The following is a 57,671-nucleotide window of genomic DNA, read 5'->3' on the forward strand; positions in this document are numbered from 1 at the left end:
TTTGCAAACTAATATCTTCCCTTAAAATTTTGAGGGCATGGTACCTAGCCGTTTTTAGAATATCATTGTCCTTGATTATATCTGCTATTTTAAGATTAAGAACACCACTTTGCTGGGTACCCATCAAATCCCCCGGACCACGTAGCTTTAAATCCACTTCGGCAATTTGAAACCCGTCATTGGTGCCTACCATAGTTTCCAATCGGGTTTTTGAATCTGATGACAACTTGTGTCCCGTCATTAGAATACAAAAACTTTGATCGGCCCCGCGACCAACCCTGCCCCGTAGTTGGTGCAGTTGGGACAGTCCAAAGCGCTCCGCACTTTCAATGATCATTACCGAGGCGTTGGGAACATTTACACCCACCTCGATTACTGTTGTAGCAACCATAATCTGTGTTTCCCCCTTAACAAATCGCTCCATTTCATAATCTTTGTCCGCTGGTTTCATTTTGCCATGTACAATGGAAATCTGATAATCGGGCATAGGAAAATCCCGGGCTATGCTCTCGTATCCATCCATAAGGTCCTTATAGTCCAAAGCCTCGGATTCCTGGATCAAGGGATAGACCACATATACTTGTCGGCCCTTTTTAATTTCGTCCCTTATAAATTGAAATACTTTTAGACGGTTGGAATCGTACCTATGGACTGTTTTAATAGGTTTTCTTCCCGGGGGGAGTTCATCTATCGTTGAAATATCCAAATCGCCATATAAACTCATTGCCAAGGTCCTGGGAATAGGGGTAGCGGTCATAACCAAGATATGGGGTGGAATATCATTCTTGTGCCATAGTTTGGCTCGCTGTGCCACACCAAATCTATGCTGTTCATCCACAATAGCAAGCCCCAGGTTATTATAGGCAACCTTATCTTCCAAAAGGGCATGGGTACCAATAAGAATATGGAGCTCCCCATTTTCCAATTGTTCATGAATTAGCTTACGGGCAGATTTTTTGACCGATCCCGTAAGTAGTGCTGTATTGACGCCAATATTCCCAAGAAGGTCTTTTATGCCCATAAAATGCTGGTTTGCCAGAATTTCCGTAGGGGCCATTAAGCAGGCCTGGAAACCGTTGTCTATGGCGAGTAGCATGGTCATTAAGGCTACTATGGTTTTGCCCGACCCTACATCTCCCTGTAGTAATCTGTTCATTTGTGCATTACTCCCCAAATCGGCCCTGATCTCTTTGATTACCCTTTTCTGGGCATTGGTCAGTTCAAACGGCAAGTACTGTTCATAAAAAGTTTTGAAAAGTGTTCCAACCTTGTCAAAATTATATCCTTTTATTTTCTGTTTATGCATTAAGTTCTTGGAAATTAGCTGCAATTGGATATAAAATAATTCCTCAAATTTTAGCCGAAATTGGGCCTTGGCCAGTAATTCTTGATTCTTTGGAAAGTGGATATTAAAAAGTGCCTCCGCTTTAGAAATTAGGCTTAATTCACTTATGAGGCTAGGGGATAGGGTTTCCTTAAACCGGCCTTTGGTCTCCAAAAACAACTGTTGTATAAGTTTATTGGTCACCCTGTTGGTAATACCTTTATTGGCCAATTTTTCCGTGGAAGGATAAACGGGTTGCATATATATTTTCAGGCCTTTTTCATGGTCTTCCCACAGTTCCATTTCTGGGTGTGGCATGGAGAAGGTGCCATTAAACCAATTAACCTTTCCGAAAATAACATATGGAATATTTAGCTTGAGATTTTCCCTGATCCATTTTTGGCCACGAAACCAAACCAGTTCCATTTCTCCCGTATCATCTATAAATTTGGCTACCAAACGTTTTCCTTTTTTTTGTTCAACCGTTTTAATGTTGACAATCTTCCCAACAATTTGGACATCCGAACTGGTTCGCTGTAACTGGCCAATTTTATAATATTGGGTTTTATCAATATAGCGATTGGGAAAAAGATTTATTAAATCCTGATAGGTATGTATTCCAAGCTCCGATTGTAAGGTCTCAGCACGGTTGGGACCAACGCCTTTAAGGTAGACAATAGGCGTTTGTAGTACATTGGAATTCATTGGGATAAACTTGATTATAAAAAGTCCTATTAATTATTGTTGCAAAGCAATCAAGACGACTGGATTTTATGTTGCTATATTTGATCAGACTAAAATAGGGGTTCCTTAATACAACTGCAATAATCTAAAATGCTAAATTTGAAAAAGATTATCCAAGGCTTCAAAAAATGGACAAAGTAATTAATTTAGTTATTTCCGTAATTTTCCGTTGAATGATTTACAAAACAAATGGCATTTTGCATTTGAATATTGCCAATTTTAATAGGATGAAATTTGTCATTTTATTTCTAGCATTGCACTCTTGTTTGGTGGTCCACTCCCAACACCAGGACAAGGTAGATTTTATTCAAGGAAAAGTAGATATAAAAATCGATCCCATGACCGAAACCATTGCGGGATCTGTAACCTACAAATTGGAGGTCTTACAAAAAGTGGATAGCGTTTTTCTTGATGCCCAAAATCTAAATGTAATGGGGGTCAAGCTCAACAATAAAAAAGTAAAGGCTACCAACAACAGCAAAAGAATAGTGGTTCATAAACGCTTTAAGGCCAATAAGACCTATACTTTGGACATCACCTACGCTGCCAATCCCAAACAGACCGTATATTTTTTAGGTTGGAAGGACGACTTACTTGGCAACGAGCAGGTATGGACCCAAGGTCAAGGAAAATATACAAGTCACTGGCTTCCCAGTTTTGATGATATGGCAGAAAAGCTAGAGTACGATCTGGATATCAGCTTTGATAAGACCTACGAAGTAATAGCCAATGGCGCCTTGGTGGCGACCAAAGAACTGGACGGACTTAAAAAATGGAGTTTTGATATGGACAGTTCAATGAGCAGCTATTTATTGGCTTTTGCCATTGGGGATTACCGTAAGAATGAAGTTGTATCCAGTACCGGAGTACCCATTAGCCTTTATTTCTACCCCAGTGATAGTGCTATGGTGGAACCTACCTATAGATATACTACGGCGATATTTGATTTTTTGGAAAAGGAAATAGGGGTGCCTTATCCCTGGCAGAATTATAAGGAGGTACCAGTTAGGGACTTTTTATATGCGGGTATGGAAAATACGGGAACCACTATCTTTTCAGATTCGTATGTAATGGATTCCATCGCCTTTGTTGACAGGAACTTTGTGAATGTAAATGCCCATGAGATGGCGCATCAGTGGTTTGGCAATTTGGTTACCGAAGTGGATGGCAGTAGTCACTGGCTTCATGAAGGTTTTGCTACCTATTATGCCCTGTTGGCCGAGAAAGAACTTTTCGGTAAAGAATATTACTATTGGAAGTTGTACGAAACCGCGAACCAATTGAAGGAACTATCCAATAAGAACATGGGGGAGGCCCTCATTGATCCAAAAGCGGGCAGCCTTACATTTTATGAAAAAGGTGCATGGGCCTTACACGTTTTAAGGCACGAAATAGGGGAGAATGATTTTAGGCAAGGGATTCAACGGTATTTAAAAAAGTACGGGTTTAAAAATGTAACCATTGATAACTTCCTTAAGGAAATGGAGATGGGCACCCACAGTGATTTGTCCGCTTTTCGAAATAGATGGTTGGTTGATAAAAATTTTCCTTTTGATGAGGCAAAAACGATCCTTGTGCGGGAATCGGAGGATTTAAAAACCTTTTTTGAACTTCAAAAAGACATGATGACCAGTAGCAAGGACAACGAATCCATCATTAAAAAATATTGGAAAAGCACAAATTCCGATCAGTTGAAGGCCAAAATAACCAGAACATATTACAAATCCCTATCCCAAGATTTTATTAGGGAATTGTTAGGGAATGAAAGTATGCTGGTTAGGCAAGCATTGGCCACTTCCATAGTGCAGTTGCCACTGGATCTAAAATCTGAATATGAATCACTGCTAAATGATGAGAGTTATGTTACCAAAGAAGAAATGCTGTACAAACTTTGGATAAATTACCCAAATGACAGGGAAAAGTACTTGAATTGGACCAAAGGCATCATAGGCTTTTCAAATAAGAACATTCGTATATTATGGCTCACCTTGGCCTTGCTCACTAAGGATTATGAACCCAATAATACCAACGAGTATTACTTGGAACTGAGTAGATATACTTCCCCAGTGTATACCAACGAAGTACGGCAAGGGGCATTTCAATTCTTGGAACAATTAATAGGATTTTCAGACAACAATTTGTTGGATCTTGTTGATGCAACCCAGCATCATTCTTGGCAGTTTAGAAAATATGCCCGTTCATTGTTGGACCAACTTTTGGAAAAAAAGGAATATAAGGATAGAATAGATAGATTGAGCGTGAAATTTAATAAGGAGGAATTGCGTTATATTAGCAACAAACTGATTTCGGAATGAGAGCAATGGTAATTTCTGGTGGTGGTAGTAAAGGAGCATTTGCCGGTGGTGTAGCCCAATACCTGATGCAAGAACTAAACCACAGTTACGATTTGTTTTTAGGTACTTCTACAGGGAGTCTCCTGATTTCCCATCTCGCCCTACAAAAAATTGAAAAAATTAGGCAGGTGTATACTTCGGTGAATCAGCATAATATATTCAGCAATTGCCCCTTTGTGATAAAAAAGAAATATGGCATTGAGACTATTGGCATCCATCATGTAAACGTGATGAAAAATTTTTTCAAGGGCAGCAAGACTTTTGGAGAAAGTCATAATTTACTTCAATTGATCAAAAACACCCTTTCCATTGAGGAATTTAAGCATTTAAAAAATGGCCCCTTGGATATAGTGGTAACCGTTTCCAATTTGTCGTTAAATCAGGTAGAATATAAATCCATCAATGATTGTACCTATGAGGAATTTTGCGAATGGATATGGGTTTCCTGCAATTACACCCCATTTATGACCTTGGTAAAGAAAAATGGATGTGAATATGCAGATGGCGGCCTGGGCAGTATGGTCCCTATAGAAGAGGCTATTAGAAGAGGGGCAAAGGTAGTGGATGCCATAATTTTGCAAACGGAGGTTACCCAATTGAACAGAATGCCCTCCAAGAATGTATTTTCACTGCTTACAAGTATGTTTGCCTTTATGCTGGACAGGATAGAACAACAAAATATTAGGATCGGTAAGTTTGTGGCCAACCATAATGATGCAATCATTAACTTCTACTATACGCCAACCGTACTCACTACCAACTCCCTCATATTTGAGAAGGAAAAAATGACGGTATGGTGGGAAAGTGGATTTAATTTTGCCAAACATAAAAACTCTGAAACCAACCCAATAGAGACTGGAATTTTATGAAAGCATTAGTAATTAGTGGGGGAGGGAGCAAAGGGGCCTTTGCAGGTGGTGTGGCCCAATATCTGATGGAAGTTGAAAAAAGGGAATATGATATTTTGGTGGGCACCTCTACCGGTAGTCTTTTAATCCCTCAGTTGGCCTTAAACCAAATTAGCAAACTACATAGTATTTATACCAATGTTAACCAACGTTCCATTTTTAGCCTTAATCCATTTGTAGTACGAAAAAAGGGAGACAGGGAATATGTCTCCATAAATTTTCTAAACACCTTTCTTCAATTTATAAAGAGCAAGCGTACTTTTGGGGAAAGCAAGGCTTTGAGAAGAACCATTAAAAAGAATTTTAGTGAAGGGGAATTCCAGAGGTTGAAAAAAGGTCATAAAGATGTGGTAGTGACGGTTTCCAATCTTTCCAAAAACAGAATCGAGTATAAATCCATTAAGGATTTCTCCTATGATGATTTCTGTGATTGGATATGGATTTCGTGCAACTACATTCCTTTTATGTCCCTGGTAAAAAGAGACGGATTTGAATACGGTGACGGTGGCCTAGGATGTGTTGTTCCCATAAGGGAAGCCATAAGACGTGGAGCTACCGAGATAGATGCCATTATCCTGGAGTCCGAAAATATGGAACACAACAAGGTTTTGGGGAGAAATCCTTTCTCACTTATGTTGAGTATTTACGGCTTTGTTTTGGACCAAATAGAGTATCACGATATTTCCGAAGGGGTATTGGCGGCAAAACATAACGGGGTGCAATTAAATTTATATTACACCCCCACTAAATTGACCGAAAACTCTTTGGTTTTCAACAAGAAACTTATGCGACTGTGGTGGCAACAAGGGTATAAGTACGCAGAAGAAAAATTTTCTAGCATTAGTTAAGGCACGTTTTACTTACCATAATTCCCCTATTTCCTTTTTAACGTAGGCCAAAGCAGTTGCGGAAGGTGAACTTTTTTCCATAGTCTCATTTAGAATGTCCTCACGGAGTTTATCTGCCGAATCCGATTCGCTCATACCTGCTTTTCTGATCATTTGTATGGTGGCACTTTTTGCTGCCTTAATTATATTCCAACATTCATCTGTCATATAGATTTGTTGGGATAGGTTATGCTCAAATTCATTTTCTATACTTTTGATGAGCAAATTTTCATAGTCGTTTTTATTGCTGTTTTTTGGACCTACCCTTACCACCAAACTAGGAATTGCAATTCGCTCCAGAAATAACGCCATTCTTTCGTAAGCTTGTAATCTAATGGGCAGGGTATTTTTTTGACTGTCTTTGTGCAATAGGTAGCGTCTTCTTCCTTCCTCGTTTCTTGTGTGCAATCTAAAAAAGTAAAAGGCAACCACTCCGGTTACAACAGCGGGCAGCAAATAGGCAAATAGTTGAAAAATTTCCTCTCCAGTCATTTTATATTGGTGTATTTTGGTTTGTTGATTATTTAACGGCTTATTCCCTTAAAAATTATGGGGGGTTTCAAATTTTTAACCGTGATAAGTATATTTGGGTTAATTGGAACCCAGTCATAAAAAAAAGCGCTATTTAGCGCTTTTAATATTTTGGGGAATATTTCCTATAATTTGCTACGATGACCATTAAATTGCCCTTCCCGGAGGAAGTTAAAATAAATCACTGTAGTAATTCCCAGATGGTTTTAAGAACTACGATGACTTATTTCATGCTCTCCTTGACCAATTTAAAGAATTCGTAAAATCTTGGTTGTACAATGATTTCGGTAGCAGTTTCTATACTGTACAGTCCTAACTCCGATTTCCCGGTGGCGATGATGCGTTTGGGCTCTATTTCATATTTACTTTCAAGAATACGGGCTATGGCAGCAGCTTGTTGGGTTCCAATCTCCCAGTTATTCAATTTATTATCCTTGGATTCCACCAAGTTGCTATTACTTACAATTTGAATATCCATTGTTGGATTGGCCTTTAAAACACTTCCAATCTTGGCAATAATGGACTCTGCCTTGTCCTGTACTTTGAAATTCTTGGAGTTCTCCCCAAATATATAACTGTTGTCCATTACCACCGCTACAGCTCCATTGCTAACGGTAATCTTGGGATCACTGCCCAAAGTCTGCTTAAATTGGGTAAAAACAGCAAGGGTTATAGAGTCATGGCTGCTAAGCGCATCATTGATAACTCTTAATTGCGCTTCCTTTTGAACAAGACTTTCCAAGGTGCTATTTATGTGATCGGATCTCTTATTGGAGGCTTCCGTAAAACTGTTCAAGTTTTTCAATAGGTTGCCATTGGTTTCCTTAAGTTCATTTACTTGTGCTTCATAAGACTCTACTTTGGCGGATGCAATTCTTTCTTCACGTTTGGATTCAGACAGGGCAGTTTCGGTCTCCCTTAACTTAGATCTTAGATCATCTACTTCCAAGATAAGATCTTTTTTGCTCTGTGCCTGTGCAATGGATATATACATTAATAAAACTAGAATGGTAAAAATTCTTTTCATCTGTTAATATTTATTTGTTTTTAATGGTCAGATGCAATGCCTTATTAATCATTTACCTCCCCATAATTATTGGGAGGTACGCAATTTGTTAATGGGCATTTCATAGATAAAATTTGTTTATTTATATGTTTGGGTAATTCTAATTGGTTGCATTACTGCAAGGATATACATTTTATTTTTCATGCAAAATTAAGATTATATTTAAATTAGGGCCAATCTTATTTTTCCATATACTCCTTTCCTCCCAAATAAGAGCAATTATATAGCTCCTCTATTCCAGAAAAGGGCACCACAGCTTTATTATACCCATAAGTTGAGGATAACGACCTGTTCAAGTCATTGTCATCCACATTTACCTGGATATCGTCCATGGTAAACTGACAGGGATGTTCATAGCCAGCGGCATGTGTTATTTCCAAGAATTCCTTTCTAAACGTTTTGAAATATTGGGACAATCTATCAGATTTTAGTGGGACATTTATTCCTCCCTGCAACCATTTACTTTGTGTAGCTATTCCTGTTGGACATCGGTTGGTATGGCATACTTGCGCTTGGATACAACCAATGCTCATCATAGCTTCCCTAGCTACATTTATACAATCTACACCCATGGCAAATGCCATAGCTGCTTTTGCAGGGAAACCCAATTTTCCACTTCCAATAAACACTATTCTTTCTGTTAGATCGTACTTTTTAAATAGCTTATAAAGACTGGAAAAACCGTATACCCAAGGTAGGGAAACATGGTCGGCAAAACTTGGAGGGGCAGCTCCCGTTCCTCCCTCTCCACCATCAACAGTAATAAAATCGGGTCCTTTTCCTGTTTCTATCATCAATTTTGCCAATTCTTCCCATTGATCCAATTTACCAATAGCTCCCTTTATGCCAACGGGAAGACCTGTCTGTTCTGCTATATCTTCTATTAACTGCAATAGTTCGGGTACGGAATTAAAAGCAGAATGGGTTGCGGGAGACAATACGTCCTTGCCCATTACAACACCTCGGATTTCGCTGATTTCATGGGTTATTTTTGCGGCTGGCAAAACACCTCCCTTGCCCGGTTTAGCTCCCTGGGAGATTTTAATTTCAATAGCTTTGATACAGGGATTATCCGAAACCAATTGTTTCATTTTATCCATGGAAAAATTTCCATCTTCACTGCGAACCCCAAAATAACCTGTTCCAAAGTGGAATATAACATCTCCACCTTGTTTATGATATGGGGCAAGTCCGCCTTCCCCGGTATTCTGATAAGCTCCCGATTTCCGCACTCCATTGTTCATGGCATTTACCGCAGCAGCCGATAGTGACCCAAAACTCATGGCAGAAACGTTGATTACGGAGGCAGGCCTATAGGGCTTTTTGCGTTTATTGTAAGATCCAATGATCTTGGCACAGGGCAAAAAGCAGGGATCGGTAATATTGGGGTGGTTCCCAGGGAGCTTATAGGCCATCATTTGATTCTTGACAAAAATATGTTGATGGGCATATATGTCCCTGTCAGTTCCAAAGCCTTCATAATTATTCTCCTTTTTCGCCGAGGCATAGATCCATCCCCTTTCTATGCGGTTGAATGGTAGTTCTTCCCTATTGTTGGCAACAAAATATTGCCTCATTTCTGGGCCAATGCTCTCCAACCAATACCTTAAATGTCCTACTACAGGGAAGTTATGCGAAATGGTGTGCCCTTTCTGCAGAAAGATATCCCTGATAGCCACCAAAACTAAAAACACTATTAGCCATGCCCACCAAGGTAGACTAGCTAGGGTGTTTAACATTGAATCCATATTCTTAATTTAAGTTTTTAAAGATGACTTGAATGATTTTAGGAAATAGATCTTTTTTACAAACTACAGCTGTAACTATTATAAATTGTGCATCCTCAATTGTTTAACAAAATTTTTAGTTGTTAAGGAAGTCCAAACTCATTTCTGTGAGTGCCTTTACCCCAAGGATCATTCCGTTTTCGTCTATACTGAAATCGGGCGTATGATGTGGAAAGGATGCGGTATTTCCAGGAGTCATACCTCCCAGAAAGAAGAAGAACCCGGGAACCTCATTTTGAAAGTAGGAGAAATCTTCACCCCCAGTAACGGCTTTTTGTATTTGCACATTCTCTTTGCCCGCCACCCTGTTAAGGGTAGGTAACATTTGGGTTACGAGCTCGGGATTGTTAAAGGTTATGTCCGTATTGCTTTTTATCTCAATGGTGGCCGTACCGCCATATGTCTTGGCGATGTCCGGTACCATTTCTTTCATTCTCTCGGTAATCTGTTTTTGCATATCATAGTCCAAGGTCCTTATGGTTCCGATCATTTCCGCACTTTCTGGGATAATATTAAATCTGACACCACTTGTAATCTTGCCCACACTTATCACCGCTGCTTCATTGGTAAGGTCTACTTCCCTACTAATAATGGTCTGTAGCCCATCTATGATCTTGGCACTGATAAGAATGGGGTCTATACCCTTCCATGGTTGTGAGCCATGGGTTTGTTTTCCCTCAACCTTTATAACGAATCGTTGCACTGCCGCCATTAGTCCTTCGGATTTATACCTAATTACACCAACTGGGGTAGAGGAGTTAATATGAAGCCCAAAAATAGCATCCACATCCGGATTTTTAAGAACACCTTCCTTCACCATTAATAGTGCTCCACCTTCTTCCCCTGGAGGAGGACCTTCTTCTGCAGGTTGAAAAATAAATTTAACGGTTCCCCTAATCTTGTCCCTATTTTTGGACAGAATTTCTGCAACTCCCATAAGGATAGAGGTATGGGTATCATGGCCACAGGCGTGCATAACACCGACCTCTTGTCCTAGAAATTCGGATGTCACAGTAGATTTAAAAGGAAGATCGTTTCTTTCGGTAACCGGTAAGGCATCAATATCGGCCCTTAAAGCGATTACCTTTCCATTTTTATTGCCTTTTAGAATCCCTACAACCCCAGTTTTGGCGACTCCTGTTTGAACCTCTATCCCCAAGGATTTCAAATGGGAGGCTATTTTTTCTGCAGTATTGAACTCCCTATTGGATAATTCTGGATTTTGGTGAAAATCCCTCCTCCAGTCTATTACCTTTGGTTCAATACCTTTATATTCCTTTTCAAAATTATATTTCTGGGCCGAGGAATTTAAACACCATAAAAGCATTGGGAGAATTAAATATAACTTCATACAACTAAATGGGATTTAAAATTATAGATGTCTAAGATTACATTATCTTAATCATTAAACTTGGTTTTTAATAATTTTACAGATGGCAACATCCATAAAAGTGTTGCTTTTCGTAAAATTGGATTTAAAGGATAAATATATTCAAATTAGAACTATTAACTCGGTTGGATTATCACAAATATTAAAGTTGATTTTTTGATAAGGCTATTTATGGTTAAATTCACCGATCGTAACGAGCTTAATATCTACATACGTTTTGGAGAATTATATTAACGAATTAAATGAAGCCCAAAAGGCTCCCGTATTGCATAAGGACGGGCCTTTGATGGTGATTGCAGGGGCCGGTTCCGGTAAGACAAGGGTATTGACCTACCGCATTGCTTATTTGATGAGCCAAGGAGTGGATTCCTTTAACATTTTGGCTTTGACCTTTACCAACAAGGCTGCCAGGGAAATGAAGAAACGTATTGCCGATATTGTGGGTACCTCCGAAGCCAAGAACCTATGGATGGGTACTTTTCATTCCGTTTTCGCCAAACTTTTGCGGTTCGACGGAGACAAATTGGGCTATCCTTCCAATTTCACCATATACGATACACAGGATTCCCAGCGTCTTCTATCCGCTATCATTAAGGAAATGGGGCTGGACAAGGATATTTATAAATATAAGCAGGTACAAAATAGAATATCTTCCTATAAGAACAGCCTTATTACCGTAAAGGCGTATTACAATAATCCGGATTTGGTAGAGGCGGATGCCATGGCCAAGCGCCCTAGGATGGGAGAAATTTATCAGAACTATGTGGATCGCTGCTTTAAGGCCGGTGCAATGGATTTTGATGATCTTCTGTTGCGGACGAACGAGCTGCTTACCAGATTCCCCGAAGTTCTGGCCAAGTATCAGGACAGGTTTAGGTATATTCTAGTAGATGAGTACCAGGATACCAACCATTCCCAGTATTTGATCGTTAAGGCGCTATCGGACAGGTTCCAGAATATTTGCGTGGTAGGGGATGATGCACAGAGTATATATTCCTTTAGGGGGGCAAACATTAGCAATATTCTAAATTTTCAAAAAGATTATGACAATGTGGGGATGTACCGATTGGAACAGAACTATAGGTCCACTAAAAATATCGTGAATGCCGCCAATTCCATAATTTCCAAAAATACCAATCAATTGGAAAAAGTGGTTTGGACCTCCAATGACGAAGGTCCATTAATTAAGGTTCACCGCAGCCCTACGGATGCGGAGGAAGGAAGGTTTGTGGCCGGATCTATCTTTGAAAATAAAATGCAAAGTCAGTTGCCCAATGGTAATTTCGCTGTTCTGTACAGGACCAACTCACAATCACGGGCCATCGAAGACGCTCTAAGAAAAAGGGATATCCCCTATAGGATTTATGGCGGACTCTCCTTTTATCAGCGGAAAGAAATTAAGGATGTGCTGTCCTATTTAAGATTGGTTATCAATCCAAAAGATGAGGAGGCGCTTAAACGTATTATCAATTTCCCTGCACGTGGTATTGGACAGAGCACTTTGGACAAGCTTACCGTGGCCGCTAATCACTATAATCGCTCAATTTTTGAGGTTATTGATAACTTGGAAAGGATTGATTTAAAGATCAATTCCGGTACCAAAAGAAAATTGGGCGACTTTGTGGCCATGATCAAAAGCTTTCAGATCATGAACGAAAGTGCAGATGCCTTTACCTTGGCAGAACATGTTGCCAAAAAATCCGGAGTTCTGCTGGAATTCAAAAAAGACGGTACTCCAGAGGGAATTGGCAAGATGGAGAATATTGAAGAATTATTGAACGGTATCAAGGATTTTGTTGAAGGGCAAAAGGAATTGGCAGATGCCAAAGGGGATATAGGGGAGTTTTTGGAGGATGTAGCACTGGCAACCGATCTGGACAAGGATACAGGAGATGATGACCGAGTGGCCCTAATGACCATTCACTTGGCAAAGGGACTGGAATTTCCGCATGTTTATATTGTAGGGATGGAAGAAGACCTATTCCCCTCTGCCATGAGCATGAATACCAGGAGTGAATTGGAAGAGGAAAGGCGTTTGTTTTATGTGGCCCTTACCAGGGCAGAAAAGCAGGCATATTTAACCTACACGCAGAATAGATACCGTTGGGGTAAATTGGTAGATGCCGAACCTAGTAGATTTATTGAGGAAATTGATGAAAAATATATTGAAAACCTCACACCTGTCCAGAGATCTGGATACACCCCCTTAATAGATGTTGATATTTTTGGTGATGTTGATAAAAGCAGATTAAGACAGAACAAACCCCTACAGGGAACACCTCCCAGTGGTGTTAGGCCCAATGAAAATCAGTTGCGAAAACTTCGTAAACTAAAACCGGAATTAGGTACTCCCGTTGGAAATACCAATTCGGTAGATCCCAATTTATCAGAAGGTTCCTTAGTAAACCATACTAGATTTGGTAGGGGACAAGTGCTGAAAATTGAAGGGGTAGGAAACGACAGGAAAGCTGAAATTAAATTTGATAAGGGAGACATAAAAAAACTTTTATTAAGGTTCGCAAAGTTGGAGGTACTCTAACTCCATAGGGACCAGTGATTTTAATATGTGGACATAGATTATAAATGCTCTTGGACAAAGGCCTTCAGTTTAATGGAAGTATCCCAAAGATCCAATCCTACCCAGCCGTGACCTCCGTTAGGGTAGAAGGTAAATTGGTGTTCTACGTTTAATTCCATTAATCTATCCCTTAGGCTTATTCCCTGGGAATTTGGAATTAAGGGATCCTGTGCTCCATAAAACAATAAGGTTGCAGGAGAAGTGGTTTTTACTTGGTACAACGGACTCACCTCTTCCAAAACCTCTGGATCATTACCAAATTGATCTAAAAGGGTCCTTAACACGGGATTTGGTGTATTTATATATGCCTCGTCCAAAAGGTTGGTAGGCCCTACAATGCTACAGACCATTTTCACCTGTTCTTTGGTATCGTGTGCATAGCTCCACAATAGGGAAAGATGGGCACCTGCACTAGAACCAATAAATCCGATATCCTTTAAAATTTGAAATTCATGCGCCCTATTGGACAATTCCTGAACTAATTGGTCTATGTCATGGATTTGCATTGGATAAGGAGGATTGTTCAGATCGGCCAATCTATAATTCATGTTAACTACTGCTATCTCCGATAATTGTTCCCTTATAAAGTCTTTAAAGGGATTCATTTCCGATTTTTCACCAGCATTCCATCCTCCTCCATGTACCAGAATGAGAACTTTAGTTTCAGTGGTCCTGTTTTTTGGAAGATAAATGTCATATTTTTGATGTGTATTGGAACCATATTCCAAGTCGATAATGTTCTTGGCCTCCAATGCGCCAGTGTCGGTTGCAATAGGATCTTCCGAACAAGAGTGGAGTATTACAAAGAAGAATCCAAGAAGTACGATAAACTGGAACTTATACATAAAACATTATTTCTTAAATTGTTAACGTTTATTTTGAACCAATAATATGTCTGAATTTATTAAAATATATCCTGAAAATCCTAATCCTAAGGAAATTAAGAGAGTGGTGGATGTTTTGCGTAAAGGGGGCCTGATTATTTATCCAACAGATACCGTGTATGGCCTTGGGTGTGATATAACAAACACCAAAGCCTTGGAAAAAATAGCACGCATCAAAGGAGTAAAATTGGCAAAGGCCAATTGGTCCTTTATATGTGCCGATCTCAGTAACCTTTCGGACTACGTAAGGCAAATAGATACCTCTACCTTTAAAATTCTAAAGCGGGCCTTACCAGGACCTTATACTTTTATACTTCCAGGGAACAATAACCTTCCCAAAGAATTTAAAAAGAAAAAAACAGTAGGTATTCGTATTCCTGATAATTCTATTGCCAGGACCTTGGTTGAAGCACTGGGAAACCCTATCGTATCAACCTCTATTCGTGATGAGGATGAACTTTTGGAATATACCACCGATCCAGAATTGATCTATGAAAAATGGAAAAATCTGGTAGATATAGTTATTGATGGCGGTTATGGGGACAACATGGCGTCCACAGTAATAGATCTATCCGAAGATGAACCTATAGTGGTTAGGGAAGGAAAGGGAAGTTTGGATATATTCTAGGTACAAAGAAAGTTTTCCAATTAATTAATGAACAAAAAAAAAGCGACCCTATAGGTCGCTTTTTAATTTGAATAAGTTATTCTTAGTTGATCTTAGGATCTTTCATTCCTTCTTCGATCATACTGTAGAATTGATCAATTTTTGGAAGTACAACAATACGTGTTCTTCTATTCTTAGCCTTGTCTGTTGGGGAAACAGGAATGTACTCTCCTCTTCCTGCAGCAGTCATACGCTTAGGATCAACACCGTAATCTTTTTGTAAGATACGTACAACTGAAGTAGCACGTTTAACACTTAAATCCCAGTTGTCATATAAAACACCACTGTTGTATGGATCAGTATCGGTATGACCTTCAACCATAAATTCGAAATCTGGTTTGTTGTTAACCACTTGGGCAACTTTGCCTAAGATTTCCTTTGCTCTTTGGGTTACATTAAAGCTTCCGCTTCTAAACAAAAGTTTGTCAGAAATAGAAACAAAAACAACTCCTTTTTCTACACTAATTTCGATATCCTCATCATCCAAGTTTCCAAGAACACCTTTTAAACTTTGAACCAAAGCCAAGTTTACAGAATCCCTTCTAGTAATGGCATCGTTAAGCTTTCTTATAGTTAAGTCCTTTTCTTTTAAACTTTCCAAGGATTTCTCCAAGTTATCGGCACCTTTACTTGTAAGAGTGGTAAGGTTGCCCATATTGTTTATCAAGTCTTGGTTATTGGCTTTAAGGAAGGCGTTCTGATCTTCCAAAGTCTGCATTTTTGAAGTTGCAGCAGCCTTATCTTCTAAACAGGTGTTTAATTTAACAGTCGCGGAATTTAATAAATCTTGTGCTTCTTTCGCTTTAGCTTCCATATCCGCATATTTCTTCTGCGATACACATGAAGACAATAAAAGGGTAATACCTAAACAGCCTAAAATGATTTTTCTCATAGTTATGATAATAGAATTAATAATTTATAATTTAAATAGGTTCGTTTTAATGATGGCAAAATTATATAAAACGCAATATATTGCGAGACCAATTTAGTTAATCTTTTACTAAATTGTTAAAAATTTTTACATGATTTATATAATAAGCCCAAACAATGGATTTTATAAGGTAGTAATCACCTGTAATATAGGCCTTTTCGCGCTTGTTGTAAATGGTCAAGAAATTCCTGTAAAAACTAAAATGAGCCTGCAATATGGCCAAGAAATGCTTAAATCTGCCTTGAAAAAGAAAATTCAGCCCGGCCAGACCATCCAAAATAAGTCTAAAAAGCACTAATGGGAATACTTTTCCTGCTGGAAGGTTTTTAACTAGCGAATAAAGGGAATTTCTAAAGTTAAGGAAAGTCTTCTTAGGATTCATACTATTTAAGGTAGAACCACCTAGATGATATACCTCGGAGGCTCCAACATAATACACTTTGTGGCCCTTGTTCCTTGCCCTCCAGCACAAGTCGATTTCTTCCTGATGGGCAAAATAATCCTCGTCAAATCCGTTTAGTTCCTGGAATACCTCTTTCTTAATAAACAAACACGCTCCGGTTGCCCAAAATATTTCTTTTACATCATTGTATTGACCGTTATCCGTTTCCAATTCATTAAAAATACGTCCCCGGCAAAAAGGATATCCGAATTTATCAATAAACCCGCCTGCGGCACCCGCGTATTCAAAATGGGTCTTATTTTTATAATCCAATATTTTGGGTTGAACAATGGATGCTAAAGGCCTGTCCTCAAATTCCTTTATAATTGGGATAAGCCAATCCTTGGTTACTTCCACATCGGAGTTTAAAAGGCAATATATATCCGCATCTATATGGGGTAGGGCATCATTATATCCCTTGGCGTAACCCCCATTGCTCGAGTTTTGGACGATACCTATCTCTGGATACTTCTTTTTAAGAAAGGCGATAGAATCATCTGTAGAGGCATTGTCGGCGACATATACATCAGCCTCCTTGGAGAATTCCGTTACGGACGGCAGAAATTTTTCCAAAAGCGATTTTCCGTTCCAATTAAGTATAACTACTGCTATTTTCAACATTTTATATAATGCCCAAAATAACAGGCATGCATTAAAATTAAGAGGTTCTGATTAAGTCGGCAATGTAAAGAAATAATTTATAAATGACGATGTATATTTTGATAACCACTATCCAAAATGCCTCGTCCATAATAGATAATTGGATGTTCCGGCTGTCCCTTATCCCGGACTATATGCCGGAATATCCGTTAGAAAACTATATCGTTCCCTCTCGAAATCCATACTGCAAAAAAAATGATCCAAGCCGTTGGTGACCATTAAATATTTGGCTTTTAGCAAAAGGTTATAACGGGCAATTTGATCAAAAACCACTTGGTCAATTTTAATATCAGGCGATTTGCATTCTACAAGAATTTGAATACTCCCGTTGGGATTGAAGACCACCACATCATATCTTTTTTTAAGATTATTAATAAGCAATTGCTTTTCAACATTGATATGCGCCTTAGGATAATTCTTGTCCGAAATTAGATTATGCACTACGTGCTGTCTTACCCATTCTTCAGGTTGTAGAACCACAAATTTTTTGCGTATGACATCAAAAATATAGATTTTATTTTCCCTATTTTTGAATCGAAAGGGATAGGACGGATAGTTTAATGGTTGCATTGTGCAAAGTTGATGATTTTTTTTAGATGGATGAGGTAAAACAAATTGTAAGCAATATAAAAAACGGAAATATAGCACCAATCTATTTTCTGACTGGCGAAGAGCCATACTATATTGATAAGATAGCGGAGTATATTGAAAAAAATGCCCTAACGGAAGAAGAACGCGGATTTAATCAGGTTATACTTTACGGTAAGGAAATCACGATTGAGGACATCGTTAGCAATGCCAAGAGATACCCTATGATGGCAGAACGCCAAGTGGTTATCGTAAAGGAGGCACAACATTTATCCCGCACCATAGAAAACCTGGTTTCCTATGCCGATCAACCCCAACCTTCCACCATCCTTGTATTGTGCTATAAATACAATAAACTGGATAAACGTAAGAAGTTATATAAATCCATTAAAAAATCGGGGGTAATCTTTGAAGGCAAAAAACTTTACGAAAATCAAGTAGGGGAATGGATTAAGAAATCCTTGCATTCTAGGGGTTATGGAATTACTTTCAAGGCGGCCAATCTTTTGGTAGAGTTCCTTGGGACCGATTTGGGCAAGATAGATAAGGAACTTGAGAAATTGTGTTTGGTTGTCCCAAAAGGTGTTGAAATTAATCCGGAAGCCATTGAATCCAATATTGGAATTAGTAAGGATTATAACAATTTTGAACTTAAAAAAGCAATAGGGGAGAGAGACGTTGAAAAAGCAACAAGAATTGTCAATTATTTTGCGCAGAATCCAAAGGACAATCCGTTTGTACTTACGATAACCCTTTTGTACTCCTTTTTTATACAGTTGCTTTCTTATCACGGTTTAAAGGATCACTCGCCAAAGAGTGTTTCCTCCGCCTTGGGTATAAGGCCATTTTTTGTTTCTGAAATTCAGACGGCGGCAAGAAATTATCCCATGAGGCGCGTTAGTGAAATTATTTCCAGTTTAAGGGAATTGGATGTTAAGGGCAAAGGTGTTGGCTCCAATATTTCGCAGGCGGACTTGCTAAAGGAACTATTGATCAAAATATTCTAAACTCATAATGGGTTGAATGGCCCCTTTACAGGAAAAACCTATATACTATCAACCCAGGGAACTGATAGGCCATGGCAGTAAAAGACTTAATACAGTCAGATTTACTTCTTATCCAAACTATATTTTCCTGGACCCAACATAAGTATCGATATAAAGGCAACTAAAAATAAAACGGCCTTTTCTTTTACATTGAAGGGATCTGCAGCATGTACGATAAATGTAGCAACAAACATGGTTATAATTGTAGGAACTGTGGCCCAACGCGTTTTAAAACCAATAATAATCAGAATTGGACAAATAAATTCCCCTATAACCGCAAGGAATAGGGAAGGGGCAGCACCAATACCAATGGGGTCACCAAATTCAAAATTACCACTAATTAACTTTTGAAATTTAGGTAGTCCGTGGGTTATCATTAAAATAGCCGAAGAAATGCGTAGAAATAGTAGGCCTAGGTCTTTCATTTGGGAGGGAGTAGGTTTTATTAAGAATTAATAGATTTAAAGCGTATAAAAGTAACTATTAGTTTCTGAATAACAAAAGGAATTATGATAGTCCATATTTAGAAACTTCAAAATAACGCTAGGGTTATCTCAATTTAGGAAAATCCGTAGGATTGGACTCGTGCATTATGCCATAAACCTTTTCAAAAATATCCTCGGCGTTAGGCTTGGAAAAATAATCCCCATCTGTGGCATAAGCCGGTCTATGTGCCTTTGCGGTAAGGGTCTGGGGAGCACTGTCCAAATATTTATACGCACCTTGTTTCTCAATAATTTCATGTGTCAGATAGGCGGAGCAGCCTCCAGGTACATCTTCATCTATAACCAACAACCTACTTGTTTTTTTAATGCTCTTAAGTACGTCATGACGTAAATCGAAAGGCAATAGACTCTGGGCATCCACAACTTCAGCATCGATACCCACTTCCCTAAGTTCTTCAGCGGCTTGCATCACTATTCTAAGGGTAGAACCATAGGACAATAAAGTAATGTCCGTTCCAGCTCTAACTACTTCAACTATTCCAATCGGGGTGCATATATCCCCAAGGTTATTGGGTTTGGGCTCTTTTAAGCGGTACCCATTTAAACTCTCGATCAACAAGGCCGGCTCGTTTCCCTTCATAAGGGTGTTGTAAAAACCAGCTGCCTTGGTCATATTCCTTGGTACTAGAATATACATGCCGCGCAACAAGTGGATCAATCCACCCATTTGCGAACCCGAATGCCAAATTCCTTCCAGTCGGTGCCCACGCGTCCGCACGATCAATGGTGCCCTTTGTTTCCCAACGGTCCTATAAAGTAGTGTTGCCAAATCATCGGTCAATGTAAAAAGCGCATAAAATATATAATCCAAATATTGAATTTCCGCAATGGGGCGCAAACCTCTCAGCGCCATTCCTATTCCTTGCCCAATTATACTGGCCTCCCTAATCCCAACATCGGCAACCCGGAGTTCCCCATATTTCTTTTGCAATCCTTCCAATCCCTGATTAACATCACCTATGGCTCCGCTGTCTTCCCCAAAAATCAATGCTTGGGAATACCTTTCAAAAAGAGCATCAAAATTGTCCCTAAGGATAATTCTTCCATCCACTTGCTCGGGATCCTCATCAAAAGTAGGCCTCACCTCAGGAACACTCAACGCATTGTTGCTTTGTTCGTTATATAAATGGGAACTAAACTTGGTTTGGGATTCCTCTAAAAAATTCTTGGTCCAAGCAGCCAAAAGATCTTTTTCCTTGCTGCTTTCTCCCAGCAAATATCGCATCGCCTTTCTGGCCTTGGAAGCCATATCCTTTTTTATAGGTTCTTCTATAGCTATTAAATCGTTTTTTAATTTGGTGATAAAAATTTTGTTCATACTGGAATTGGCAGCATTTTCCAATAAGTTCACCAATACTTTTTTCTGTTCCTTATGGGGTGTCAAAAATTCTTCCCAAGCCTCTTTACGAGCGCTTCGAACCTGTCTCTTAATATTCTTTTCAAGCGATTTTAACTCCTCTTCTGTTGAAATTTTATTTTCCAATATCCATTCCCTGTAGCGCTTATTGCAATCATTGTCCTTTTCCCATTGCAAACGCTCCTCACTCTTATAGCGCTCATGGGAACCCGAAGTAGAATGTCCTTGCGGTTGCGTTAGTTCGGTAATATGGATTATTACCGGCACATGTTCGTCCCTAGCAATATCGGAGGCATTTTCATAAGCGTGGATCAAGGCCGTATAATCCCAACCCTTCACTTTTAATATCTCATAGCCCTCATGGTTCTTGTCCCTTTGAAAACCAATTAATATTTTTGATATATCCTCCTTGGTGGTCTGGTGTTTTGCGTGAACGGAAATGCCGTAGTTGTCATCCCAAATACTAATTACCATTGGCACTTGTAATACCCCTGCCGCATTTATGGTTTCAAAAAAAACACCTTCACTGGTACTGGCATTACCAATGGTCCCCCAGGCTACTTCATTGCCATTATCCGAAAATTTGGCACTGGATTTAACCTTTACGTTCCTGTATATTTTTGATGCCTGGGCCAAACCTAACAATCTAGGCATTTGTCCGGCAGTACAAGAAATATCTGCACTACTATTTTTTTGTTTGGTGAGGTCTCTCCAACTGCCGTCTTCGTTTAGACTAAAGGTGGTAAAGTGACCACCCATTTGCCTTCCGGCACTCATGGTTTCTTTAGTTATATCGGTCGTTGCATATAGACCATGGAAAAATTCCTTTGGGGAAAGCAGTCCCAAAGCCATCATAAAAGTTTGATCCCTGTAATAGCCACTCCTAAAATCCCCATCCCTAAAAGATCTGGCCATGGCCAATTGCGGAAGCTCCTTACCATCTCCAAAAATTCCAAATTTAGCTTTTCCGGTCAGAACTTCCCTTCTGCCCAATAGGCTACATTCCCTGCTAGTAACTGCAATTTCATAGTCTTTCAATATTTGTAATTGAAAATCGTCAAATGAAATATCGTTGCTTGACTTGGAATCTATATTCATTACGCTATTGATGGTTTATCGCAAAAATATCAAATCAATATGGTTTTTGCAACCTATACAAGAGGATAATAATTAATAATTCCTTAAAGAAAATTGAAGTGTATTTTTAAATATTGAGAATATCGTAAAAATAGATTCGATATTTGAGAATGCATCAATAATTTAGAACCATTTCCTAGTAAATAACCCGGTTAAAGTCCTTGGGCTAAAGGTTATAACAAATCTGATTTTTTGATCGTACTGTGGTTGTGAAATCTCCCAACCGTTGTTCGAGTATAATGGAAAATAAAGTTCAAAATAATCTGTCAACAAATTTAAGCGAATACCGGAGTCATAAACAAAACGCTCTTTTAACCCTTTATTCTTTATAAAACCCATATCGCCGTAAAGTTCTATCCATCGCCAAATATTTACACTGGTATTAATGGTTGCCATCCAATCATTGGCAAAGGGGTTTTCCAATTTGGATTTAAAACCGCCTTCGGCAACTATAATTTGTTGGCTATAGATCCCCGAACCTTCCGATCTTCCCAAATATTCATAATCGAACAGATAGTCTGTGGGCCTATCAAGGGCAAAACTAAAAAATTCTGTACTGCCGGCCGTTTCATTTCTAAGGAACTTACCAGCGAAAAAACGTAAATTAAACTGCCTATTGTTCTCAAACAGTTTTCGATATTCCAATTCATACGCAAGCTTGGTAAATTTATTGGAATACTGTGCATCTACGGACCAAGATAGATAATTGATTATGTTATTGGTTGTATTATAATATTTTGCATTGAACACATTATAATCCGGATCTGTTTCCAATCCCAGACTCTGTAGATTTGGATCTATGTCCCTAAATACACTTATAGACCTAAAAATCAGGGCCTCCCTTTTATTAAGTAAAAGATTACTGGGCCTCCAGCCAAAACCTATAGAAGGACTCACCGTACTGTAGCGGGAATTTTCCTGGAAATGTGAGGTAGACCCCCTTAGGGAATAGTTGGTAACATATAGACCGCTTTTACCGTGGTATTTACGAAAATTAAATTTACCATAACCTACAAAAGTCTTTTCATTAGGGGCATAGGAAGGGGCCAGATCAAAAACGAACGGCCTTTCCAATAAGGTCTTGTTGTGTAATCTCATGCCCGGAGAAAGTCCGTCATACTTATTGAATCCCAAGACCGGAACATAAAACACCTGATTGTAATAGGGGTCTTCGGCATCCTTAAAAAATTGAAATTTCAGTTTTTTGTTACTTGAAAAGAAGCCGTTCAAGGATTTCCAATTATCCCGTTGATTAAATTCCGGGATGGTTTGATCATAATTTAAAACCAAACGATCTTCGCCGTTCTTTGGAATTCTAAAGGCCTGTTGATCGGTAATATCCGTAAACCAGTAATTTGAAACTACGGTATCATTTTTTATCCCAAAAAGTGAAATAGGTACATTGGTGCCTTCTTTATTTTTTAAAATGACCACCAACGAATCCTCCATTTTTCGCACCTTCTTTATTTTGAAGTCGATTTTTTGGGTTGTGGACACATATTCATCAAAAAACCAATTGATATCCTTATCCGAGTTTTCCACAACTATAAATTTAAAATCTGCCGCTGTGGATGGTTTTAATCTATAGTTTATGTAGAATTCTTTCACACTGCGGTCTACGTGTTCTTTGCCGGTATAATCGGCCAAATATGCCAATCCCAATCCAGCCTTGTACCTGTTGGCTATTTTTTGATTGAATTTTACAAGAGAATCGTTGGGAGTAGTGAGGGACTGATCAATATTTCTTCTGGCCGACAGCATATGGAGCAGAGGATATTGTTCGTTAAAATTCATTTTGGCCAAATGAAAATTCCGTACACCCCAAATACTGGATAATTTGCCCAACAGTTTTTGATCTGGATAGTATTCCTCCACAAAACCGATCATAAGATAATTCAAAATTGCATCGGTAACCCATTTTTCGTTTCTTGGATCCAGGAACATTGTTTCCTTTATAAAACTATTGAGAGCTGTTTTTAGAAACTTCATTTCAAATTGAAACTGTTCCTCATAGGGTCTAATAAAGCTGGGGAGTTGGTTAATTCCATACAAGGGATCCTTATCATAATCCAGTTGCGAGACCAATAATTGTTTATGTGGAAAATCGCCCAAATTTTCATAGATATACTTAGATACCTTGTTTATAGATATTCCGGAAGATATTTCATCGTACTTCGGTGACTGCAAGTCGGTCAAAATAGTTATTTCCGGCGTTACATGCTTTACGAATTGATTGTACGGCCTTATTATTATCTCCCCACTTTTTTGATTAATCCCCTGTAGATAAATATGCTGAATATTTCCTACTTGGTTTTTTCCCAATTCATGAAAATTGGAGACAGCAAATAAATTTTCAGGTATAATGAGTTCTATGGACGTATTGGCCATATCCGTATAAAGGTCTTCCAAGTTTTTGTTTGAATATAAGTGCCATTCCCCATCATAAACGGCAGGGGTAAGGTACCAGTCCTTTAGATAATAGCCGCCCCTGTTATCATATCCGTAGGTAGTGAATTTATCCGAAGGTAATTTTACCTTATAGGTAATAAATATTTTAGTGGATTCCTTTGGGGGTAGTGGATGGTTCAGATTAATTTTAATAATGTCCTTTCCAGGGGCGTATTCCCAATCCAGACCTTGGTAATTATCATCAACGGTACTTGTAATTTTGGTATTTCCCCTTTCTACATCCTTGGCCAAATGCAGCCCTTTCTTAAATTCTTCAGAAAACCTTTTGGCCAAAGCAGTATTCTTATTGGCATAGGCATTGGCCCAATCATTTAAGTAAATTAACTCCAAGGTATCCTTGGAATTATTTTCATAAATAATTTCCTGTTGTATATTGAACGTTTTACTTTCGGCATCCAAGGTGGCCTTAAGTTTATTGGAATGCTGGGCCATGGAAAGACCGTTGACACATAAAATTATCAACAATAAAATAGGTTTCCGTATGTATACCAACTTTTTCAAAAATCCTGTGTTTAGAAATTAGGGCTCAATATATTTCCTTTGTAAAAGGAATCTATTATGTCCACCACTTCATTTTCCGTGTCAACTATTTGTATCAGATCCAAATCATTGGGACTAATGTTCCCCATTTTCAGCATGGCATCCTTTATCCAATCCAACAATCCTTTCCAAAATTCTGAGCCCACCAAAATAATGGGAAATTTTTCTATTTTGTTGGTCTGTATAAGTGTAATTGCTTCGAAAAGTTCATCCAACGTACCAAAACCTCCTGGCAAGACCACAAAGCCTTGGGAATATTTTACGAACATAACCTTACGGACAAAGAAATAATCGAAATCCAAACTTTTATCCCCGTCTATATAAGGATTGTCATGTTGCTCAAAAGGCAAATCAATATTTAAACCAACAGAGGTGCCACCTGCCAAATGTGCGCCCCTATTCCCTGCCTCCATTATTCCTGGACCACCGCCAGTGATAATTCCATAACCGGCTTCGGCAATACTCTTGGCCACACTTACTGCCAATTCATAGTATTTGTCCCCTGGCTTTGTACGTGCGGACCCAAAGATGGAAACGCATGGTCCGATGGAACTCATTTTTTCAAATCCGTTCACAAACTCGCCCATAATCTTGAATAGGGCCCAGGAATCGTTTGTTTTTATCTCATTCCATCCTTTGTGATGCTGTTCTTTTCTCATGTTAGAATATTATCTATAATCAATTAAGGCTTTCTTTGTCATAACGCTATAAAGTTGTTTTGAAGAAAAAAGTATCTTTAATTGACGGTTAATTTCACAAACCTAATTCTTTTCTTAAAAATTTTGAGGTGTAACTCTTTTTATCGAGGGCTACTTCCTCGGGAGTTCCTTCCGCAACTACCATACCACCATTGCGACCGCCTTCGTAACCTATATCGATAATATGGTCTACCATTTTTATAACATCCATATTATGTTCAATTACCAGAACGGTATTTCCCTTGTTCACAAGCTTATTAAGTACGTGCATCAAAACCCTGATATCTTCAAAGTGCAGGCCTGTTGTAGGTTCGTCCAATATATAAAAGGTATTACCGGTATCCCTTTTGGATAGTTCCGTAGCCAACTTTATACGTTGCGCTTCTCCACCGGATAGGGTGGTAGATTGCTGGCCCAAGGAAATATATCCCAACCCAACATCCTGTATAGTTTTCAATTTGCGATAGATCTTGGGAATATTCTCAAAAAATTCCACAGACTCGTTAATAGTCATTTCAAGTACATCGGCAATAGATTTGCCCTTATACCTTATTTCCAAGGTTTCCCTGTTAAAGCGTTTCCCATTACAGGTCTCACATTCAACATAAACATCTGGAAGGAAATTCATTTCTATTACCCTTAGTCCTCCGCCTTGACAAGTTTCACAACGCCCTCCGGTAACATTAAAACTAAAACGACCTGGCTTGTAACCCCTAATAGAGGCTTCCTGTGTTTTGGCAAAAAGGGACCTGATTTCACTAAAGACGCCGGTATAGGTAGCGGGATTGGACCTTGGTGTTCTTCCTATAGGAGACTGGTTAATATCTATGACCTTATCTATATGTTCCAAGCCCTTAATTTTCTTGTAGGGCATAGGAACTTTAACTCCATTAAAATAATAGGCATTTAAAATGGGGTATAGGGTTTCGTTGATCAAGGTAGATTTTCCGCTGCCCGAAACTCCCGTTACCCCGATCATTTTTCCCAAAGGAAAACTTACCGAAACATTTTTAAGATTATTTCCGGAACAGCCAGATATTTCCAGACTGTTTCCATTTCCTTCACGCCGCTTTTTTGGAACTTCTATTTTTAATTTACCTGAAATATAATCTGCCGTTAAAGTATGATGGTTTTTTAGGGCATCGGGTTTCCCTTCCGAAATTATTTCCCCTCCATGCTTTCCTGCCTTTGGCCCAATATCTATAACGTGGTCTGCACGTTCTATCATATCGCGGTCATGCTCTACCACAATTACAGAATTACCAAGGTCCCTAAGCGATTCCAGGGACTTTATCAACCGTTCATTGTCCCTTTGGTGCAAACCAATACTGGGCTCATCCAGAATATAAAGAACGCCTACCAATTGCGACCCAATTTGGGTTGCCAATCTAATACGCTGCGCTTCCCCCCCAGAAAGGGATTTGCTACTTCTATTTAGGGAGAGGTAGTCCAAGCCTACATCCAATAGAAATTGAACCCTTGTTTTTATTTCCTTTATAATTTCCTCGGCAATTTTTAATTGGTTGCCCTCCAATTTTTTTTCCAGACCGTTAAAGAAATCCGCCAATTCCGCAATATCCAAATTGGATAGGTCGGCAATATTGTTGTTGTCTATTTTAAAATTTAGGGATTCTTGTTTTAGCCTAGTGCCTCCACAAGTTGGACATTTAATTTTGTCCATATATTCCTTGGCCCAACGTTTGATAGAGGTGGAGTTGGCCTCATTAAATTGACTTTTGATAAAATTGGATATGCCTTCATAATCTATTTTGTAAAGGCGCTTTACTCCCAAAGTTTTTGAATCTACCTCAAAACTTTCCTTACCACCATAGAGCAACACTCCAATGGCTTCCTCAGGGATTTTGGCAATTGTGGTGGTAAGTTCAAAATTATATCGCTGCGCAATAGTTTCTATCTGTTTAAAGGCCCAAGAATTTTTATATTCGCCCAAAGGTGCAATGCCACCCCCTTTGATGCTAAGGTTTTTGTTTGGGAAAATTTTATTTTCATTTACCTCATAAATATGTCCAAGCCCATTACAATCGGGACACATGCCCTTTGGGGAATTAAAAGAAAAGGTATTGGGTTCGGGAGAAGGGTATGAAATTCCAGTAGTGGGGCACATTAAATCCCTACTAAAATAACGGGGTTCGACCTTCCCTTCTTCCAAAATCATGAGTACATTTTCTCCACTGTACATGGCCGTATTAATTGTTTCCGAAATACGTTTGTCCAATTCGGTACTCTCCTCAATTTTGAGTCGGTCAATAACTATCTCAATATCATGGGTCTTATAACGGTCCACTTTCATGCCCTTTACAATATCCTTTATTTCCCCATCTACCCTTACCTTAACAAAGCCTTGCTTGGCAATCTGCTCAAAAAGCTCCCTATAGTGACCTTTTCTGGACTTGATGATAGGAGCTAGAACGTTTATCTTTTTACCGTTGTAAGAGGATATGATCAATTCCTTTATCTGTGCATCATCATAACTGACCATCTTCTCCCCAGTATTGTAACTGTAGGCATCACCGGCCCTGGCAAATAAAAGTCTGAGGAAATCGTAGATTTCGGTAATGGTACCCACTGTTGACCTAGGAGATTTTGAAGTGGTCTTCTGCTCAATGGCAATTACTGGTGACAGACCATCGATCTTGTCCACATCAGGCCGCTCCAAGCCACCCAGAAACTGTCGGGCATAGGCAGAAAAAGTCTCAATATACCGTCTTTGACCTTCGGCATAAATGGTATCAAAGGCCAAGGATGATTTGCCGCTTCCGGACAGTCCGGTAATAACGACCAGCTTTTCACGGGGAATGGTGACATCTATATTTTTAAGGTTGTGCACACGAGCGCCTTTGACCTCAATATTCTCTTCGTAATTAATCATTTTCATTAGCAATGTGCGAAGTTACGACTTTGACTCCTAAAAAGGAAGTAGGTGCTATTTAGTTTTTTGTAGATTAAAAGCTTAGCTATAAATTAGCGTTCTTAACTTTAAAATATTTTTAAATGCAGCTTTTAGGAATAGGTTCCAGGATTAATCACAGCGAATACGGAAAAGGGGTAGTAACCAATGTTACGTCCAAACATTATTGGGTTACCTTCATGGACAATGGTTTGGAAACCATAGATTTGGATTCTGATTTTGAAGTGATAGAGGCAGTGGAGGACGAAGTGGATACCATTAGTTTTTCCGAAGTGGAACAGTCATTGATTTCTATATTAAAGCGCTGGAGCGATGCAAGTTCCATCACTCCAATTGCCGACAAATGGAAAGGCGGAAACCTGGTTTTAAAACCTGGCGATGCCAACTTATCCGAAAAAGAAATTCCAATAGATACCTTTTTTCACAAAATAGTAATGGTCAGGGACAGAATTCGGGTAATGGAACAGAAAATAAACAGTAGTAATAATTTGGATGATCAGGAAAAGGTTGACCTACAACAGTATATAACCCGAATTTACGGCAGCCTAACCACATTTAACGTGCTATTTAAAAATCAGAGCGATAATTTTGTGGGCGAAAAAACCAAGTAAGTCAATCTGAAAGTCATTACTGTAAATTCTTTACCATTAATTGAAGGCACTTAGTAATATCCCTAAAACAAGGAAGAGTGGGATTAATTTAAAACATTGTGAAAAATAAACGCGCATGTTAATTATACTGCCGCCTTTTCACCCATATCGGCCATCTCGGGTTTTCTGGAATAGCGTGAATGTGAGTGCAATTTATTATTTATCAGTTGTTTTATGTTGGTATGGGAAAGGTCTCCGGTGCAATCATAAACCGACAATTCCAAGGAAATAATTTCGACAGTATAAAGGTTGTAATAAATGGCATACTTTCTTTTTTGATCATATACCATAAATTCCTGACCATGAAATTTTGACCTGAAGTATTTGGAAATAAGCGGTAACACATCAAACCCAGGGGACACATTGGAGAAGTAGACCTGATCTTGTGATATTTCAAAGTTTGCAATGGCTTCTATTCTATGTTTTTCCCGAGCCACCATTCTGGAATGTTGCTGAATTTTTAAAATAATTTCGGACATTCCTTCAATAGGGTTTTCATTGGGATGGGCATACATGGAACGGATATACTGGTAGAGTAGAAGTTCAATGCCTTTGGTTTCGCTCAGAAAAGCAAAGTATATGGACTTAATGGCTGAATTGCTTTTGTTCTGTATACTGTTCCAAACCCGTCTTGCCCTATCCATCTGGGTAAATACCATTATTGCCTCCGAAAACAGTCCTTTTTGAAGATCCTTATTTTTTTGGATGTTCACTACCGGTATTTTCTCTTCAAAAATTTTGAACACCGTAGTTAAAAAACCATTGAAACTGCCATCGTAAATTAAAACCTTAGGATTTTCCATAATTAATCGAATAAACTGAGTTGCACACTTAATTCCTTTTTTAAACGCCTTCTAGTCGTTTTTACCATATGACCTTTGGTTGAACCATTCCCTTTCTTAGAGTTAACCGAAACAAAGTAATTATCCTCCATCCCGGAAAAAGCTACGTTACTTAATTTTTGATGCAAATCGTCCAAAGTCATAATTTAATATTTGTAATTATTCCAAATATATGGATTATTTCCTAATTATGGAAATAGTCCAAGAAATTTTTTGGATATATTCCAAAATCCGTATATTTGAAATTATTAGATATGGTCATTTCAATAAATAATGGGTATGTCTAATTCAACTAAATGAATTTAAAACCTGTACTATGAATGAGGATATGGAAATTGTGACAAAGCGTTTTACCGATCTACGCCGGGAATTGGGGTATACCCAATCTGATTTTGCCAACTTGCTCGGAATATCAAATACTACGGCGGACATAGAAAGGGGCCGTACCAAATTATCGGGAAAAGTAGTGGCGGAACTGCTCAAACAATTTAAAATAAATCCTCTTTGGCTATTTGGTGAAAGTTCCCAAAAGTATCTAGCGGTTACAAATATCAGTGTTATTCCAAAGGTGGTTACGGTAAATTCATCAGAAAACGAGAATATGGTATTGGTAAATGCCAAAGCCGCAGCCGGATATCCTCAAAATATTCAGGACACCAGTTGGTACAAACAGCTACCTGCCTTTGATATTCCCTTGCCAGAATTCAGAAATGCCACTTATAGAGGTTTCCAAATTGAAGGGGACAGTATGTTGCCCAATCTAAAGCCAGGGGAATGGGTATTGGCCAGAGCCGTTGAAGGTCTAAAGGATATTAGTCCTAATAAGATCTATGTTGTGGTATTACAGGACGCCGTTTTGGTGAAAAAAATTGAAAAATCTCCCAATCCTGCTGTAATTTCCCTAATATCGTTGAATGAAAACTACCCTCCATACAGCGTTAATACGGAAGACATACAAGAGCTTTGGCAAGTTAGTAGCAAAATAACCTTCGGTGTGGATGCCACCTCCGAAAAGGGATTGCTCAGACAATTGCAGGAATCTATGGATGAGCTGAAAAATCAATTAAAAAAAGTAAATAATTAAAACAGCACCATTAATAGGCAGCAATTGCCGTATCCGGTATATTGTATTCAGGAGCTTTTTGTTCTCAAATAAAATTATTGAAACCGATTTTCCCTTCCTTCTTTAAATGTGTAGAGCTTTAACCCATCAGAAATTTTTAGTTTGAATAGGATTAATATCTTCTAATTGTAAGGTTTCCCTTATAAGCCTTTTATCCGATGAAATGCATATTTTTATCGATGAAATACAAGAATATCTTCAATTTCCGGCTTTCACAACAAGATCTAGGTATTACACAACAAAATTCCAAAATTCACATTTCTACAACATACTTTTGAGCTGATAAAGAGTCCCAAATCTTATCATTACATATATAAAAAGGCTGTGCAAATTAATTGTATTGCCTTTTTTATTTTAAATCTTACTTTCGGCAAAAATTGTAGGATAAAATAATGGTTAACTTGCACACAAATCCATTAATTTGGTTTGAGCGATTATCAGCCAATTTATGATGATGGTAATTAGACATATGCGGGGTACAACAATAACCCTGCTTTGGCGTTTCTAGTATTGAGTGCCAATTTGCTAAAGGTTTAAAAATTATTAAAAAGACCAAAAGGATATAGAATATTAAGACAACAATTGAACAATGGTGAAGTCTTTTAATAAAATGTTTGTTTCATTAATGATTTGTTCATTGTGTTTTTGGTATTCGTCTGCCCAAGACCCTTCTACCAAACCCGATTATTTTAAGGAGTTCCAAAATAAGAAGGGAGTACAGGAAAGATTTGATTATTTCTTTGGCGTCCCCAATCGCTATCTAGAGGATTCGGCCTATGACTGGCAAGCAGCGGTAAACATTTATCACAACAATGCCCAAAAAGTAAAGGATTCAACAAGCATAACCAAATATGAGCTTATGCAATCCCAACTTTATTATGATATTGGCGACTTTAGCAAAAGTGTGGCCATTGCAAACCAATTGTACAAGAAGATTGATTATTTGGATATGCAATCCAAAAAAATCCTTTTAGATCTTATTGATAACAACTATGCTAAACTGGGGCTATACGATCGGCAATTTGAAATAAGAAATGAGAAAAAGAACTTAGGCATTACAGATAAGGTTATTTTCTATGATATCTACTCCAACCTTGGACTCCATAGAAAGGCAATGGACGACTATATCAAGGACAAGCTGAAAACCATAAGGGAAGACGATTATTTTGGCCAGGCAGAATATCAGAGCAATGTTGGGAACTATCTTCTTTTGGATATGTCCATTCCCACTGCCTTAACCTATTACAAAAAGGCAAAGGGTTTTATTGATGTCTACCTCAATGATATTAGTAGGGAGAAAACCGATCAAGAAATTAGCAAAGGCAATTTGTTGAAGGCCATTATAGAAGGAAACATAGGTAAATGCCATGCACTGCTCAAGGAATATGATATTGCCATTCCATTTTTGGAAAATTCCATTAACTTGATCAATGAGTACAACAAGGGTAAATTCTCGTCTGATAAGGTAGAAAACACCTTGGAATTGGCGGATTGTTATTTGCAGAAAGAAGACTACGAGAAGGCCAAGGAATATCTTTTGGATGGGCAAGATCCTCTGAAAATAGAAAATATACTTAGGAGGAACAGATTATTGGCAGCCTATTATGACCGTATAGGTGATTATAAAAATTCGGTCGACTATTTAAAAAGAAACGTACGCATAAGGGATTCCTTAAATAGAAATGAATCCTCCATGAAGAAGCAGCAGTTGGCTGCAGTGGCCGGACAAGAGATAGAGTACTCCAAAAAAATGATGGAGCAGCAGAAAAAGGATTTGGAACAATCCCGAAGCGATTTGCAGGCCAAAGAAGAAAGAATAAACATTGTTTTTATTTCGTTGATATTTACGCTTTTGGGATTTGCAGGCCTGGTTTTTGCCTATTTGAAAAGTATTAAGAACCAAAGACTCATAGCCGATCAAAAGCGCATTATAGAGGCTTCACTGGTTGAAAAGGATTCACTTTTAAAAGAAATTCACCACAGGGTAAAAAATAACCTTCAAATGGTCTCCAGCCTGCTTAGCCTACAGACAAAAAACACCCGCAGTAAAGCAGCTATAGAAGCATTGGAAGAGGGCAAGAGCAGGGTAAAGGCGATGGCACTTATCCATCAAAAATTATATCAGAACGACGATCTCTCCGTGATAGAAATGCAGGGATATATAGAAAGTCTTATTAATAGTGTACAATCGGTCTACAAAAAAGGTGGCCACAATATAAATATTACCATTGATGCCGAAGGCGTTGAATTGGATATTGATAGGGCAATTCCCTTTGGCCTTATTCTGAATGAACTGGTATCCAATTCCTTTAAATATGCCTTCCCTGATGATGACGAAAATGGAAAAATTTATATCCATTTGAGGAAAAATGGGGGACAGGGCTATTTTGAGTACACAGATAATGGGGTAGGACTGCCAGAGGATACGGATGACAGGGCTAATTCCTCCATGGGAATCAGGTTAATGAATCGACTGGTAAATCAGCTTCAATCTACTTTAAATATCGACAAAACATCGGAAGGAGTTCGTTTTTGGTTCAATTTTAAATAAATTTGAATAAAAACAGTTCAACTTATGAAAATTACTTCTTTAGGCCATTCCTCTTTACTCATTGAAACTGGTGGAAAAAGGTTACTGGTAGATCCGTTTATTACAGGAAATGATAAAGTCGATGGAAAAATCGACATTAAAGATCTAAAACCCGATTACATCTTGGTTACCCACGCCCATCAAGACCATACCTTGGATGTTGAGGAAATTGGAAAAATGAGCAAAGCCACAGTGGTAAGCAATTTTGAGGTAGCCACCCACTATGAAAACAAGGGCCTAAAGGCTCACCCCATGAACCATGGTGGGAGCTGGAAGTTCGATTTTGGAACCCTAAAATATGTAAATGCCATTCATACCTCTTCCTTTCCTGACGGGACTTATGGAGGCCAGCCGGGGGGATTTATTCTATCTTCTGAAGGAAAGCATATTTATATTGCCGGTGACACTGCCTTGACCATGGATATGAAACTAATTCCTATGTCCTTTAAATTGGATCTTGCCGTCTTACCCATTGGAGACAATTTTACCATGGGGGTCGATGATGCCATATTAGCGTCCGATTTTGTGGAATGCCCTAAGATATTGGGGTATCATTATGATACATTCGGGTATATTGTAATTGATCATAAAGAATCCGTTCAAAAATTTTCCGAGTATGGTAAAGAGCTAATTCTTTTGGAAATAGGCGGGTCTTTAACGGTGTAGTTATCTCACATTACTTCGCAGTACTAGCCTATGGAGCAGTTTGGGGAAAAATCTTTTCATATAGATACCCATTACTTCTTTCCTGCCAATGTAAACTTCGAATTTTTCTTTTTCTATGGCCCTGACCATTTTTTTGGCAAAAACATGGGGAGATAGTCCATTTTTCGTGGCCACATCATTGTCAAGTTGGGGAGTGCCATCTGCGGTAAGGGCGTTTATGGCTACATTGGTATTTACAAAGCCAGGACATACCATGGTTACCTTTACATTGTCCTCTTCATGTTCCATGCGCAAAACATCAAAAAAACCGTGAAGAGCGTGCTTGGCCCCGCAATATCCAGAGCGATAGGGAGAGCCAAATTTTCCCATTAGGCTGGTTACGGTAACAAAATGGCCTTTTTTTTGGGACACAAAATAAGGAAGTATTGCTTTGGAAAGGGCTATGGTACCCATATAATTTACATCCATTAATTTTTGATAGACTTGCAAATCGGTTTCCATAATCAAGGAGCGTTGGCTTATGCCCGCATTATTTATCAATATGTCTATTGATCCATAAAAAGACATGGCTTCCATTACTTTTTCAGACATTTTATCCCTATCCATCAAATCCAATGGGAGCACGGAGATATTATCGCCATGTGGACAACGGGCCTTTACTTGTTGTAGATCTATTAATTTTCTGGAAGATATAATCAGTTTATAACCTTTGCGATTAAGTTCATAGGACAGAGCTTCACCTATTCCTGATGAAGCCCCTGTTATCCAAACTACCTTATCGACTTTTGTTTTCATTTTTTTCATATTTAGAGAAAAAGATAGTTAAATTTGATTTTATATTTCATGAAAGCGACCTACAAAAAATACATTTTAGAATTTAAACGTCCCAGCGGTACTTCCAGGGGTATAATGACCCATAAAGAAACCTTCTTTATAATTTTAGAACAGGATAAAAAATTTGGAATTGGGGAATGCGGTATTCTAAGAGGATTAAGTGTTGATGATGTTCCTGATTATGAGGAAAAGCTAAAATGGACCTGCGATAATATCGGTTTGGGGAAAGACGTACTGTGGGAGGCTTTGATGAGTTATCCGAGTATTCAGTTCGGGGTGGAACAAGCCTTTTTATCCCTAAATTCCTCGGATCCCTTTTTACTTTTTCCTTCAGAATTTACACAAAACAATAGCGCCATACCTATCAATGGATTGATCTGGATGGGCGATGAGCAATATATGCATCAACAGATCCAGCAAAAGTTGGAGGAAGGTTTCAAGTGCATCAAACTAAAAATTGGAGCCATCGATTTTGAGAAGGAAATAGCACTTTTAAAATCCATTAGAAATAAATACAGTGAAAATGAAATAGAACTTAGGGTCGATGCCAATGGTGCATTCCTTCCTTCCGAGGCCATGCATAAACTGGAACACCTTTCCCTGTTCGGTCTACACTCAATAGAACAACCTATTAAGCCAGGTAACATCAATGAAATGAAGGATTTGTGCTCAAAGACCCCCATTCCTATAGCTTTGGATGAAGAATTAATAGGGATTACAGATGTAACTGAAAAGGAGAAACTCCTACAAACTGCAAGGCCACAGTATATAATACTAAAACCCAGTTTGGTTGGAGGGTTTAAAGGAAGTATGGAATGGATCAAAATTGCGGAGATATTAAATATTAAATGGTGGGTTACAAGTGCGTTGGAAAGCAATATTGGTCTTAATGCCATAGCTCAATGGACCTATACCTTGGATAACCCTTTGCCCCAGGGATTGGGTACCGGAGGTTTATATACCAATAATTTCGAATGTCCGCTAAAAGTGAAAAATGGCACAATATCCTATGAAAAAACTGGGAATTGGGAAAATAATTTAATTGAGAATATATGTATATAGAACAGGGATATAAAGGGAATCATGAATCTTGGCGATATCTAGTTGGGGTTTTGATCATATTTATTGGCTGGCAACTTTTGGGGTCCATCCCCCTGCTAGGGGTAATAATAGTTAAGTCTCTTGGAGGGGAAACCTTTCCCTCCGATGTTGCTGGGATGTCCAAAATGGTCGGAAGCAATTTATTTTTGTTCCTAATGCTCATATCTTTTGTATTTGGTCTTTTAGCGACATTCCTTACCGTAAAATTTGTCCATAGGCAAAGTATAGTATCCCTCACCACCAGTAGAAAAAAAATAGATTGGAAAAGAATATTCTTTGCTTTTGGGCTTTGGGGTTTGATAACCATTTTGATTACCGGTTTGGATATAATTTTATCCCCAAAGGACTATGTTTTTAATTTTAATCTACTGCCATTTGTCATATTGAGCCTTATTTCCGTATTCCTGATCCCTCTCCAAACAAGTTTTGAAGAGTATTTTATGCGGGGATATCTGATGCAGGGAATTGGCTTAATGGCTGGCAAAAGATGGGTTCCCTTGGTAATCACCTCCATGATTTTTGGATTGTTGCACCTTTTTAATCCTGAGGTTGAAAAATTGGGATATGGAATAATGGTCTACTATATCGGCACTGGATTTTTTTTAGGGATATTGACCTTAATGGATGAAGGGTTGGAATTGGCCATTGGTTTTCATGCTGCCAATAATTTACTGACCGCCCTTTTGGTGACAGCGGATTGGACCGCTTTCCAGACCGAATCCCTCTATAGGGATATATCGGAACCAGAATTGGGCTGGGATGTATTTTTGCCCGTTTTGGTAATTTACCCAATTCTCCTGTATGTATTCTCCAAAAAATACGGCTGGACGAATTGGAAAGAACGACTTGCTGGTGATGTACAAAGTCAGGAATCGGTACAATTAATAGAAGAAAGTGAATCCAAGCTATAAAAATATCCACCCTAAATTCAAATTCAACGAAATCCATTACGATTTCGGGGTTTTAAAAGAGCTGTCCTATAGCCTTGTCAAGGAGGGGCTGGAGTATGAAAAAGCCATTGGAAATTTTCTGATGGATTGGCTGGATGATTCAGACTCCCTTGAAGTACGTACCTCTGGATCTACAGGTGTCCCCAAAACAATTGCCTTGAAAAAGGAACACATGGTAAATTCCGCCTTGGCCACAGGAGCTTTCTTTAATATGGGACCAGGAACAAAAGCCCTCCTATGTCTGTCTTCCGAGCATATAGCCGGTAAAATGATGTTGATCAGGGCTATGGTACTTGGCTGGGAAATAGACTTAGCGGAACCCTCTTCCAATCCTTTGCAATTCACTTCCAAACATTATAACTTTGTTGCTATGGTGCCTTTACAGGTACAGGGCTCTAAATTAAACTTAAACCAAATAGACACTTTAATAATTGGGGGAGCACCTATTTCACCTGAATTAAAATCAGATCTGAAAAAGGTAAATACGCGTATTTTTGAAACCTATGGTATGACCGAGTCCATTACCCATATTGCCGTGAAGGAGCTTGCCAAAGGTTCGGAGGATTTCAATTTTAAGTCCCTTCCTGATGTAGTTCTTTCTAAGGACCATAGGGATTGTCTTTTAATCAAAGCCCCTAAAGTTTCCGATACTGTTATAGTTACCAATGATTTGGTAAACCTAATATCTTCTACTGAGTTTAAGTGGTTGGGCAGGTATGACAATGTTATTAATTCTGGGGGAGTAAAAATAATTCCAGAACTATTGGAAAATAAGTTGTCGTCTTTGATTAAATCCAGATTTTTTGTGGCGGGCATCCCTGATCCGAATTTGGGACAAAAACTCATATTGGTGGTAGAAGGCAATGTAGATGGGAATCAATTGTCAATAGATATTAAATCCCATAGCTCAATCACTAAATTTGAAATTCCCAAAGAAATTTTTAGTGTAACCCAGTTTGTAGAAACAACTAGTGGGAAGGTAAATAGAAAAGAAACTTTCGGAATTATAAAATAGAGAGGTTAAGGGGTTCATCTTAAATTAATTACCTAAATTCAAGAATTGAATATTCCATTCAAATTCTAAAGTGTATCTAATGGCCCGGATTTTTGTCAGTATTACATTTTTCTTTGTTTTTATTATAGGGACCGCTCAGGCAACTAAGATTACCATCAGCGGTAAGGTTACTTATATGGATCAAGCTTTACCCAATGCCAATGTGGTCATAAAAGGCACTTCGATTGGAACAAAAACGGATATTAAAGGAAAATATAGCATCGAAGTGTATCCTGGAAATATATTGGCTTTTACCTATTTGGGAATGCAAACCATTGAAGTAGCTGTTGATGACACGCACAATGTAATGGACATACAGCTATCAGAACATGTGGAAGAATTGAATGAAGTAGTTGTAAAAAAACGAAAACGTAATAGTCAAAAAGAACTTCTGGCAGATTATCCCACCAATACCAACCTAATCAAGTCCTCATGGGGAATTATGGACAAGGACCGAACATCATATTCCATGCGGGTTATTGACGGTAAAAATTTAATGCCTTCGGGGATTGATTTTCTGGATGCCCTACTTCCATGGGTTCCTAATATGCTAATTGACAGGGTAACCTATCCCTTGGATCCTCGTGTTTATTTAACGCAATATGGAAGTACAAAAACCCATGTTATTTTTGACGTTGACGGCTTTGTTTATGAACAAGCCCCGACATTTATTTCAGTTCACGAAATTGATCGTGTTGCGGTACTAACCAGAAATGGCGCATTTGCTAGATATGGTCCTAGAGGTGCTGGCGGAGTCATTATTATTAATACCAAGGAGCAGACGCGTATAGATGATTTAGGGGTAAAAAGAATCTATAGTAATTCTGGGTTAAGGGATAGCATTAATGATCGGTTAGCAATAAAACAGTCATATGTTCCAGAAATTCCTGAATACATTAAAGAATATTCTTTGGCCGATTCGGAAGAAGAGGCTATTCAAATATTTGAAAACCAAAAAACAAGATTTAGCAACTCCCCCTATTATTTACTTGACATTTCCCAATACTTTAAGGACACCTGGGGAGACAACAAAAAATCACAAGCACTTCTGGATACTATGGCTCACCAGTTCGCCCATGATGCCATCGCTCTAAAGGCCTTGGCCTATAGGTATGAAAATTTGGGTTTATTGGAAAGTGCCTTACAGCAATACTTGGCGATTCTGAAATTAAAACCAAGGGATGCCCAATCGCACAGGGATTTGGCCAATGCCTATGATGAAATAGGGAATTACCAAAAAGCAATTCATATTTACTCCCGCTATGAGCTGGCCGTTAACGATCTAGATTCTGTTCCATTTGACAAATATGGTACGGACGAGCTTATGACTACAGAACGTATGAATATTATTAAACTTAATGCAGGGAAGTTTTTTTTGGAAAGTGGAACATTGGAAGAAAGAACTGCAATTCCTGGGAACAGGGTATTGTTTGAATGGAATAGCAATGCAGCCGAATTTAAATTACAATTTGTAGATCCTGAAAAATATTATGACAGTTGGGAATATACTGTTGAAACCAAAGAAGCCGAATTGTCTGCAGAAATTTCAAAAGGATACTCCAGTAAACAATTCTTTTTGGACGATAACCTAAAAGGAGAATGGGTGATTAATATTTCTTACTTCGGAAATGGTTCGCAAGACCCAACCTACCTGAAAGTAACCACATTTTTTGATTACGGAACTTTGGAGCAAAGACAGGCTACCAAGCTTTTCAAACTTGCAGGGATTAAAGAAAATTCTTATTTGTGTAGAATCAATACGGAATCAAAATTATTTATTGAATAATAAAGGAATAAACCTTAATCGGTAGAGGCTCCTACAAATTTCCAAATCAACACATTGGTACATTAATGAATTGCTCAATTTTCAAATCCCCAAACAAACACATTGGTACATTTCCACATCATCAAATTCCTAAACCTGTACCACCCCCATATTAAAAGGCTTTTCAATAGGGGCATGGTTTGCCGCCTCAATCCCCATCGAAATCCATTTCCGGGTGTCCAAAGGATCTATTACCGCATCCGTCCATAAGCGCGAAGCCGCATAATAGGGAGATATTTGGTTATCATATCGTTCCTTTATTTTATTAAAAAGTTCGTTTTCCTGCGCCTCCGTTATTTTCTCGCCCTTCTTCTTTAGCGATGCTGTTTCTATCTGAAGTAACACTTTTGCGGCAGAATTACCGCTCATTACCGCCAATTCGGCACTGGGCCAAGCTACAATCAATCTTGGATCGTAGGCTTTTCCGCACATGGCATAATTTCCCGCACCATAACTATTGCCTATAACCACGGTGAATTTAGGTACCACGGAATTACTCACCGCATTCACCATTTTTGCACCGTCCTTAATAATCCCCCCGTGCTCACTTTTACTGCCCACCATAAATCCGGTAACGTCCTGTAAAAATACCAAAGGAATTTTCTTTTGGTTACAGTTGGCAATAAAACGCGTGGCCTTATCAGCAGAATCGGAATAGATGACCCCTCCAAACTGCATTTCCCCATTCTTGGTCTTAACCACTTTACGCTGATTGGCAACGATACCCACTGCCCATCCATCTATACGGGCATATCCTGTAAGTATAGTTTTTCCGTAACCTTCCTTGTATTGTTCAAAATCGGAATTATCTACCAACCGATTTATAATTTCCAGCATATCGTACTGTTCCGATCTTGATTTTGGAACAATACCATAAATGTCATCTTCCTTTTCCTTGGGTTTTGCGCTAGTTACCCTATTGTATCCTGCCTTATCATAGTCGCCTATTTTACCCATAATGTTCTTAATGGTATCCAGAGCGTCTTTGTCGTCCATGGCCTTGTAATCCGTTACTCCACTAATTTCACAATGAGTTGTGGCACCTCCCAAGGTTTCATTATCGATAACTTCCCCAATCGCGGCTTTTACCAAATAGCTTCCGGCCAAAAAAATACTACCTGTTTTATCCACTATCAATGCCTCATCGCTCATAATAGGGAGATAAGCCCCTCCTGCAACACAACTGCCCATAACAGCTGAAATTTGGGTGATTCCCATACTGCTCATTACAGCATTGTTTCTAAAAATCCTGCCAAAATGTTCCTTGTCCGGAAATATTTCGTCCTGCATTGGAAGGTATACGCCGGCACTATCCACTAGGTAAATAATGGGCAAGCGATTTTCAATGGAAATTTCTTGGGCCCTTAGGTTCTTTTTTGCCGTGATAGGAAACCATGCCCCTGCTTTTACCGTGGCATCATTGGCAACAACAATGCATTGTTTGCCCTGTACATAACCAATTTTTACTACAACACCTCCAGAGGGGCATCCGCCATGGGCCTCGTACATACCATCACCAACAAAAGCCCCGATTTCTATGGCCTCCTTTCCTTTATCCAAAAGATAATCGATACGCTCCCTGGCAGTTAATTTACCTTGGGCACGCTGCTTTTCCAACCTGCTTTTTCCGCCTCCGAGTTTTACCTTGGCCAGTTTATGTTTTAATGCTGATAATAGTAATTTATTGTGGTCTTCGTTTTTGTTGAAGTTGATATCCATGTTGAGACGCCTTTCTTTTGCGCAATAAAGATAAGGAGTTATATTTATTAACTTTAACTAAATTATATTCTAAATGGGTGAAAAAGTAAGATGGGGAATTATCGGATTGGGCAATATAGCCCGTAATTTTGTCAAGGACCTTGCTCTGGTCAATGAAGCTCAAATATACGCGGCAGCCTCTAGAAATTTGGAAAAGGCCAATGGGTTTGCCAACGAATATAATATTCCAAATGCCTTTGGGAGTTATAAGGAACTTTTGGAGTGTAAGGAAATAGATGCGGTCTATATTGCTACACCGCACACTTCCCATTGCGAGCTATCCATAATGGCTATGGAACATGGCAAGCATGTACTATGTGAAAAACCAATGGGGATAAATAGGGTAGAGGTCGAAAAAATGATAGTGGCAGCCCAACAAAACAAGGTTTTTTTAATGGAAGCCCTATGGAGCAGGTTTAATCCGTCCATTCTGAAGGTAAAGCAGTTGGTAGAAACTGGGGATATTGGTCCATTAGCTTATCTACATGCGGATTTTGCGTTTTATGCTATGGATCGGGATTTTAAGGGAAGAGTTTTAAATCCTGAACTTGCTGGAGGTTCTTTATTGGATATAGGTATCTATCCTATTTTCCTTGCCTATTTACTTCTTGGCAAACCGGATCAGATTTTATCAACCTCCAGCTTTCATGGTAATGGCACAGAAATACAGACTTCAATGATCTTTAAATACCCCAAGGCCCAGGCCATTTTATATTCTGGGTTTACAAGCAGATCCGAAATGAAGGCAGAAATATCCGGGGAAAAAGGCACTATCTATATACCCACAAGATGGCATGAGGCTCAAGCTTATATCGTTGAAAAAAATGGCGAAAAAGAAGAGTTTAGCTTACCAACTACAGGTAGGGGATATTTTTACGAAATAAAGGAGGTTAATGACTGTATCAACCATGGCAAATTGGAAAGTAGTCTCTGGAGCCATCAGAATAGTTTAGATTTAATAAACATAATGGATATCGTGAGGAAACAAAATGGGATTGAATTTCCATTTGAGGAATAAAAGGTATAAACTCCAAGGGAAGACCTGAACCCCTATTAGGAAACAATCCAAGGGTAGTGATATTAAACTAGAAACCCCGCTAAGCAGGCGGGATTCGTTCAACTATCGTATTTCAATGAGCCTGCGGCTTTTGAAATACTTGTTTCACGAATAAAGTTTTTTTGTAAGATGACAAATTCTTGTAAAATTTACGATATTTGAGGCTCTAAAAACCAAACCAGTTAAAAAATGGGAATGAATAAGAATACAGTGCTTGCATGGGCAACCTTTATAATGATAATTGTAGGTCTTTCGCTTATTGCGTTGGGTGCTTTTAGATACGATGATGTTGCCGGATGGGGATTTGCCTCGGTTGGAATAGGTTTCTTTGCCATTGCATGGGTATTTAATGCATTAAAAGGTAGGGTATAAACTACTATAAGGTTTTAGCGCTTTGAAAATTGAAGGCTATCATGACTTCAAAAAGAAAATAAACACCTTAAGATTGCAAGTAATTGGCCTTCTGTTTATAATTTAAATAATCACAATTAATAATACTTATATAATATGTCGGACGATAAGAAAGTCATTTTCTCGATGTCTGGGGTTACTAAAACATACAAAACTGCCAATACCCCAGTATTAAAGAATATTTATTTAAGTTTCTTTTACGGAGCTAAGATTGGAATTTTAGGTCTTAACGGTTCTGGTAAGTCTACACTGCTCAAGATAATTGCCGGTGTGGACAAGAACTTTCAGGGAGATGTAGTTTTTTCTCCAGGATATAAGGTAGGTTATCTGGAACAGGAACCTCAATTGGACGAGAACAAGACCGTTTTGGAGGTAGTCAAGGAAGGCGTGGCAGATACTGTGGCCATCCTGGATGAATACAACAAGATCAATGATATGTTCGGGCTTCCAGAGGTATATGAGGATGCGGATAAAATGCAAAAACTCATGGATAAACAGGCCGAACTTCAGGATAGGATAGATGCCACCAATGCCTGGGAATTGGACAACAAATTGGAAGTTGCCATGGACGCCTTGCGTACTCCGGACTCCGATAAGAAAATCGGAATACTTTCCGGAGGAGAAAGAAGGCGTGTGGCACTGTGCAGATTATTGTTGCAAGAACCTGAAATTCTCTTGTTGGATGAGCCTACCAACCATTTGGATGCCGAATCAGTCCACTGGTTGGAGCATCATTTGGCGGAATACAAAGGAACCGTTATTGCGGTTACCCACGATAGGTATTTCTTGGATAATGTAGCTGGATGGATCCTGGAATTGGATAGGGGGGAAGGCATTCCTTGGAAAGGCAATTATTCAAGCTGGTTGGACCAAAAATCCAAGCGTATGGCCCAAGAAAGTAAAACGGCTTCCAAAAGACAGAAAATACTGGAAAGGGAGCTGGATTGGGTTAGACAAGGGGCCAAAGGTAGACAGACCAAACAAAAGGCCCGTCTACAGAATTATGACAAATTGATGAGCCAGGACCAAAAACAATTGGATGAAAAACTGGAGATCTATATCCCTAACGGACCTCGATTGGGGACCAATGTAATAGAAGCTGAGGGTGTAAGTAAGGCATACGGGGATAAATTGCTGTACGAGGACTTGAATTTTAAATTGCCACAAGCAGGCATTGTGGGTATTATTGGTCCTAATGGCGCTGGTAAAACTACTATTTTCCGTATGATTATGGGCGAGGAACAACCTGATAAAGGGGAGTTTATAGTAGGGGAAACAGCAAAAATAGCTTATGTAGACCAGAGTCATTCCAATATAGACCCCAATAAAACTATTTGGCAGAATTTTAGTGATGAGCAGGAATTGATCATGATGGGAGGTAGACAGGTAAATTCCAGGGCCTATTTAAGTCGATTTAATTTTTCCGGAAGTGAGCAGAATAAAAAAGTGGATATGCTTTCCGGTGGGGAGCGTAACCGTCTGCATTTGGCCATGACCCTTAAAGAAGAGGGCAACGTTCTTCTATTGGATGAGCCCACCAACGATTTGGATGTTAATACCCTAAGGGCCCTTGAGGAAGGTTTGGAAAATTTTGCGGGATGTGCCGTGGTCATTTCCCACGACAGGTGGTTCCTTGATAGGATTTGTACCCATATCCTATCTTTTGAAGGTGATTCCCAAGTGTATTTCTTTGAAGGATCGTTCTCTGAATACGAAGAAAATAAGAAAAAACGTTTGGGAGGCGATTTGATACCCAAGCGACTAAAATACAAAAAGTTGGTTCGCTAATTCGATGTCTGATTTATATAACAATACGCTGTTGTCATAATTTTTTATGGCAACAGCGTATTTTTTTTATTAATTAGGACCTCCTGTATCTGCAATAACCTTAATAATCTTCCTTGGGATACCAATCCAATTGTACCACCTCGATATTGGGATTCTTTTCGTTTACCAATGCTTTAAATTTGGCCACATCCCCAACTTCCGGTTTTCCTCTGTAATGATAGGGATAAACCTGTTTGGGTTTAAATTCCAACACGGCATCCGCAGCACTTTCAACAGTCATAGTATAAGGAAGGTTCATACAGATAAAGGCCTTATCTATATTTTGTAATGCCCGCATCTCAGGAATATCCTCGGTATCCCCTGAAAAATAAACTCGCTCATTATTTTTACTCAGTACATAACCATTTCCTCTTCCCTTTATATGAAAGTCCTTGGCCTCCTCCCTAAGATTGTACATGGGAATTGCCTCGATATTAATTCCGTAACGCTCTTTGGCTTCCCCATTATTTAAAATATCCAGCTGGGGTGTAAATTCTGCAGGAATTTTATCGGCAACAGCTTGAGGAACAACAATTTTGGCCTTTTGGGTATTCAAGGCCTGTAAGGTTTCCAAACTGAAGTGATCGCCATGGATATCGGTAATCAAAATCAAGTCCGGTTCCTTTGCATCTACAAAAGCATCCTTGCCTCCAACAGGGTCTACATAAATGATGGTTCCATCCCAATCCAAGACAGCAGTGGCGTGTTCTATTGGCGAAATTTCAATTTTAGAAATAACATCTTCCGTTTTAAGTTCAACAGCTTCTGCTTTCTCCTGGCTGGACTTGGTTTTTTCCTTGCAGCCCATAGCCAATAAACCTGTTAATAAAGCAGCTGTAATTAGGTGTTTTGAATGGCGCATAATTATTGAATTTTAATTTATTAATAATTCCATTTTAATGTCACTCCTGGCATAGGGGAGATTTTTTTCGATTTCAATTTCTTTAAAGCCATACTTTCTATAAATATATAAGGCATTTTCCAACTTGGTACTGGAGTACAAAATTATTTTTTTCCATGCATTTTGTTTCCCTAAATCAATGGCAAAACGCAGAAGCGATTGACCAATTTTTAATCCTTGATACTTTGGATCTACAGCCATTTTCCCTAATTCATACTCCCTGTCCCTCACTTTTAAAAATGCAAAACATCCTACTATTTCATCATTGTATTGGGCAAAATAAATATATCCTCCTTTATTTATAATGTTGGCTTCGCAGTTTTCCAAAATATAGGTGTCCTTTGGTTCTACATAAAAGTACTTCTCCAACCAAGCTACATTAAGTTCCTTAAACCTCTTGGCATATTGGGAATCAAAGGGAATAATGCTCAAATCCATCCGTATTATATCAATATACCCATAAAGTTAAGGTAAGCATTTTGTATTCTTTAGAAGAAATGTTAATTTTTTTAATCCAAAAAAATCTAAAATCAAAACCTGATCGTATATAGAGTGTTACAAACAAATAAATTTAAGGTTAAAAAAAATTAAATAATTAATAATTACAATTATGACTGAAACAAAAAGTAATAATGGATTGAAGGTTATTGCAGGTTTATTAGGTGTAATTTTACTTGGGGTAATCATTTACACAGTAAGTTTATATCAGGATAAACAAAAGAACACTGCATTACTTACAAAAGAAAAAGAATTGGTTGTTGAGGACTTGACCAGTTTAAAATCTGAGTATGACAAAGCTATCTTGGAAAGCAACGCTACCAATGAAGAATTGGTTTCTGCCAGGGATAACATTGCAAAATACATTGATTCCGTTAAGACAATGAAAGCCGATATTGCCAGTCTTTATCGTTACAGAAAGCAAGTTGGTATCTTGACCAAAGAAAGAGAGCAATTGATAAGAAAAGTTGATTCTTTAACCAGATCCAATACTTTCTTGGCTATGCAAAGGGACAGTACCTATGTTGAATTGGAAAAACAAACTGTTTTCAACGATTCTTTAGTAGTTCAAAATACTCAATTGGCAGATGTAGTTGAAAAAGGTTCAGCTTTAAATTTATCCAAATTCTCTGTAGATGCAGTTAAGGAAAGAACTAGTGGTAAATTGGTATCTACTTCTAGAGCCAAGGCTACCGACAAATTAAAAGTTTGTTTCACCGTTGCGGACAACGTAATTGCTCAAGCTGGTGACAGACAATTCTTTATTGAGGTTTTGGATCCACAAGGAAATGTTTTGGGAGAAAGTTTCTCTAAAACAAGTGATTCAGGAGCTTCTGTTACTTACAGCAAAGGAACTGAATTCTACTATGAGAACCGCTCTTTGGACGTATGTGATTTCATAAACAAGCCAGCAAGTGAATTCCAAAAAGGGAATTATATGGTAAATGTTTATGATAACAATCTAAAATTATTGGGAACTTCCAAGTTTCAATTAAAATAAGGAACACTATCCATTTAACTAAAAAGGCCAATCCTGAAGGATTGGCCTTTTTTTTTTAGTGAGACCCGTATTTCAAAAGCCGCAGGCGTATTGGAAGGGGTTAGTCGAACTAACCCCGCCTTATCGGCGGGGTTTCTTATTAAATTACCCGGATCCTTGGATCGGGACCTTAAAGTGGGGGGCAGAGCTTGGCTAGGGATTTAATACCCTTTATTAATTGAACTAAGCCCGCAGCAAAAGCCGGATAAATCTAGGCTTGATGCCAAGCGGCTTGCCTCGAAAATTTTTATTCCCTATAATTCCTCGCGGGCTCAAGTCGAGGTTTTTTGCTTATCCACTGTCAGATACTAATCCAGAGTACCTACCATATCTTCAGGTTTTACCCACTCATCATAATCTTCAGCTGATACATATCCTAAATTAATAGCCTCTTCCTTTAAAGTAGTACCATTTTTATGGGCAGTATTGGCAATTTCTGCAGCCTTGTAATATCCTATTTTAGTATTCAGGGCCGTAACCAACATTAATGAATTGTTCAAAAGCTGCTTAATAACATCGTGATTGGGTTCTATACCTACGGCACAATTTTCATCGAAACTAACACAGGCATCCCCAATTAATTGGGCAGATTGCAATATGTTAGCTGCCATCATGGGTTTAAAAACATTTAGTTCGTAATGGCCTTGGGTTCCACCTACGGAAATGGCAACATCGTTCCCCATCACTTGGGCACAAACCATGGTCAGTGCCTCACATTGTGTAGGATTTACTTTTCCAGGCATTATGGAACTACCCGGTTCGTTGGCCGGAATAATAATTTCACCGATTCCTGATCTAGGACCTGAAGCCATCATCCGTATATCATTGGCTATTTTATTTAGACTTACTGCCAATTGCTTTAAAGCCCCATGGGTTTCTACTATGGCATCATGGGATGCCAGGGCCTCAAACTTGTTTTCAGCAGTTTTAAAGGGTAGTCCGGTAAATCTGGCGATATATTGTGAGACCAGTACATCATAACCCTTGGGAGCATTTAAACCGGTTCCTACTGCAGTACCGCCAAGTGCCAATTCACTCAAATGATCCAAGGTGTTGTCCAAGGCTTTTAATCCGTGATCCAATTGGGAAACATAACCAGAAATTTCCTGTCCCAAGGTTAGGGGAGTGGCATCCATTAAATGTGTTCGCCCTATTTTTACCACCTTGGCAAATTCTTTCGCCTTTTTATCCAGTGTATTCCTTAGTTGCGTAATTCCTGGTATGGTAACTTCAACAATCTTTTTATAGGCAGCAATGTGCATCCCGGTAGGAAAAGTATCGTTGGAAGACTGGGATTTGTTTACATCATCATTGGGCTGAATTGTTTTTTCTCCTTCCCCTATCTTTTTACCGGCCAATTCATGGGCCCTATTGGCGATAACCTCGTTAACGTTCATATTGCTTTGGGTTCCCGAGCCGGTTTGCCATATCACCAATGGAAATTGGTCATCGTGTTTACCCTCTAAAATTTCATCGCACACCTGGGCTATACGGTCTCTTTTTTCTTCGGAAAGTACCCCCAATTCAAAATTGGCGTAGGCCGCAGCTTTTTTTAAATAGGCAAATCCATAAACTACATCCAAAGGCATTGATGCCACCGGGCCAATTTTAAAATTATTTCTCGAGCGTTCGGTTTGAGCTCCCCAATATTTGTTGGACGGCACTTTAACCTCGCCCATGGTATCCTTTTCTATACGGTATTCCATAATTTAAATTGAGTTTATTGATGATTACAAATTTACATTTATATCAATAAGTTATAAAATTTAAGAAGCCTGATTTGTTGCTATAATAGGAATTTTAAGGATTTATAACGAATCCAAAATCAACTGTTTTAGGTGTTTGACTAATACATTTTGTGAATATATTTAATTCTTATAATAAGTTAAATCTAGTTAAATTATTTCGTAATTTAATAAAGTTCTTTAAATGGCTATTTCCTGCCAGGTGTTTTTTTATTCTATATTCTAATCTCTTAAGTATTATGAAAAAAATTACAGAATTTTTATTGGGCTTTTTAGGGACTTTTGCCGTAATATTATTGTTTGGGGGCTGTACCTCAGACACGGTTATGGAACCAGCTGAACAGATCTATCCCTTATCAGTGAAATCAAAATTGGGGGAAACTTTTAATTTTACGACCTCCCTGAAGGGGAGGAATGAAGTTCCACCAGTACCTTCGGATGCCGCTGGACATGTAAGCATTAAAATAAATAAAGATGAAACTGAAATTCATTACAAAATTACCGCTGCCAATATTGAAAACGTTAGGGCATCACATTTTCATATTGCTCCAGCTGGAAGCAATGGGGGAGTGGTAGCCTTTTTGTATTCCAATTCTGATCAACCCTCAGGGCCTCAAAACGGAGTTTTGGTGGAAGGGATAATAACAGCAGATAACCTGATTAACTCAATGTTGGGACAACCCTTATCCAACTTGATTGACGAAATTAGGGCCGGTAATGTCTATGTAAATGTTCACACTTCTCAGTATCCAGGAGGGGAGATAAGAGGTCAATTATAGGAAAAAACAATTTTAACATTCAATGCTATTAAGAGCAGGTTTTAAATGAAAAATTTAGACCTGCTCTTGCAATAATATCGTTCATGTAACTCAATCCGTTAGAAATCTCTCATTATTTTCTGGAGAAGGCACCATACACACTTCTTTTTTACCATACCATTTATACCTGTTTTTGGCAATATAGTCATACACCCAATCTCTTATTTTTTCAGGTATCCATTCGAACACACTTGTCAATTGCCAAACACCTCCAAAAGACCGGGCAATTTTAAGGGCGGCTGTAGATTTGGTATAATAGGCTACACCAGGCTCAATAAGTATAATAGAATCGATCTGGGAAGTATCAATCCCTCGCTGCTCCACTAATTTCTTGCCAATTTCACTTTGTAGTGCAGCAAACCTATAGGCATTGCTTTTATCGCGTCTAATAACGTATTGAACGGAACTATTGCAAAGGTTGCAAACGCCGTCAAAGAGTATTATTTTATTGTTTTCAATCATTTCCATAGTGGTCCTACCACTTTTTACATTTTTCTTTCTACCAATTCCAGTTGGTCTACCGCAACATTGGTGGTGAAAATACCGTAGTTGACTATAGCCTTGTTCTTCTCCAAACTATCTATACTGCCCACAGCCTTTCCGTCCATTAAACGTACACGATCCCCCACTTTAAATACCGGACGGGGCTTATTTTTTTCCTTTACTTCGGCCTTCTTTTTCTCAACCTTTTTCTTTTCGCGGATCACCTCCACCTTTTTTATCACCTCTTGTTCTACTTTGGCCTTCCTTTCCTTTTGTGCCTTTACTTCTTTTACCGATTGTTTTTTGCGTTTACTATTCTCCGTTTCCACTATACGTATTAACTCGGAAACCAAATTACGCTTCTTTTTATCCTGAAAATATTTTTCTGCAGCCGTATTTACCTTATTTCCCAAATAGATCATCCGTTGATTATGATCGTACAGTTCCTGATAGTTTTCCAATTTGGATTTGATCTTGGAATTAAGGTCCTCCAATTTCTGGGCTTCCGTCCTGGCCTTGGATTCTTCTTCCTGAAGCCTGGAACCGGTTTTCTCCATTTTACTACGCTCCTTTTGGAGCTTGGCAATGGTGGCATCAAAACGGACCTTGCCATGCTCTATTTTCTTTTTAGCCTTATTGATAAGGCTATAGGGAATACCATTCTTTTGAGCCACTTCAAAGGTAAAGGAACTACCGGCCTGTCCCAATACCAACTGATAAGTGGGTTCCAAGGATTTTCCGTCAAAAAGCATATTGGCATTGGTAACATGTGGCAATTCATTGGCCAACAGTTTAAGATTGGCATAATGGGTGGTGATTACTCCGTAGGCACCCCTTTCATAAAAAACCTCCAAAAAGGTCTCGGCCAGGGCACCGCCCAGTTCCGGATCACTTCCTGTTCCAAATTCATCGATCAGAAACAAGGTCTTGTCGTTGCACTTGCGCAAGAAGTAATTCATATTCTTTAAGCGATAGCTATAGGTGCTTAAATGGTTTTCTATGGATTGGTTGTCCCCAATATCCGTCAGGACATTGTCGAACAAACATACTTTAGACCTCTCATGAACAGGGATCAATAAGCCGCTTTGGAGCATTACCTGTAAAAGACCAATTGTTTTGAGGGTAATACTTTTTCCCCCGGCATTGGGTCCAGAAATCACTATAATTCTGTTTTCTGGATGCAGGGCAATTGTTTGAGGGTATGTTTTTTCCTTTTTGTACTTATTGCTCAAAAACAATAAGGGGTGGTAGGCATCCCTTAGATAAAGCTCTCTATTGTCACTAATTTCTGGCAGCAGGGCATCCATTTCCAGAGCATATTTTGCCTTGGAGGCCGTTATGTCCAAATGCACCAAAAAATCTTGGTAAGCATATAATTCAGGTGCAAAAGGACGTATACGATTTGTTAAGTCGTTCAATATTTTTTGTATCTCCTCCCGTTCCTCGAATTCCAGGTTACCTAATTCCCTACTGTACCTAAGGGTAGCCTCCGGTTCAATATAGACGATACTTCCTGTCTTGGAAGTTCTCATTACAGCACCCTTTACTTTTTTTCGATACATGCTCTTTACGGCTAGTACACGCCTATTATCTACAACTGATTCCCTTATTTCATCCAAAAGCTCCGAAGCGTGATAGGTATTCAGCGCTGTGGCAAAACTTTGATTTATTTTGCCCTTCACCACAACCATTTGGGAACGGATATTTTGAAGGTTGTTGGATGCATTATCCTTTATTTCCCCAAATTTATCAATGACAGCCTCTATATTTCGAGGAATTTCTGTGTTAAGGGTAATACCATCGGAAACAGCAAATAGTAGGGGATAGTACTCCTTAAATTTTATAAAGAACTTAATATGCGTTGCTACAGTTGTACAAATGGAACCAATTTTCTTGAACCCACCTACCTCCAAGGTGGTATTCTCAATTTTAAGGAGTTTCAACTCCGGATTTATGGTATCAAAGTTATGATTGGGAATCCTATTGTCGTTGGAATAGGAGGCCAAATACTCCGATGTCTGTCCCAAAACGTCCAATAATTCGGATTTGATAGATATTGGTTCCAAATTGGCCACCTGTTCCTTACCTAGCTCTGTAGTGCAACGGGCAGCCAATTGCAGTAGGACGGTATTAAACTCGAGATCTTGAAGCGTTTTTGAACTTATTTTATTCATTTATGCAATTTTCCTTTCTATAAGGTTTTATAACCTTCAAAGGTAAGGAATAGGTGCAATATGGGAAGACTGTAAATACATGTATTTGTTGTCCTGCCATACCTTTTTTTGGCCCAAAGACCTGCCCAAGGGGCATAAAAGAAGAGGAATATTGGTCCCTAGAACAATATTTTTGGCACAGTATATGTTTTATAGCTAGGCTATTACTTTAGTTTTATTTAATAACCATTTAAAACCACCAGATGAAAAACCATAAATTAATACTAGGATATATTGGTATTGGCATTTTGTTAATGTCCTGCAGTGCCACCAATAATTTAACGATGGGTGCCACAGAACCTGCCATAGTGCATCTTCCGAAAGATATACAGAGAATAGGTATTATTAATAGAAGTTTACCTTCCGAAGGCAATAAACAAATTGACAAAATAGACCAGATATTGTCCGCCGAAGGTTTAAATCTTGATAAAAAAGGGGCTGAAGTTGCCATTAGCGCCCTATCGGATAAATTAGCCGGTACAGGAAGATTTGAAGAAATCCTTATTTTGGACAACGCAACGGAAATAAGAAAAGGACTGGATGTCTTTCCGGCCAGTTTGTCCTGGGAGATTATAGAGCAGATTTGTGAGGCCAATGGTGTTGATGCCATTTTTTCCTTGGCTTTTTACGATACGGACACGCAGGTTTCCTATAAACCATCCTTAATGCAACTTCCCAACAGTTTAGGAGTTAAGGTGTCGGTTCCGGCCCATGAAGTCACTCTGAACACCCTTATAAAAAATGGATGGAGAATCTATAACCCACGTACAAGGCAAATTGTGGACGAATTTATGTACACCGATCACTTGGTATCCTCAGGGCGAGGTATTAATCCGGTTAAGGCAATCGAAGCCGTAGCCCGAAGAAATGAGGCCGTTGAGGAATTGAGCAAAAATATTGGATATGCCTATGGATCTAGGCTTTCCCCATATAGACATAGAATCAGTAGGGATTACTTTGTTCGTGGATCCGACAATTTTGTAGTGGCAAAAAGAAGGGCGCAAACCGGAGATTGGCAGGGTGCGGCACAACTTTGGGAAAAGGAGCTGGACAATTCCAAGTCGAAAATTGCAGGAAGGGCCTGTTACAATATGGCGATAATAAATGAGATCAACGGAGATTTGAATGCCGCCATGGATTGGGCTTCAAAGTCTTATGCGGATTATGACAATAAGGAGGCCCTCAGATATTTGAATATTCTTAAATACCGATTATCTCAAAATGAAGTCTTGGAGCAACAAGCTTCCCGATAAAAATATGGCTCTTTTATAAGCCACATTTTCTTGGAAAATAACACCAGAAAGTCCGTTGTCCATAAAATTGGAACCGGACTTTTTTTTTGGTTTAATGTATATTCTTTCAATTATACCAAGTCTCCGTTATGCTTCTAAAATTGTACAAAAAACGCCGTTAAGATGATATTTTTTCAAAAATAAGAAGCAATCAGCCCTAAAATTGAATGGTTTAGGGGTAAATGGACAATATTTTCACTATAAAATGAGTTTTACAAAGGTTATGATGTTACGTCTAATTTTTTCTAAGCTTGAATTTAATTTACAAAGCATGAGCAAGTTTTGTATCCAGTTTTTATTGTTTTGCATTATAGTTTTAACTGTAGGCTGCAGTTCCACCAAGGAAATTGTCCTTCAAACTATAGAACCTTCACCTGTACATATTTCCCAAAAAATTAAAAGGATAGGTATCGTTAATAGGAGTATACTGCCACAGGCAGATAAGGATGAAACAGGCCTTAACGGAATGGTGGCCGCTGAAGAGCAATGGCTTTCGGAGCAGGGCAGGAATGCTGCTCTAACGGGATTGTTCAACGAATTATTAAAGGACAACCGTTTTGAAACTATTAAAATCTTGGATTCGATACCCCACGAAATTTTACATTTTGAGATGGGAAACGATTCTATTTCCTGGGCCTCTGTTGAAAATATTTGTAATATATATAATGTGGATGCCATCTTTTCAATGGCCTTTTTTGATACGGAAACCAAAGTATCCATTAAAAAAACCTCAATGATGCAACCAAACCTCATGAGGGTGAAAGTTAAGGTACCGGCCCAAGAGCTTACCTTGGAAACCCTTATTGAAAATGGTTGGAAAATATACTATCCCAAATCCCAGGAAATAATTGATGAGATAGTTTTTAACGATCAAGTTATTTCCAAGGGCAAAGGCACCAATCCTATAGAGGCATATAAGGCCATCGAGGGTAGAAAGGAAACCCTTGTGGAACAGAGCAAGGCCACGGGCAGCAATTATGGACAGCGACTATTACCTTTCGAAAACAGTGTTGAGAGATTATATTACGTGCGCGGCACCACGAATTTTGAACAAGCTTATACATTAGTGGAAAACGGGGATTGGCAGGGTGCTGCTCAACTTTGGGAAAAGGAATTGGATAATTCCAATTCTAAAATTGCAGGCCGTGCCTGTTACAATATGGCAGTTATGCACGAAATTAATGGCGACCTTACATCCGCTACAGATTGGGCTACAAAATCTTACAAGGACCATGAAAACAAAGATGCCCTGGAATATTTGGATATTCTTAAATATAGGTCATTTCAAAATCAAATTTTGGAACAACAGGTTTCTAGATAAATACATTAATTAAATAGAGCTACAGCAACATCTTCAATTGGATAATCATAATGTTATAGAACTTGGCAAGTCTTAAAATGACTGCATAGTCACCAACTTCTTATAGACCCCATCTTTATCCATTAGTTGTGCATGGGAACCTTGTTCCACAATCTCACCCTTTTGTAGTACCACTATAGTATCTGCATTTTGTATGGTGGAAAGCCTGTGCGCTATTACAATAGAAGTTCTATTCTGCATCATTTTTTCCAAGGCATCCTGTACCAACCTTTCGCTTTCCGTATCCAAGGCAGAGGTGGCCTCATCCAGAATCATGATGGGCGGATTTTTAAGAACAGCCCTAGCAATGGAGAGCCTTTGTTTTTGTCCTCCGCTTAATTTATTTCCGCTATCCCCAATATTGGTATTATAGCCCTGGGGCAGCTCACTAATAAAATCGTGGGCATTGGCTATTTTTGCAGCTTCAATTATTTCTTCCTCCGTAGCTTCTTCTTTTCCGAGTCCAATATTATTTTTAACGGTATCATTGAACAAAATGGAATCCTGGGTTACAAGTCCCATTAAATTGCGAAGTGATTTTTTTGTAAATTCCCGAATATCAATGCCATCTATTTTTATTTCACCTTCATTTACATCGTAAAAGCGGGTCATTAGGTTGGCTATGGTACTTTTTCCGCTTCCAGATTGGCCTACAAGCGCTACGGTTTTACCCTTTGGCACCTTTAGATTAAATTTTTTCAACACATACTCATCCTCATATTTAAAGGAAACATTTGTTATATCAATTCCCTCATCAAATGTGCGTTTTACAACAGCTTCCTTTTTTTCAACAATTGGATTTTCGGTTTCCAATATTTCCAATACCCTTTCCGCGGCGGAATTACCTTTTTTAACCCCAAATGAGGCCTTACTAATAGCTTTTGCAGGGGTAAGAATGTTGTACGCAAGTCCCATATAGGCAATAAAAGAGGAAGCATCCAGAGTTTTATCTATCAAGACCATTTTTCCACCAAACCAAAGCAGTACTCCAATGACCAATATCCCTAAAAATTCTCCAGTAGGGGAAGCAAGGTTTTGTCTGTTCAACAATTTGTTGGAGAAGTTGAAAAACCTGTTGGTGGAAGTGGTAAAGGTTTTATAGAATCTAGATTCGGAATTAAAGGCCTTAATAACCCTCAATCCGCCCAAGGTCTCTTCTACGATGGATAAAAACTGACCTTGTTCTCGCTGTACGCGGTCCGATTTCTTTTTCAGGGATTTTCCGATCCTTGAAATGATCATTCCCGCTATGGGGATAAAAATAAACACGAACAGGGTAAGTTTGGTACTTATCCCGAACATGATTACTATGGTAAACAATATGGTCAAAGGCTCCCTGACAATGAGTTCCAAAATGGATAGAAAGGAATGTTGAATCTCCAATACATCCGAAGTAATGCGGGCGATAACATCTCCCTTTCGCTTCTCCGAATAATAGGAAATTGGCAAATCCACTATTTTGGCGTACATCTTATTTCTGATGTCTTTTAGCACCCCATTTCTTAAAAAGGTAATAAAATACATGGCCAGATAATTGAAGAAATTCTTTAAAAGAAAAAGAATTAATACCAATCCAATGACCAGGACCAAGCCTTTCATTTCATCATCACCGGAATATGCATTGACCCTAAAATTAATATAGTCCTGCAAATAATCCTTTAATTGGCCCATCCCTTCATAGACCGGTTCTACCAAAACCTTTTTTTCTGGTTTAAAAAGAACGTCCAACATGGGGATTAGGGCCGCAAAGGAAAGGGCACTAAAAAGGGCGTATAGAATATTAAAAAAAATGTTTAAAAATCCGTATTTACGGTAGGGTTTCGCAAAGCGAAGAATTTTTTTAAAATACTCCATTAACCTATATTCAGTTCTTTAAGGATTCTTTCAATTTTAGCATCCAACTCGGCGTCTACTTTTTTATAATCGGCCGCATTCTTCAATTCTGTATTGATACTAAAATAGAATTTGATCTTTGGCTCCGTACCACTTGGTCTGGCGGCCATTTTGGTGCCATCCTCGGTGATGTAAATCAATACATTGGATTTTGGAATGTCTATAGGAGTTACTTTTCCTGTTAGGACATTCTTAGAGGTTGCGGTATTGTAATCTTCCACAACAACAACTTTTGATCCGTCAATACTTTCAACGGGATTATCCTTAAAATCGATCATCATCTGCTTAATTTCTTCCGCTCCGGACATTCCTTTTTTG

The 57,671-nt window shown here is 38.7% G+C and carries 46 protein-coding genes (2 of these 46 running past the window's edge); 21 read left to right on the plus strand and 25 right to left on the minus strand.

The features are described 5' to 3' along the window. Positions 1–2,029, minus strand: partial view of an ATP-dependent DNA helicase RecG gene (gene recG / locus U735_RS0110920; protein ID WP_031443849.1) — the 5' portion only. 71 nt of this gene lie to the left of the window's left edge; 2,029 of the gene's 2,100 nt are visible here — the first part of the coding sequence; the start codon lies at positions 2,027–2,029; its stop codon lies beyond the left edge, outside the window. A gap of 266 nt (positions 2,030–2,295) precedes the next feature. On the opposite strand from recG, the gene U735_RS0110925 reads away from it, so the two are divergent. Genes U735_RS0110925 through U735_RS0110935 form a run of 3 tightly spaced genes read left to right on the plus strand, consistent with a single transcriptional unit; the run spans position 2,296 to position 6,178 of the window. Beyond that, on the plus strand, positions 2,296–4,383 hold the full coding sequence (locus U735_RS0110925; RefSeq protein ID WP_031443850.1) for a M1 family metallopeptidase: 2,088 nt from the start codon (positions 2,296–2,298) through the stop codon (positions 4,381–4,383). Continuing rightward, a complete protein-coding gene (locus tag U735_RS0110930; RefSeq protein WP_031443851.1) occupies positions 4,380–5,291 on the plus strand; it encodes a patatin-like phospholipase family protein in 912 nt (303 codons plus the stop codon). The genes U735_RS0110925 and U735_RS0110930 overlap by 4 nt, the downstream gene beginning before the upstream one ends. Then, positions 5,288–6,178 (plus strand): patatin-like phospholipase family protein, encoded by an 891-nt coding sequence (locus U735_RS0110935; RefSeq protein WP_031443852.1) that lies wholly within the window; start codon positions 5,288–5,290, stop codon positions 6,176–6,178. The genes U735_RS0110930 and U735_RS0110935 overlap by 4 nt, the downstream gene beginning before the upstream one ends. Positions 6,179–6,190: 12 nt before the next feature. Here U735_RS0110935 and U735_RS0110940 read toward each other — a convergent pair whose 3' ends face one another. From U735_RS0110940 to U735_RS0110955, 4 genes are all read right to left on the minus strand, one after another. Further along, complete coding sequence (locus U735_RS0110940) at positions 6,191–6,709, minus strand: DUF7935 family protein (protein WP_031443853.1); 519 nt, start codon at positions 6,707–6,709, stop codon at positions 6,191–6,193. A gap of 262 nt (positions 6,710–6,971) precedes the next feature. After that, positions 6,972–7,775, minus strand: coding sequence for an OmpA family protein (locus tag U735_RS0110945; protein ID WP_031443854.1), 804 nt, complete (start codon positions 7,773–7,775; stop codon positions 6,972–6,974). 218 nt (positions 7,776–7,993) lie between these two features. Continuing rightward, positions 7,994–9,562: an FMN-binding glutamate synthase family protein gene (locus tag U735_RS0110950; RefSeq protein ID WP_031443855.1), complete on the minus strand. Its 1,569-nt coding sequence runs from the start codon at positions 9,560–9,562 to the stop codon at positions 7,994–7,996. A 115-nt stretch (positions 9,563–9,677) separates the two neighbouring features. Then, positions 9,678–10,952 (minus strand): amidohydrolase, encoded by a 1,275-nt coding sequence (locus U735_RS0110955; protein ID WP_031443856.1) that lies wholly within the window; start codon positions 10,950–10,952, stop codon positions 9,678–9,680. Positions 10,953–11,208: 256 nt separating this feature from the next. On the opposite strand from U735_RS0110955, the gene U735_RS0110960 reads away from it, so the two are divergent. Further along, entirely contained in the window at positions 11,209–13,530 is a 2,322-nt protein-coding gene (locus U735_RS0110960; protein ID WP_031443857.1) for an ATP-dependent helicase, read from the plus strand. 38 nt (positions 13,531–13,568) lie between these two features. On the opposite strand, the gene U735_RS0110965 is transcribed toward U735_RS0110960, so the two are convergent. Further along, complete coding sequence (locus U735_RS0110965) at positions 13,569–14,414, minus strand: alpha/beta hydrolase (protein WP_031443858.1); 846 nt, start codon at positions 14,412–14,414, stop codon at positions 13,569–13,571. A 46-nt stretch (positions 14,415–14,460) separates the two neighbouring features. Here U735_RS0110965 and U735_RS0110970 point away from each other — a divergent pair, with 46 nt between their 5' ends. Beyond that, positions 14,461–15,081 carry an L-threonylcarbamoyladenylate synthase gene (locus tag U735_RS0110970; RefSeq protein WP_031443859.1) on the plus strand — a complete coding sequence of 207 codons (621 nt, stop codon included), beginning with the start codon at positions 14,461–14,463 and terminating at the stop codon, positions 15,079–15,081. An 82-nt stretch (positions 15,082–15,163) separates the two neighbouring features. On the opposite strand, the gene U735_RS0110975 is transcribed toward U735_RS0110970, so the two are convergent. From U735_RS0110975 to U735_RS0110985, 3 genes are all read right to left on the minus strand, one after another. Next, complete coding sequence (locus U735_RS0110975; RefSeq protein ID WP_031443860.1) at positions 15,164–16,012, minus strand: OmpA/MotB family protein; 849 nt, start codon at positions 16,010–16,012, stop codon at positions 15,164–15,166. Between the two features lie 97 nt (positions 16,013–16,109). After that, a complete protein-coding gene (locus tag U735_RS0110980) occupies positions 16,110–17,114 on the minus strand; it encodes a glycosyltransferase family 2 protein (RefSeq protein WP_031443861.1) in 1,005 nt (334 codons plus the stop codon). Positions 17,115–17,273: 159 nt separating this feature from the next. Continuing rightward, entirely contained in the window at positions 17,274–17,723 is a 450-nt protein-coding gene (locus U735_RS0110985) for a type I restriction enzyme HsdR N-terminal domain-containing protein (protein ID WP_031443862.1), read from the minus strand. Between the two features lie 26 nt (positions 17,724–17,749). Between U735_RS0110985 and holA the strand changes: the two genes are divergently transcribed. Then, positions 17,750–18,748: a DNA polymerase III subunit delta gene (gene holA, locus U735_RS0110990; protein WP_031443863.1), complete on the plus strand. Its 999-nt coding sequence runs from the start codon at positions 17,750–17,752 to the stop codon at positions 18,746–18,748. A 101-nt stretch (positions 18,749–18,849) separates the two neighbouring features. On the opposite strand, the gene U735_RS0110995 is transcribed toward holA, so the two are convergent. From U735_RS0110995 to uvrA, 5 genes are all read right to left on the minus strand, one after another. Next, entirely contained in the window at positions 18,850–19,212 is a 363-nt protein-coding gene (locus U735_RS0110995; protein WP_031443864.1) for a DoxX family protein, read from the minus strand. A gap of 124 nt (positions 19,213–19,336) precedes the next feature. After that, on the minus strand, positions 19,337–21,748 hold the full coding sequence (locus U735_RS0111000) for an alpha-ketoacid dehydrogenase subunit alpha/beta (protein WP_031443865.1): 2,412 nt from the start codon (positions 21,746–21,748) through the stop codon (positions 19,337–19,339). A 162-nt stretch (positions 21,749–21,910) separates the two neighbouring features. After that, on the minus strand, positions 21,911–24,757 hold the full coding sequence (locus U735_RS0111005; RefSeq protein ID WP_031443866.1) for a gluzincin family metallopeptidase: 2,847 nt from the start codon (positions 24,755–24,757) through the stop codon (positions 21,911–21,913). A gap of 11 nt (positions 24,758–24,768) precedes the next feature. After that, positions 24,769–25,455, minus strand: coding sequence for an LOG family protein (locus tag U735_RS0111010; RefSeq protein WP_031443867.1), 687 nt, complete (start codon positions 25,453–25,455; stop codon positions 24,769–24,771). A 94-nt stretch (positions 25,456–25,549) separates the two neighbouring features. Continuing rightward, a complete protein-coding gene (gene uvrA / locus U735_RS0111015; protein ID WP_031443868.1) occupies positions 25,550–28,384 on the minus strand; it encodes an excinuclease ABC subunit UvrA in 2,835 nt (944 codons plus the stop codon). A gap of 122 nt (positions 28,385–28,506) precedes the next feature. Here uvrA and U735_RS0111020 point away from each other — a divergent pair, with 122 nt between their 5' ends. Beyond that, positions 28,507–29,034, plus strand: a complete 528-nt coding sequence (locus U735_RS0111020) for a hypothetical protein (RefSeq protein WP_031443869.1) — start codon at positions 28,507–28,509, stop codon at positions 29,032–29,034. Between the two features lie 122 nt (positions 29,035–29,156). Here U735_RS0111020 and U735_RS0111025 read toward each other — a convergent pair whose 3' ends face one another. Continuing rightward, the gene (locus U735_RS0111025) at positions 29,157–29,876 is read right to left on the minus strand and encodes a TIGR03915 family putative DNA repair protein (RefSeq protein WP_051892084.1); all 720 of its coding nucleotides are present in this window, start codon (positions 29,874–29,876) and stop codon (positions 29,157–29,159) included. A 2-nt stretch (positions 29,877–29,878) separates the two neighbouring features. Continuing rightward, the gene (locus U735_RS25755; RefSeq protein WP_031443871.1) at positions 29,879–30,058 is read right to left on the minus strand and encodes a hypothetical protein; all 180 of its coding nucleotides are present in this window, start codon (positions 30,056–30,058) and stop codon (positions 29,879–29,881) included. A 173-nt stretch (positions 30,059–30,231) separates the two neighbouring features. Here U735_RS25755 and U735_RS0111040 point away from each other — a divergent pair, with 173 nt between their 5' ends. The 3 genes from U735_RS0111040 (at position 30,232) to U735_RS0111050 (ending at position 34,294) form a co-directional block, all read left to right on the plus strand. After that, positions 30,232–30,999, plus strand: a complete 768-nt coding sequence (locus tag U735_RS0111040) for an XRE family transcriptional regulator (protein WP_031443872.1) — start codon at positions 30,232–30,234, stop codon at positions 30,997–30,999. 664 nt (positions 31,000–31,663) lie between these two features. Next, positions 31,664–33,589, plus strand: coding sequence for a sensor histidine kinase (locus U735_RS0111045; protein WP_232233247.1), 1,926 nt, complete (start codon positions 31,664–31,666; stop codon positions 33,587–33,589). A 24-nt stretch (positions 33,590–33,613) separates the two neighbouring features. After that, positions 33,614–34,294, plus strand: a complete 681-nt coding sequence (locus tag U735_RS0111050) for a metal-dependent hydrolase (RefSeq protein WP_031443874.1) — start codon at positions 33,614–33,616, stop codon at positions 34,292–34,294. On the opposite strand, the gene U735_RS0111055 is transcribed toward U735_RS0111050, so the two are convergent. Continuing rightward, complete coding sequence (locus U735_RS0111055) at positions 34,295–35,089, minus strand: SDR family oxidoreductase (protein ID WP_031443875.1); 795 nt, start codon at positions 35,087–35,089, stop codon at positions 34,295–34,297. 48 nt (positions 35,090–35,137) lie between these two features. Here U735_RS0111055 and U735_RS0111060 point away from each other — a divergent pair, with 48 nt between their 5' ends. The 4 genes from U735_RS0111060 (at position 35,138) to U735_RS0111075 (ending at position 40,019) form a co-directional block, all read left to right on the plus strand. Beyond that, positions 35,138–36,190 (plus strand): o-succinylbenzoate synthase, encoded by a 1,053-nt coding sequence (locus U735_RS0111060; protein ID WP_031443876.1) that lies wholly within the window; start codon positions 35,138–35,140, stop codon positions 36,188–36,190. Continuing rightward, positions 36,181–37,140: a CPBP family intramembrane glutamic endopeptidase gene (locus U735_RS0111065; RefSeq protein WP_031443877.1), complete on the plus strand. Its 960-nt coding sequence runs from the start codon at positions 36,181–36,183 to the stop codon at positions 37,138–37,140. Before U735_RS0111060 ends, U735_RS0111065 begins: the two co-directional genes overlap by 10 nt. Beyond that, positions 37,124–38,194, plus strand: coding sequence for an AMP-binding protein (locus U735_RS0111070; RefSeq protein ID WP_031443878.1), 1,071 nt, complete (start codon positions 37,124–37,126; stop codon positions 38,192–38,194). Before U735_RS0111065 ends, U735_RS0111070 begins: the two co-directional genes overlap by 17 nt. A 79-nt stretch (positions 38,195–38,273) precedes the next feature. Further along, entirely contained in the window at positions 38,274–40,019 is a 1,746-nt protein-coding gene (locus tag U735_RS0111075; protein WP_031443879.1) for a carboxypeptidase-like regulatory domain-containing protein, read from the plus strand. A gap of 129 nt (positions 40,020–40,148) precedes the next feature. Here the strand turns inward: U735_RS0111075 and U735_RS0111080 are convergent, their stop codons facing one another. Further along, complete coding sequence (locus U735_RS0111080) at positions 40,149–41,777, minus strand: acyl-CoA carboxylase subunit beta (protein WP_031443880.1); 1,629 nt, start codon at positions 41,775–41,777, stop codon at positions 40,149–40,151. Positions 41,778–41,850: 73 nt separating this feature from the next. Between U735_RS0111080 and U735_RS0111085 the strand changes: the two genes are divergently transcribed. The 3 genes from U735_RS0111085 (at position 41,851) to ettA (ending at position 45,072) form a co-directional block, all read left to right on the plus strand. Beyond that, entirely contained in the window at positions 41,851–42,834 is a 984-nt protein-coding gene (locus U735_RS0111085; RefSeq protein WP_031443881.1) for a Gfo/Idh/MocA family protein, read from the plus strand. Positions 42,835–43,062: 228 nt separating this feature from the next. Further along, positions 43,063–43,245 carry a CAL67264 family membrane protein gene (locus U735_RS0111090; protein ID WP_031443882.1) on the plus strand — a complete coding sequence of 61 codons (183 nt, stop codon included), beginning with the start codon at positions 43,063–43,065 and terminating at the stop codon, positions 43,243–43,245. Between the two features lie 135 nt (positions 43,246–43,380). After that, positions 43,381–45,072, plus strand: coding sequence for an energy-dependent translational throttle protein EttA (gene ettA / locus U735_RS0111095; protein ID WP_031443883.1), 1,692 nt, complete (start codon positions 43,381–43,383; stop codon positions 45,070–45,072). A 100-nt stretch (positions 45,073–45,172) separates the two neighbouring features. Here the strand turns inward: ettA and U735_RS0111100 are convergent, their stop codons facing one another. Both U735_RS0111100 and U735_RS0111105 read right to left on the minus strand, forming a co-directional pair. Beyond that, positions 45,173–45,973: an MBL fold metallo-hydrolase gene (locus U735_RS0111100; RefSeq protein WP_031443884.1), complete on the minus strand. Its 801-nt coding sequence runs from the start codon at positions 45,971–45,973 to the stop codon at positions 45,173–45,175. Between the two features lie 12 nt (positions 45,974–45,985). Further along, positions 45,986–46,450, minus strand: a complete 465-nt coding sequence (locus tag U735_RS0111105) for a GNAT family N-acetyltransferase (RefSeq protein ID WP_031443885.1) — start codon at positions 46,448–46,450, stop codon at positions 45,986–45,988. A gap of 172 nt (positions 46,451–46,622) precedes the next feature. Between U735_RS0111105 and U735_RS0111110 the strand changes: the two genes are divergently transcribed. After that, complete coding sequence (locus U735_RS0111110) at positions 46,623–47,510, plus strand: hypothetical protein (RefSeq protein WP_031443886.1); 888 nt, start codon at positions 46,623–46,625, stop codon at positions 47,508–47,510. A gap of 347 nt (positions 47,511–47,857) precedes the next feature. Here U735_RS0111110 and fumC read toward each other — a convergent pair whose 3' ends face one another. Next, positions 47,858–49,255 carry a class II fumarate hydratase gene (fumC, locus tag U735_RS0111115; protein WP_031443887.1) on the minus strand — a complete coding sequence of 466 codons (1,398 nt, stop codon included), beginning with the start codon at positions 49,253–49,255 and terminating at the stop codon, positions 47,858–47,860. 278 nt (positions 49,256–49,533) lie between these two features. Here fumC and U735_RS0111120 point away from each other — a divergent pair, with 278 nt between their 5' ends. Next, positions 49,534–50,073 (plus strand): CHRD domain-containing protein, encoded by a 540-nt coding sequence (locus U735_RS0111120; RefSeq protein WP_198036647.1) that lies wholly within the window; start codon positions 49,534–49,536, stop codon positions 50,071–50,073. A gap of 90 nt (positions 50,074–50,163) precedes the next feature. Here U735_RS0111120 and U735_RS0111125 read toward each other — a convergent pair whose 3' ends face one another. Together U735_RS0111125 and U735_RS0111130 are read right to left on the minus strand one after the other, a co-directional pair. Continuing rightward, positions 50,164–50,580 carry a thiol-disulfide oxidoreductase DCC family protein gene (locus U735_RS0111125; protein WP_031443889.1) on the minus strand — a complete coding sequence of 139 codons (417 nt, stop codon included), beginning with the start codon at positions 50,578–50,580 and terminating at the stop codon, positions 50,164–50,166. 17 nt (positions 50,581–50,597) lie between these two features. Beyond that, positions 50,598–52,769, minus strand: coding sequence for an endonuclease MutS2 (locus U735_RS0111130; RefSeq protein WP_031443890.1), 2,172 nt, complete (start codon positions 52,767–52,769; stop codon positions 50,598–50,600). 242 nt (positions 52,770–53,011) lie between these two features. Here U735_RS0111130 and U735_RS0111140 point away from each other — a divergent pair, with 242 nt between their 5' ends. Then, positions 53,012–54,061: a DUF6340 family protein gene (locus U735_RS0111140; protein ID WP_031443891.1), complete on the plus strand. Its 1,050-nt coding sequence runs from the start codon at positions 53,012–53,014 to the stop codon at positions 54,059–54,061. Positions 54,062–54,371: 310 nt separating this feature from the next. Then, a complete protein-coding gene (locus U735_RS0111145; protein WP_031443892.1) occupies positions 54,372–55,421 on the plus strand; it encodes a DUF6340 family protein in 1,050 nt (349 codons plus the stop codon). A 72-nt stretch (positions 55,422–55,493) separates the two neighbouring features. Here U735_RS0111145 and U735_RS0111150 read toward each other — a convergent pair whose 3' ends face one another. Next, a complete protein-coding gene (locus tag U735_RS0111150; protein WP_031443893.1) occupies positions 55,494–57,314 on the minus strand; it encodes an ABC transporter ATP-binding protein in 1,821 nt (606 codons plus the stop codon). After that, positions 57,314–57,671, minus strand: partial view of a phospho-sugar mutase gene (locus U735_RS0111155; protein WP_031443894.1) — the end only. Its footprint extends 1,352 nt past the window's final position; 358 of the gene's 1,710 nt are visible here — the last part of the coding sequence; its start codon lies beyond the right edge, outside the window; it ends in the stop codon at positions 57,314–57,316. The genes U735_RS0111150 and U735_RS0111155 overlap by 1 nt, the downstream gene beginning before the upstream one ends.

The organism is Arenibacter algicola (assembly GCF_000733925.1).
Lineage (GTDB): Bacteria > Bacteroidota > Bacteroidia > Flavobacteriales > Flavobacteriaceae > Arenibacter > Arenibacter algicola.

Excerpts from the sequence above, each read along its gene's own strand:
- ettA (WP_031443883.1), top strand. The coding sequence starts at position 43,381 with ATGTCGGACGATAAGAAAGTCATTTTCTCGATGTCTGGGGTTACTAAA.
- U735_RS0110925 (WP_031443850.1), top strand. The coding sequence starts at position 2,296 with ATGAAATTTGTCATTTTATTTCTAGCATTGCACTCTTGTTTGGTGGTC.
- fumC (WP_031443887.1), bottom strand. The coding sequence starts at position 49,255 with ATGGAATACCGTATAGAAAAGGATACCATGGGCGAGGTTAAAGTGCCG.
- U735_RS0110975 (WP_031443860.1), bottom strand. The coding sequence starts at position 16,012 with ATGAGAAAAATCATTTTAGGCTGTTTAGGTATTACCCTTTTATTGTCT.
- U735_RS0110950 (WP_031443855.1), bottom strand. The coding sequence starts at position 9,562 with ATGGATTCAATGTTAAACACCCTAGCTAGTCTACCTTGGTGGGCATGG.
- U735_RS0111080 (WP_031443880.1), bottom strand. The coding sequence starts at position 41,777 with ATGGATATCAACTTCAACAAAAACGAAGACCACAATAAATTACTATTA.
- U735_RS0111085 (WP_031443881.1), top strand. The coding sequence starts at position 41,851 with ATGGGTGAAAAAGTAAGATGGGGAATTATCGGATTGGGCAATATAGCC.
- U735_RS0110995 (WP_031443864.1), bottom strand. The coding sequence starts at position 19,212 with ATGAAAGACCTAGGCCTACTATTTCTACGCATTTCTTCGGCTATTTTA.
- U735_RS0111150 (WP_031443893.1), bottom strand. The coding sequence starts at position 57,314 with ATGGAGTATTTTAAAAAAATTCTTCGCTTTGCGAAACCCTACCGTAAA.
- U735_RS0110945 (WP_031443854.1), bottom strand. The coding sequence starts at position 7,775 with ATGAAAAGAATTTTTACCATTCTAGTTTTATTAATGTATATATCCATT.
- U735_RS0111130 (WP_031443890.1), bottom strand. The coding sequence starts at position 52,769 with ATGAATAAAATAAGTTCAAAAACGCTTCAAGATCTCGAGTTTAATACC.
- U735_RS0111075 (WP_031443879.1), top strand. The coding sequence starts at position 38,274 with ATGGCCCGGATTTTTGTCAGTATTACATTTTTCTTTGTTTTTATTATA.
- U735_RS0111100 (WP_031443884.1), bottom strand. The coding sequence starts at position 45,973 with ATGCGCCATTCAAAACACCTAATTACAGCTGCTTTATTAACAGGTTTA.
- holA (WP_031443863.1), top strand. The coding sequence starts at position 17,750 with ATGGATGAGGTAAAACAAATTGTAAGCAATATAAAAAACGGAAATATA.
- U735_RS0111050 (WP_031443874.1), top strand. The coding sequence starts at position 33,614 with ATGAAAATTACTTCTTTAGGCCATTCCTCTTTACTCATTGAAACTGGT.
- uvrA (WP_031443868.1), bottom strand. The coding sequence starts at position 28,384 with ATGATTAATTACGAAGAGAATATTGAGGTCAAAGGCGCTCGTGTGCAC.
- U735_RS0111055 (WP_031443875.1), bottom strand. The coding sequence starts at position 35,089 with ATGAAAACAAAAGTCGATAAGGTAGTTTGGATAACAGGGGCTTCATCA.
- U735_RS0111105 (WP_031443885.1), bottom strand. The coding sequence starts at position 46,450 with ATGGATTTGAGCATTATTCCCTTTGATTCCCAATATGCCAAGAGGTTT.
- U735_RS0111110 (WP_031443886.1), top strand. The coding sequence starts at position 46,623 with ATGACTGAAACAAAAAGTAATAATGGATTGAAGGTTATTGCAGGTTTA.
- U735_RS0111065 (WP_031443877.1), top strand. The coding sequence starts at position 36,181 with ATGTATATAGAACAGGGATATAAAGGGAATCATGAATCTTGGCGATAT.
- U735_RS0110965 (WP_031443858.1), bottom strand. The coding sequence starts at position 14,414 with ATGTATAAGTTCCAGTTTATCGTACTTCTTGGATTCTTCTTTGTAATA.
- U735_RS0111020 (WP_031443869.1), top strand. The coding sequence starts at position 28,507 with ATGCAGCTTTTAGGAATAGGTTCCAGGATTAATCACAGCGAATACGGA.
- U735_RS0111120 (WP_198036647.1), top strand. The coding sequence starts at position 49,534 with ATGAAAAAAATTACAGAATTTTTATTGGGCTTTTTAGGGACTTTTGCC.
- U735_RS0110980 (WP_031443861.1), bottom strand. The coding sequence starts at position 17,114 with ATGTTGAAAATAGCAGTAGTTATACTTAATTGGAACGGAAAATCGCTT.
- U735_RS25755 (WP_031443871.1), bottom strand. The coding sequence starts at position 30,058 with ATGACTTTGGACGATTTGCATCAAAAATTAAGTAACGTAGCTTTTTCC.
- U735_RS0110985 (WP_031443862.1), bottom strand. The coding sequence starts at position 17,723 with ATGCAACCATTAAACTATCCGTCCTATCCCTTTCGATTCAAAAATAGG.
- U735_RS0111060 (WP_031443876.1), top strand. The coding sequence starts at position 35,138 with ATGAAAGCGACCTACAAAAAATACATTTTAGAATTTAAACGTCCCAGC.
- U735_RS0111140 (WP_031443891.1), top strand. The coding sequence starts at position 53,012 with ATGAAAAACCATAAATTAATACTAGGATATATTGGTATTGGCATTTTG.
- U735_RS0110955 (WP_031443856.1), bottom strand. The coding sequence starts at position 10,952 with ATGAAGTTATATTTAATTCTCCCAATGCTTTTATGGTGTTTAAATTCC.
- U735_RS0111040 (WP_031443872.1), top strand. The coding sequence starts at position 30,232 with ATGAATGAGGATATGGAAATTGTGACAAAGCGTTTTACCGATCTACGC.
- U735_RS0111025 (WP_051892084.1), bottom strand. The coding sequence starts at position 29,876 with ATGGAAAATCCTAAGGTTTTAATTTACGATGGCAGTTTCAATGGTTTT.
- U735_RS0110940 (WP_031443853.1), bottom strand. The coding sequence starts at position 6,709 with ATGACTGGAGAGGAAATTTTTCAACTATTTGCCTATTTGCTGCCCGCT.
- U735_RS0111000 (WP_031443865.1), bottom strand. The coding sequence starts at position 21,748 with ATGAATATAGATTCCAAGTCAAGCAACGATATTTCATTTGACGATTTT.
- U735_RS0110930 (WP_031443851.1), top strand. The coding sequence starts at position 4,380 with ATGAGAGCAATGGTAATTTCTGGTGGTGGTAGTAAAGGAGCATTTGCC.
- U735_RS0111090 (WP_031443882.1), top strand. The coding sequence starts at position 43,063 with ATGGGAATGAATAAGAATACAGTGCTTGCATGGGCAACCTTTATAATG.
- U735_RS0111045 (WP_232233247.1), top strand. The coding sequence starts at position 31,664 with ATGATTTGTTCATTGTGTTTTTGGTATTCGTCTGCCCAAGACCCTTCT.
- U735_RS0110935 (WP_031443852.1), top strand. The coding sequence starts at position 5,288 with ATGAAAGCATTAGTAATTAGTGGGGGAGGGAGCAAAGGGGCCTTTGCA.
- U735_RS0111010 (WP_031443867.1), bottom strand. The coding sequence starts at position 25,455 with ATGAGAAAAGAACAGCATCACAAAGGATGGAATGAGATAAAAACAAAC.
- U735_RS0110970 (WP_031443859.1), top strand. The coding sequence starts at position 14,461 with ATGTCTGAATTTATTAAAATATATCCTGAAAATCCTAATCCTAAGGAA.
- U735_RS0111125 (WP_031443889.1), bottom strand. The coding sequence starts at position 50,580 with ATGGAAATGATTGAAAACAATAAAATAATACTCTTTGACGGCGTTTGC.
- U735_RS0111145 (WP_031443892.1), top strand. The coding sequence starts at position 54,372 with ATGAGCAAGTTTTGTATCCAGTTTTTATTGTTTTGCATTATAGTTTTA.